The organism is Bradyrhizobium sp. LMTR 3 (assembly GCF_001693485.1).
In the GTDB taxonomy this organism is placed as follows: domain Bacteria; phylum Pseudomonadota; class Alphaproteobacteria; order Rhizobiales; family Xanthobacteraceae; genus Bradyrhizobium.
This window is the reverse complement of sequence record NZ_MAXC01000013.1, coordinates 57672-107420: the sequence shown is the minus strand read 5'-3', so window position 1 is coordinate 107420 and position 49749 is coordinate 57672. Positions and strand designations below refer to the sequence as shown.

The 49749-nt window shown below is 62.3% G+C and carries 44 protein-coding genes (1 of these 44 cut by a window edge); 22 read left to right on the top strand and 22 right to left on the bottom strand.

Going from position 1 to position 49749, the window contains the following annotated elements; all coding sequences use genetic code 11:
- Nucleotides 1–1202 precede the first annotated feature (1202 nt).
- Entirely contained in the window at nucleotides 1203–1364 is a 162-nt protein-coding gene (locus tag LMTR3_RS36405; protein ID WP_084029633.1) for a DUF2934 domain-containing protein, read from the top strand.
- A 180-nt stretch (nucleotides 1365–1544) separates the two neighbouring features.
- Here LMTR3_RS36405 and LMTR3_RS14505 read toward each other — a convergent pair whose 3' ends face one another.
- The 5 genes from LMTR3_RS14505 to LMTR3_RS38545 are packed head-to-tail and all read right to left on the bottom strand — an operon-like array spanning nucleotide 1545 to nucleotide 5592.
- The gene (locus LMTR3_RS14505) at nucleotides 1545–2345 is read right to left on the bottom strand and encodes a glycosyltransferase family 2 protein (protein WP_084029629.1); all 801 of its coding nucleotides are present in this window, start codon (nucleotides 2343–2345) and stop codon (nucleotides 1545–1547) included.
- On the bottom strand, nucleotides 2309–3388 hold the full coding sequence (locus LMTR3_RS14500) for a radical SAM/SPASM domain-containing protein (RefSeq protein WP_065745757.1): 1080 nt from the start codon (nucleotides 3386–3388) through the stop codon (nucleotides 2309–2311). The genes LMTR3_RS14505 and LMTR3_RS14500 overlap by 37 nt, the downstream gene beginning before the upstream one ends.
- Entirely contained in the window at nucleotides 3385–4749 is a 1365-nt protein-coding gene (locus tag LMTR3_RS14495) for an MptA/MptB family glycosyltransferase (RefSeq protein ID WP_065745756.1), read from the bottom strand. Before LMTR3_RS14495 ends, LMTR3_RS14500 begins: the two co-directional genes overlap by 4 nt.
- A 4-nt stretch (nucleotides 4750–4753) precedes the next feature.
- Nucleotides 4754–5458: a TIGR04282 family arsenosugar biosynthesis glycosyltransferase gene (locus LMTR3_RS14490; RefSeq protein ID WP_176721906.1), complete on the bottom strand. Its 705-nt coding sequence runs from the start codon at nucleotides 5456–5458 to the stop codon at nucleotides 4754–4756.
- Nucleotides 5455–5592, bottom strand: a complete 138-nt coding sequence (locus tag LMTR3_RS38545; protein WP_176721905.1) for a hypothetical protein — start codon at nucleotides 5590–5592, stop codon at nucleotides 5455–5457. The genes LMTR3_RS14490 and LMTR3_RS38545 overlap by 4 nt, the downstream gene beginning before the upstream one ends.
- Before the next feature lie 260 nt (nucleotides 5593–5852).
- Between LMTR3_RS38545 and LMTR3_RS14485 the strand changes: the two genes are divergently transcribed.
- Entirely contained in the window at nucleotides 5853–6998 is a 1146-nt protein-coding gene (locus tag LMTR3_RS14485; RefSeq protein WP_065745754.1) for an acyl-CoA dehydrogenase family protein, read from the top strand.
- A 97-nt stretch (nucleotides 6999–7095) separates the two neighbouring features.
- Nucleotides 7096–7935 (top strand): phosphate/phosphite/phosphonate ABC transporter substrate-binding protein, encoded by an 840-nt coding sequence (locus tag LMTR3_RS14480; RefSeq protein ID WP_084029626.1) that lies wholly within the window; start codon nucleotides 7096–7098, stop codon nucleotides 7933–7935.
- Between the two features lie 20 nt (nucleotides 7936–7955).
- Here LMTR3_RS14480 and LMTR3_RS14475 read toward each other — a convergent pair whose 3' ends face one another.
- From LMTR3_RS14475 to LMTR3_RS14445, 6 genes are all read right to left on the bottom strand, one after another.
- Nucleotides 7956–8990 (bottom strand): Rv1681 family radical SAM protein, encoded by a 1035-nt coding sequence (locus tag LMTR3_RS14475; RefSeq protein ID WP_065745752.1) that lies wholly within the window; start codon nucleotides 8988–8990, stop codon nucleotides 7956–7958.
- Nucleotides 8991–9192: 202 nt separating this feature from the next.
- The gene (locus LMTR3_RS14470) at nucleotides 9193–10350 is read right to left on the bottom strand and encodes an alpha/beta fold hydrolase (RefSeq protein WP_245319888.1); all 1158 of its coding nucleotides are present in this window, start codon (nucleotides 10348–10350) and stop codon (nucleotides 9193–9195) included.
- A 64-nt stretch (nucleotides 10351–10414) separates the two neighbouring features.
- Nucleotides 10415–11803 carry a DUF4403 family protein gene (locus tag LMTR3_RS14465; RefSeq protein WP_065745751.1) on the bottom strand — a complete coding sequence of 463 codons (1389 nt, stop codon included), beginning with the start codon at nucleotides 11801–11803 and terminating at the stop codon, nucleotides 10415–10417.
- A gap of 508 nt (nucleotides 11804–12311) precedes the next feature.
- On the bottom strand, nucleotides 12312–13370 hold the full coding sequence (locus LMTR3_RS14455) for a hypothetical protein (RefSeq protein WP_065745749.1): 1059 nt from the start codon (nucleotides 13368–13370) through the stop codon (nucleotides 12312–12314).
- A gap of 32 nt (nucleotides 13371–13402) precedes the next feature.
- Entirely contained in the window at nucleotides 13403–15028 is a 1626-nt protein-coding gene (locus tag LMTR3_RS14450) for a class I adenylate-forming enzyme family protein (protein WP_084029625.1), read from the bottom strand.
- A complete protein-coding gene (locus tag LMTR3_RS14445; protein WP_245319887.1) occupies nucleotides 15028–15609 on the bottom strand; it encodes a TetR family transcriptional regulator in 582 nt (193 codons plus the stop codon). Before LMTR3_RS14445 ends, LMTR3_RS14450 begins: the two co-directional genes overlap by 1 nt.
- Before the next feature lie 149 nt (nucleotides 15610–15758).
- Between LMTR3_RS14445 and LMTR3_RS14440 the strand changes: the two genes are divergently transcribed.
- The gene (locus tag LMTR3_RS14440; protein ID WP_065745748.1) at nucleotides 15759–16655 is read left to right on the top strand and encodes a crotonase/enoyl-CoA hydratase family protein; all 897 of its coding nucleotides are present in this window, start codon (nucleotides 15759–15761) and stop codon (nucleotides 16653–16655) included.
- A 105-nt stretch (nucleotides 16656–16760) separates the two neighbouring features.
- On the opposite strand, the gene LMTR3_RS14435 is transcribed toward LMTR3_RS14440, so the two are convergent.
- Both LMTR3_RS14435 and nagA read right to left on the bottom strand, forming a co-directional pair.
- A complete protein-coding gene (locus LMTR3_RS14435) occupies nucleotides 16761–17963 on the bottom strand; it encodes an aspartate kinase (RefSeq protein ID WP_065745747.1) in 1203 nt (400 codons plus the stop codon).
- Nucleotides 17964–19136 (bottom strand): N-acetylglucosamine-6-phosphate deacetylase, encoded by a 1173-nt coding sequence (nagA, locus tag LMTR3_RS14430; RefSeq protein ID WP_065745746.1) that lies wholly within the window; start codon nucleotides 19134–19136, stop codon nucleotides 17964–17966.
- Between the two features lie 115 nt (nucleotides 19137–19251).
- Here nagA and LMTR3_RS14425 point away from each other — a divergent pair, with 115 nt between their 5' ends.
- The 3 genes from LMTR3_RS14425 to LMTR3_RS14415 are packed head-to-tail and all read left to right on the top strand — an operon-like array spanning nucleotide 19252 to nucleotide 22191.
- The gene (locus LMTR3_RS14425) at nucleotides 19252–20205 is read left to right on the top strand and encodes a glucosamine kinase nucleotide-binding domain-containing protein (RefSeq protein ID WP_065745745.1); all 954 of its coding nucleotides are present in this window, start codon (nucleotides 19252–19254) and stop codon (nucleotides 20203–20205) included.
- A 19-nt stretch (nucleotides 20206–20224) separates the two neighbouring features.
- On the top strand, nucleotides 20225–21181 hold the full coding sequence (locus LMTR3_RS14420; protein ID WP_065745744.1) for an N-acetylmuramic acid 6-phosphate etherase: 957 nt from the start codon (nucleotides 20225–20227) through the stop codon (nucleotides 21179–21181).
- A gap of 11 nt (nucleotides 21182–21192) precedes the next feature.
- Entirely contained in the window at nucleotides 21193–22191 is a 999-nt protein-coding gene (locus LMTR3_RS14415) for an SIS domain-containing protein (RefSeq protein WP_065745743.1), read from the top strand.
- Between the two features lie 40 nt (nucleotides 22192–22231).
- On the opposite strand, the gene cbbX is transcribed toward LMTR3_RS14415, so the two are convergent.
- From cbbX to LMTR3_RS14380, 7 genes are all read right to left on the bottom strand, one after another.
- Nucleotides 22232–23146, bottom strand: coding sequence for a CbbX protein (gene cbbX, locus LMTR3_RS14410; RefSeq protein WP_245319885.1), 915 nt, complete (start codon nucleotides 23144–23146; stop codon nucleotides 22232–22234).
- 132 nt (nucleotides 23147–23278) lie between these two features.
- Nucleotides 23279–23698: a ribulose bisphosphate carboxylase small subunit gene (locus LMTR3_RS14405; RefSeq protein ID WP_065745742.1), complete on the bottom strand. Its 420-nt coding sequence runs from the start codon at nucleotides 23696–23698 to the stop codon at nucleotides 23279–23281.
- Between the two features lie 12 nt (nucleotides 23699–23710).
- Entirely contained in the window at nucleotides 23711–25171 is a 1461-nt protein-coding gene (locus tag LMTR3_RS14400; RefSeq protein WP_065745771.1) for a form I ribulose bisphosphate carboxylase large subunit, read from the bottom strand.
- Nucleotides 25172–25226: 55 nt separating this feature from the next.
- A complete protein-coding gene (gene fba, locus LMTR3_RS14395; RefSeq protein ID WP_065745741.1) occupies nucleotides 25227–26312 on the bottom strand; it encodes a class II fructose-bisphosphate aldolase in 1086 nt (361 codons plus the stop codon).
- Between the two features lie 33 nt (nucleotides 26313–26345).
- Nucleotides 26346–28382 carry a transketolase gene (gene tkt / locus LMTR3_RS14390; protein WP_065745740.1) on the bottom strand — a complete coding sequence of 679 codons (2037 nt, stop codon included), beginning with the start codon at nucleotides 28380–28382 and terminating at the stop codon, nucleotides 26346–26348.
- A complete protein-coding gene (locus LMTR3_RS14385; protein WP_065745770.1) occupies nucleotides 28379–29254 on the bottom strand; it encodes a phosphoribulokinase in 876 nt (291 codons plus the stop codon). The genes tkt and LMTR3_RS14385 overlap by 4 nt, the downstream gene beginning before the upstream one ends.
- A 12-nt stretch (nucleotides 29255–29266) precedes the next feature.
- Nucleotides 29267–30304 carry a class 1 fructose-bisphosphatase gene (locus LMTR3_RS14380; RefSeq protein WP_065745739.1) on the bottom strand — a complete coding sequence of 346 codons (1038 nt, stop codon included), beginning with the start codon at nucleotides 30302–30304 and terminating at the stop codon, nucleotides 29267–29269.
- A gap of 145 nt (nucleotides 30305–30449) precedes the next feature.
- Here LMTR3_RS14380 and LMTR3_RS14375 point away from each other — a divergent pair, with 145 nt between their 5' ends.
- From LMTR3_RS14375 to LMTR3_RS14355, 5 genes are all read left to right on the top strand, one after another.
- Nucleotides 30450–31421 (top strand): LysR family transcriptional regulator, encoded by a 972-nt coding sequence (locus LMTR3_RS14375; protein ID WP_065745738.1) that lies wholly within the window; start codon nucleotides 30450–30452, stop codon nucleotides 31419–31421.
- A 409-nt stretch (nucleotides 31422–31830) separates the two neighbouring features.
- Nucleotides 31831–32376 carry a TRAP transporter small permease gene (locus LMTR3_RS14370; protein WP_065745737.1) on the top strand — a complete coding sequence of 182 codons (546 nt, stop codon included), beginning with the start codon at nucleotides 31831–31833 and terminating at the stop codon, nucleotides 32374–32376.
- Nucleotide 32377: 1 nt separating this feature from the next.
- Nucleotides 32378–33685 (top strand): TRAP transporter large permease, encoded by a 1308-nt coding sequence (locus LMTR3_RS14365; RefSeq protein WP_065745736.1) that lies wholly within the window; start codon nucleotides 32378–32380, stop codon nucleotides 33683–33685.
- Nucleotides 33686–33725: 40 nt separating this feature from the next.
- Nucleotides 33726–34673: a TRAP transporter substrate-binding protein gene (locus tag LMTR3_RS14360; RefSeq protein WP_245319884.1), complete on the top strand. Its 948-nt coding sequence runs from the start codon at nucleotides 33726–33728 to the stop codon at nucleotides 34671–34673.
- Between the two features lie 226 nt (nucleotides 34674–34899).
- A complete protein-coding gene (locus tag LMTR3_RS14355; protein ID WP_141686617.1) occupies nucleotides 34900–35904 on the top strand; it encodes a calcium-binding protein in 1005 nt (334 codons plus the stop codon).
- Between the two features lie 66 nt (nucleotides 35905–35970).
- Here the strand turns inward: LMTR3_RS14355 and LMTR3_RS14350 are convergent, their stop codons facing one another.
- Together LMTR3_RS14350 and LMTR3_RS14345 are read right to left on the bottom strand one after the other, a co-directional pair.
- Nucleotides 35971–36738: an SDR family oxidoreductase gene (locus LMTR3_RS14350; RefSeq protein ID WP_065745769.1), complete on the bottom strand. Its 768-nt coding sequence runs from the start codon at nucleotides 36736–36738 to the stop codon at nucleotides 35971–35973.
- Nucleotides 36739–36821: 83 nt separating this feature from the next.
- Entirely contained in the window at nucleotides 36822–37457 is a 636-nt protein-coding gene (locus tag LMTR3_RS14345; protein ID WP_245319883.1) for a TetR/AcrR family transcriptional regulator, read from the bottom strand.
- 259 nt (nucleotides 37458–37716) lie between these two features.
- Between LMTR3_RS14345 and LMTR3_RS14340 the strand changes: the two genes are divergently transcribed.
- From LMTR3_RS14340 to LMTR3_RS14295, 10 genes are all read left to right on the top strand, one after another.
- Nucleotides 37717–38718 carry an alpha/beta fold hydrolase gene (locus tag LMTR3_RS14340; protein ID WP_065745732.1) on the top strand — a complete coding sequence of 334 codons (1002 nt, stop codon included), beginning with the start codon at nucleotides 37717–37719 and terminating at the stop codon, nucleotides 38716–38718.
- 98 nt (nucleotides 38719–38816) lie between these two features.
- The gene (locus LMTR3_RS14335) at nucleotides 38817–40145 is read left to right on the top strand and encodes an MATE family efflux transporter (RefSeq protein ID WP_065745768.1); all 1329 of its coding nucleotides are present in this window, start codon (nucleotides 38817–38819) and stop codon (nucleotides 40143–40145) included.
- Between the two features lie 276 nt (nucleotides 40146–40421).
- Nucleotides 40422–41672 (top strand): ABC transporter substrate-binding protein, encoded by a 1251-nt coding sequence (locus tag LMTR3_RS14330; RefSeq protein WP_065745731.1) that lies wholly within the window; start codon nucleotides 40422–40424, stop codon nucleotides 41670–41672.
- Between the two features lie 138 nt (nucleotides 41673–41810).
- The gene (locus LMTR3_RS14325; protein WP_065745730.1) at nucleotides 41811–42638 is read left to right on the top strand and encodes an AraC family transcriptional regulator; all 828 of its coding nucleotides are present in this window, start codon (nucleotides 41811–41813) and stop codon (nucleotides 42636–42638) included.
- A 128-nt stretch (nucleotides 42639–42766) separates the two neighbouring features.
- Entirely contained in the window at nucleotides 42767–43777 is a 1011-nt protein-coding gene (locus LMTR3_RS14320) for a branched-chain amino acid ABC transporter permease (RefSeq protein WP_065745729.1), read from the top strand.
- Between the two features lies 1 nt (nucleotide 43778).
- Nucleotides 43779–44861: a branched-chain amino acid ABC transporter permease gene (locus LMTR3_RS14315; protein ID WP_065745728.1), complete on the top strand. Its 1083-nt coding sequence runs from the start codon at nucleotides 43779–43781 to the stop codon at nucleotides 44859–44861.
- Entirely contained in the window at nucleotides 44854–45636 is a 783-nt protein-coding gene (locus LMTR3_RS14310; RefSeq protein WP_065745727.1) for an ABC transporter ATP-binding protein, read from the top strand. The genes LMTR3_RS14315 and LMTR3_RS14310 overlap by 8 nt, the downstream gene beginning before the upstream one ends.
- Nucleotides 45629–47863: an ABC transporter permease gene (locus tag LMTR3_RS14305; protein WP_065745726.1), complete on the top strand. Its 2235-nt coding sequence runs from the start codon at nucleotides 45629–45631 to the stop codon at nucleotides 47861–47863. The genes LMTR3_RS14310 and LMTR3_RS14305 overlap by 8 nt, the downstream gene beginning before the upstream one ends.
- 2 nt (nucleotides 47864–47865) lie before the next feature.
- Nucleotides 47866–48699 carry a phosphoenolpyruvate hydrolase family protein gene (locus LMTR3_RS14300; protein WP_028347174.1) on the top strand — a complete coding sequence of 278 codons (834 nt, stop codon included), beginning with the start codon at nucleotides 47866–47868 and terminating at the stop codon, nucleotides 48697–48699.
- A gap of 24 nt (nucleotides 48700–48723) precedes the next feature.
- Nucleotides 48724–49749: the 5' portion of a flotillin family protein gene (locus LMTR3_RS14295; protein ID WP_065745725.1), read on the top strand. Its footprint extends 1872 nt past the window's final position; 1026 of the gene's 2898 nt are visible here — the first part of the coding sequence; its start codon is at nucleotides 48724–48726; its stop codon lies beyond the right edge, outside the window.

Genomic DNA, 49749 nt, shown 5'->3' with positions numbered 1-49749 from the left:
TCCCCATAGCCACGCCGCGCTACCCACGTGCTCCCTCCCGCGGTTTCCTCCCTTGGAGGCTTTCGGACGCCGGCCGCCGAATACGCCGCGACGTCCCTCAAGCGGCCGGCATCCGAAACCCTTCACAGCGACGGACATCGCTTCAGGGCGCTCCGCATGTCCGCTTTGGGACCCAATCGCGGACATCCGTCCGGAAGGATCGCCTTATCTTCGTCGTTGAGCATGACCAACGTCGGCCCAATCGCTGCGTACCCGCATCTACATGCTGAAAATCGTCAGGACTAAACCTGTCGCGAACATGCCTACGATTACGGTGGGGATAAGCGATTGGAGTACCGGGGCAGTCGCCCATCGATGGGGGCGACCCTGCTTCGGCAGCATGTACCAGAGCAACACGGCCGCCCCGATAATTAGGATGGGACCTGCAATAGCTATCATCGGACATTTCCTCCATTGATCGGCGGATGAGGCCGGGCGTTCAAGAGCTCAAAGTTGGAGAGTCTTACTTGACCAACAGTGAGAGAGCATACGGTCTGGAAGGTCCTCCAGGCTGTTCGCATCCTGATCCCTTGCAAAAGCTCTGCTCGTGTCGCCTACACTTCGCCGATCGGTTCTCCATGCGCAGTGATCGTCCTTGGCTTTAACCTTCAGCTCTCGCACACAGCGAAGGCCGTCGATCGCGAGCTTTCGTTCGCCGCGGCTCGGATTTTCTCTCGGAAAACCTCCAAACTTATGTCCCTGGCCAGCCAGAAATAATCGCCGCTACACCGAATGCGAAGCACGACAATATTAGTGGCGGATACAGAACGAGGGCTGCATTAAACCTCAAGAACTTGCGATGCATGCCCGCTTTGTTGGGACGTCCGAACCAAACCAGGAGAAACGCCATGGCCAGCATCACCATCCCCGTGTACAGATTCATCGACGTCTCTCCCGTTAAGCACCGTAAGCCGCGCTGGCTTGCAAGCTGTAACAAGTCAACTAGGCGCTCCTTTCGAAGCCTAAGCAATCACGATGCGGAGTCGGGGCTGCTTCCTGATGTAAGGAAATTCCTGACGCGCCGCGCCTCGCTGTAAGCCGCAAATACTATATTGTCGGCTCGGAAGACTCTCTGGTTGAGCGCGTACTTGGGATGCACCCTTGTGTTTTGGTCGTTCCCAAAAGCCAGTTCGAAGGAGATCAAAGTGTCAGATTCGCAGAAGATGAAGATCACACGGCGAGCTTACGAACTGTGGCAGCAGGCGGGCGAGCCGAAAGATAGAGACGAAGAATTCTACCATCAGGCTGAGCGAGAATTGAACGATGCTTCGGAAAACGCAATCACGACGACAATCCCGCCGTCGTCGCCTCACGGTCGTCTCTAACTTGCTTGCGAAGCTGCGTTACCCGTCCACCAATTGCGATGAGTGAAACGTCCCGAGAGCGGTCAGCGCGTAGCGGTACTTGAAGCCGTACACGGCCGCATGATGCCGCCGGGTTGGTGCCGGTGCAGATGGCTCCGCAGTGACCTAGCTGGTACCGCGGATCGATTCAAGCTAACGGCATCAACCATGGCCTGAAGATTGCGGGTGTCGCAGTTCGAGTGCGAGACGAACGAACGTCGTCGAAATCGACCAGGCCGCCTTGACGCCGGCGATGAGATTGCCGGAAACCTTCGATACGCCACCGATCCGGCGCCGCTGCCCAACGGCGATTTCCAGTGCCGGAAGGCGGGCGGCCGCGACCCGCATCAGCATTTCCAGGTTCCAGCCATATGTCTCTTCCTTCATGCCGAGACGTCTGAGTTCATGGCGGCGGATGGCGCGAAATGGCGACAGGTCGGTAAAGCTCGCGCCATAGACGAGGCGCAGGAGCAGCTTGCCGACGTGGGCCGCGAGGAGCTGCTGTGGTGTCAGGCTGCCGGGCTCACGTGAACCGCGAACGCGCGAGCCGAGAACGAAGACGGCCTGCCCGGCGACGATCGGCGCCACCAGCCTGGAGATGAATTCCGCAGGATCGCTGCCGTCGCCGTCGAGGAAGACGAGAATGTCGGCGTCGTCGCGCACAGCGGCGATGCCCGCCTGAATGGCGCGACCATAGCCGCGGCGCGGCTCGACAATCACGCGAGCTCCGGCGGCTTCTGCCCGCTCGGCGGTACGATCCCGCGAGCCCCCATCGACAATGACGACTTCGCTCACATTCTGCGCCAGCACCTCGGTTACGACCTGGCCAATCGCCGCTTCCTCGTCTAGGCACGGAATGATCGCCGAAACGATGGGCGGGCGGCCCGACTCAGGCTGCTTCTCGCCGATCTCGTGGGTCACCTCGTTCACAGGCTCCAGCGCAGGCCGCAATTGGCGCAGCATTCAGGTGGTTTGTCCGAAAGGAGCGCCTCGCGAAAGTCCCGATACGCGGGCCCGTTCCAGATGTCCCGCAAGGACTGCTGCCCGGCATGGCCGAGCGTATAATTGTCATAGCCATGCTGCGAAAACGGCGCGATACAGCACGGCAGGGCCCGGCCATTGGCCGTGAAATACATCAGCGACCATGGCCGCCGGCACAACGACCACGGCGAACCGTCGACGCTGCCCTTCAAGCTTAACTCCGGCTCGCTCGCTGCGCCCGACGCACTGAAGGTTACGCCAAGGGAACGCGCCAGTTCCTCAGCCTGCTTCAGATAGACCGCTTCCTCCTGTGTCAGGCGTTCGAACAAGGCCTGATCCGGACGTGCCTTGCCGATGGCCGATTCAGTGAAGAACACGAGCCGTTGCAGATAGACCTCCCTGACACCGAGCTCGGCTGCAACTTTGACAAATGCCGGGAGTTCCGCGACGGTCTCCTTCAGGCCGGTGAGCCACATGGAAACCAGCGGGCTGGCATGCCCTTCTCTTTCCTGCAGTTCGCGAAACGCGCGCACATTGCGGATGATGCGGCCGAAATAATCCCTGCCGCGGATCGCCTTGAAGCTCTCGCGGTTCGACGCGTCGAGCGACACACGCAGTTCATCCAGCCCGGCATCGATCAGCGCACGGCCATTGCGCTCACTGAGGGCCGTTCCATTGGTATTGAACAATACGTAGACGCCGCGGTCCTTCAGGTGCCTCACCATTCGGGGCAGGTTCGCGACCAGCATCGGCTCGCCGACACCGTGCAGAACTGCGCGCGCAAGAGCGGGTACCTGATCGACAATCGACGTGAACAGGTCCCAGCTCATATCGGCCGGCGGTTCAAGCTCCTCATAGGTCCGAGGACAGGTGGTGCACAGCAGATTGCAGCGGTTGGTCACCTCCAGATAAAGGCAGACCGGCGGACGCTGTGCGATCTCGGTACGCTCGGCCGTGACCGACTCGTGATAGCGGCGCGGATCGAAGGGCGCGCCAGTGCCCTGCACTTCGCCGGAAACGTTCATTGCGATGCCCCGGAATCTGCAGTCCGCTGCATGCGGGCCCTCCACGCCGTAAAGGCGCAAGCTAGCAAAAGACCTCCGAACAGAATTGATTTGCTCACAATTCGCGGAATGTAGAAATCCCAATCAAGCTGTTCGGACAGCAACAGCGCTCCGATCGAAACCGCCCAGGTAGGCGCGGATCCACACAGGGCGACAAACGGCATTATAATTAGAAAATGCCAGGGATAGTTGGGCGACAACAACAGGAGCGCCAGAAGTAACAGCATGTTGATGTCGGCAAGACGGGTTGCGATGCTGTGATGAGAGCTGCGGGCCACGGAGAGCCCCGTGAACCAAAGAGCCAGCGCGGCCAGTGCGACGTAGGCGGCAACATCACCTTCATGATAGCCAAACACAAGGCGCCAAAGTGACAACAGCCAGAGATCGTTGCCGCCACTGATCCCCTGTTCTGTCAAATAGCCTTTGGTCAGGAATCCGAGAACTCCCGAGCCGACCGACAGATAGGGAAGATAACAAAGCGCAACGGTAGCGATCACGACGAGCGGCATCTTGACGTCCCAGGGACGCCAAATCCCGGCCAGCACCGGCGCCGCATAGGGCTTGACCAGCACTGAGAAAGTGATCACCACCGCTCCGCGGAGAGCACGGCCGGTCAAGGCGATCCATAGGCCAAGCATCATCAACGCAACCATCAGCGCGTCCACGTGGCCGTTGTTGGCAATCTCCCACAGCGGAAGCGGATGCCAGAGATAGGCGACCACGCGCGTCACCGGGCGGTTCGTTCGCTGCAGCAAGAGCATGATCAGTGTCACGGTCACGGCCTCGCACCCCAGCAGCGCGAGACGCATCACGGTCACGTTTTCGCCCAGCCGCGTGACAAGGAGGAAGAAAAATTGCGCCACCGGGGGGTAGATGGTGACGGCCGTATCGGCCCGGTTGATATGGGGGAAGATCGTCCCGTCGCGCAGAAATGCCAGCGTCTCGTCGGCCGGGAAGTAGCGGTAGGGGTTGATGCCCGCGGCCTGAACCCTGCCGTCCCAGACATAGCGATAGATGTCACTGGACAGCAGCGGATCGAACAGCAGCACATAGCCTCTCAGAATGATCGCACATCCAAACACAAGCCAGAGCGCGTGTTTCTGCGGAGCGCGCTCGGCGAGGCCCGTCGCGGCAAGCGTCAAGAGACCCGCGGGGATGGTCAGCGCGATGAAGGCATTGTCACCGAGAGTCTCGAAGGCAAAGGGGGTTACGAGCGTCATGCCGACGATGACAACACCGATGCCAGCCAAAAGATGAAGCGGAGCGACATGCTTGGCGGCGCGCGCCAGTCGACCGGGTTGATTGGAAATGTTCCCGGCCATCAGCTCACGGGCTTATCTGGGGCCCGGCCTTGAGAAAGGCCCGGCTCGCGGGGGCAAATCCGCCTGCACGAAAGCGAGCCGAGGCGCCGGCGAGTTCCTCCTGCAGCCAACCCAAGGTCTCGATATCGTCGACGTCGTACCATTCCGGAAGCAGCGTCGTGGCAAGGCCAATCTCGGCGGCTCGGTCACATGTGCTGCGGGCAACGGTTTCGGTTCCCCACGCGATGCGCGTGAATAGCTGCTGATGAGCCTGCTTCAGCCCGATGAGATAGTAGCCGCCGTCGCTCGCCGGCCCAAGCACCATCCGATCACCGGGCTCGCGCAGGGCTTCGATCGCCCGCACGAGGAAACGAGGCGGCAAGGTCGGGCTGTCGCCATTGACGAGCAGCACGCAGTCATGTTCGGCGTCCAGGAGCGCACGCGCCGCACCGATCAGCACGTGTCCGAGATCATCGCCGACCTGTAGCAGCAGTCCGAATTCTGCCGGAAGCAACTGCCGCATGATGTCTTCGGCTCCTGCCGGGGCATAGACACCATAGCCGCGCCTGCCGAGCGCCTCGGGCACTGCCTCGATGGCTGCGGCGACGTCGCGCAGAAAGCAGGCAGACAGCTCGGAAGCGGCGGTGGCACCAATGGCCGTCGCAAGCCGCGTCTTCGAGCGGCCGGGTTGCGGCGCCTTGCCAATGATTCCGATTGCAGCGCAGCTCACGGCAGCAACCGGAATCGCAGGGGATCGGCGATCGCGATCAATTGCAGCGGGTCGTCATCATTGATTGCCATTACCAGGCAGACCTCGTTACGCCCTTGCCGGTCATTGGTAGCGTTCCACTCGGCGGCGGGCAAGCGCCGCCCCGCTGGCGACGGTCCGAAGAGGCGTTTCACCGGCGTAAAAAAATTTCCGAGCGACGTAACGAAATGGCTTTGACGGACGTAATTACCTTCCCCCGCACTTGCTGCTGGCACGGCAAGAGATCGCCATGTCCGGAGCTGGTCGTGTTGATCCTATGGTACAGCTCGCATAGCATCGGGAAGAGAGAGCGGGGGAAGAGAGAGCGGGTTCGTCCTAGAACCCAGTGGTCAGCATCTGGATGTCGAGGGTAGTCATGAATCACGAGACTGCACTTTCGAATGCCAAGGAGATCGCCAATCACATCCTCGCGCCGGCGGCCAGGCAAAACGACAAGGAAGGGCGATTTTCGTCCGAGGCCGTCGCAGCGCTCGGGCCGGCGGGATTGCTGGGGATCATGCTGCCCGCCGAGGTAGGCGGGGCGGCCCTGGGACCGCGGACCCTCGCCGCGATTGTCGCGACGTTTGCGGAGGCGGACGCGTCAGCGGCGATGGTCTATTTGATGCACGTGTGCGCTACCGCGACGATTGCGACGGCCCGTCAGGGGGTCACCGTCGCGCAGACGCTAAAGGACATTTCGGCGGGAAGACACCTGACCACCCTGGCATTCAGCGAAGCCGGATCGCGCAGTCACTTCTGGGCGCCCGTCTCGCGAGCAAGGCGCAACGCCGCCAACGTGCATCTCACGGCGAAAAAATCATTTGTGACGAGTGCGGGTCACGCACAAAGCTATGTCGTCTCGGCACTGTCTCCCGAAGGCAAGGCTGCAACTGATTCGACGCTCTATCTCGTCGCCAGCGACACGCCCGGGCTGTCGGTCGCCGGCCCGTGGGATGGTCTCGGGATGCGCGCCAATGCTTCCGCGCCGATGATCCTCGAGGATTGCGAGATTGCACCGGGTCTCCAGTTGACGGATGACGGCGCCGGCTTCAAGGCGATGCTGGAGGTCGTGCTTCCGCTGTTCAACCTCGGAACCTCGGCGGTCGCGCTGGGCCTTTGCCGGGCCGCAGTCGCGGGCACAGCGTCTCATCTCAACAGCGCGCGCTTCGATCATTTGGGCCAGACCCTCGGAGAGAGCCTGCAGACGCTTCGCGCCCAACTAGCGACGATGCAGATCGACACGGACGGGCTTGCGTCGCGCATCGACGATCTCGTCGATCACCTTGAGCGTCCCCGGGATACCACCATGCTGCGCGTGCTCGAGAGCAAGGCGGCGGCAGGCGAGGTCGCGATCGCAGTCACCTCGACCGCGATGCGGGTGTGCGGAGGCGCGGCGTTCTCCAAACATCTGGCCATCGAGCGATTGTTCCGCGATGCCCATGCCGGCGCGGTCATGGCGCCGACGAGCGATGTTCTGCGCGACTTCATCGGCAAGGCCATTTTGGGAATCCCGTTGTTCTGAACGCGGTGACGCGTTCGGAAACTTCGGCAAGCGAATTGCAAGCGAATTGCAAGTGAACTGATCGTATCTGAACTTCAAGCCGACAAATGAGGCCATCATGACCCGGACGATCTGGTTAGGTGCGGTCGCATATGATCCAAAGGTGGTCAGTATCTGGGAGGGGATGCGGCGGTACTTTCACGAGGAAGCGCATCTCCCCGTCGAGGTGGTGCTATTTCAGAGCTACGAAGCCCAAGTCGCGGCCCTCCTTGCCCTGCCTGGCGATGCGCTGCCGCGCATCGACATCGGATGGAATACGAACCTCGCTTTTATCCAGTCCGAGGCGTGGAGCGATCGGCGATGCCGACCCATCGCGATGCGCGACACCGATGTGGGATGGATGACCAAGATCGTCGCCGTAACTGGAGGCTCGGTCTCCAAGCTTTCCGACCTCAGGAACCGCACGCTGGCTCTCGGTAGCCGCGACAGTGGCCACGCGGCAATCCTCCCGGTTTACTTTCTCCAGCGCGAGGGAGTGGTTGAGGAGGAAGACTACCGAACGCTGCGCTTCAACAGTGACGTCGGCAAGCACGGTGACACCGGGACGAGCGAGTCCGAGGTCGTTCGTGCGGTGCTCGATGGCCGCGCTGATGCCGGCGCCATCGGCAGCCCCTTCTGGGATGCCGTACGCGCCCAGCGCCTGGTGCCGGAAGGTGCGCTAACGGAGATATGGAGTTCGCCGCCCTTCAACCACTGCATGTTCACAGCTCGGTCCGATCTCGACCCGGCGCTGGAGCAGCAATTTGCCAAGGCCCTCTTCGCCATGAGCTTCGATAACCCGACCCATCGTTCCGTGCTCGAGGCAGAAGGGTTGCGCCAATGGGTCGCGCCACAGCTTGAAGCATATGCGTCACTGCGGGAAGCGTCGGCGCAGCAGGGCTTTTTAGAGCGGCCCTAAACGTACCCTCTGCGATCTCATCAGGCGCAATTGAAAATCGTTGCCAACCGGCGCTGATGTTCAGATTCGCGATTAAAGGCGTGGCGCACGGCTGCGAAGGATTTGGCGAGCGGAAAGATTTCGCCGCTGACCAGCAGGTCGTTATCCTCGGCTCCAACCGGATGCCAGAACACGCCCTCGGCGGTAATTGTCACTTCTGGCACCAAGTCCGCCCTTGCCACAGCGACGCCCCGTGTAGCGGCGCCTCGCAGCGCAATCCGCCTGATCACCCGATTCTCCTCGCTGACGTGATGGGCGTCAAGGAAGCTGCGGAACTCTTCGGCCTCCGCGTCAGTTGACACCGTCGCTGCCAATCGCACGCGGAATCCTTCGGCGCGGGCCCGCTCGATCCCCTTCCAGGTCCGCGCCCATGTCCCCTTCCCCCGATGGCTTTCGTGGCGCTCCGGCGTGGGACTGTCGAGACTGATTTGCAGGGTTATGCGCTCGCGCGGTAGTGAGCGCAGCGTTTCGAGCCGACGTCCGGCAAACAGCATACCGTTGGTGAGGACCGTGGTCGGTGCCGCCGTAGCACATGCTGCAATGATTTCGCCGATATCCGGCAGCATGAATGGCTCACCACCGGTAACAAAAATCTCCCCGACGCCGAGCTCCGCGGCCTCGATTGCGATCCGTCGGACCCGCTCGATGCCGAGCGCTCGCCGCGGAGCTTTGGGTGACGAGCGCACGCAGCAATAGTCGCAGCTCAGGTTACAATCGAAGTTGGTGTAGAGCCATAATCGAGAACCGACAGGCCGATCCTCTCCCACATTCTCGGGAGCCTCTCCGTACCGAAGCACCCATCGCGTGCGACCGTCTTCGACTGCTGTATCGACCAAACTGTTGCGGGTGAAGCGACACCATGCCTCGAGCTCGGGGCCGATACTTGGATCGCCGCTGATCACCGCCACCAGATCGCCCTTACGGCTACGGCGTAATGCGGCTATCAAATCCGGCAGGAGACCCGAGGCAAATGTCTTGCTGCCGGCATCGAGTTCAACGTTCGCGCTCGCCCTCATGCATGAGTCCTCAGTCCTCTGGTCTATCGCACCGGCTTCGCTCCAGAAAAAATCTCATCAGAACGCAACGGACACGATCAGCTTCCAACGAAAATGCAGCAAAATCAACAATCGCATGTTTGTTCCTCCCGTTCATAACGGTCCGATTGCAGGTTCGAGTCCTGCCGGACCCACCAGCCTTCGCTCGCGAGGCGAAGGTGGCCTATCTGACGCAATCGTCCGGAGATGTTTTCCCGGCAAAGCGGTCAGTCATCCAGTTCACGGCCGCCATCGTGCTTGCTTGCGCGGCGCGTGCGTGGCCGATGCCGGGCAGCATGACCATCCTGACCTTGCTGCCAGCCTTGCACAGCTTGTCCATGTAGGCCTGGGTAACCGCGGGCTGGATGATCTGGTCGTTGGTCCCCTGCGCTAGAAAGATGGGGATCTCAGGAGAGAGCACGTCGGTGCTGTTCTGTTGGAGAAGCGAGCGCCAGGGTTCGGCCTTGGTCGGATCTTGCACCGTCAGGAAATATTGCTCGAGCGGCCTCCCTGTTCTCTGCCTGACGATCAGGTCGAAAGGCCCTTCGATGCATTCTTGCGCCAGCCGGTCGATCGCGGGCATGGCGCGCAGATCGACGACCTTGTCGATGGTGGCTCCGTAGACCCGGTGCCACGACCATAGCGTCATCGCCGTGATGTTCTTGCCGCCGATCGTGTTGATATCGTCGCTCATCAGCTTCGCAAGATCCGTTGCTGGCGCAGCCGCAGCGACGCCGAGAAGCCTCAGCTCAGGGGCGTAGGCGTTTGCCATCATCCCGGCAAAGAGCGCGGCTTGTCCGCCCTGCGAATGTCCCCACACCGTGAAGTCCTTGCCCTCGCCTGCGCGGGGAAGCGAGCGTGCCGCGCGCACGATATCGATCACGGCGCGACCTTCGCTCTCACCCACCAGATAAGGATGCGGACCCGGCGTGCCGAGCCCCGGATAATCGGTCGCCGCCACGACGAAGCCACGGGAGATCATCGAGCGAAGGCCCTGGATCTGCTGAAACAGAAAAATGGCGAGCGACGGCGCGCAGCGCGGGACGATGCCCGATGTAGGATGTGCCCAAGCAACGATCGGACGACCGCCGGGCGGGGGCGCACCTTGCGGAACGATGACGACGCCGGACACAAAGATCGGCCGACCATTCAGCCCCGTCGACCGATAGAGCACGCGATAGGTGGAGGCGTCGAGCGGAGCGCCATCCATCGGCTCCTGCCGCACCAAGCTGCCCGGGGCGCCGGCGAGCAACGATTCCGGCGCATCATAGAATGCCGTCTGAGCCGACGCTATTTGCGCCAAGGCAACGACGGCCGGGGCCGCGACGAGCGCATTCAGCATCCATTCGCTCCGGCAGCGGCGCATGCAATTGGTGATGAAGCATCGCATGGTCCAGCTCATGTGCTCACAGTCCGTAAAGTATCTTCAGACCGCCGCTGGCATGAAGGGCAATCAGGATGCCTTCGCGCAGCAACTGCACTTTTTCGAGCCTTGCAGAGTCGAGGCGGCCTTCCATGCGAAAGCCGTCCTTCAGCGGGCGCGTCAGGCGTTCGTTCGCCGCCATGAGCAGGTTCTGGTAGGAGATGCCGTAGTCGAGATTAGCGACATTCTTCAATTGCGCCGCGAGCTGTTGCACGGCAGATCCAATCTGGCTGTCGTCTGATGAAGTTGTCAGGTCGATTTCGCCGAGGCTGAAGGTCCTGGCGTTAGTATCGATTTTTGGCGTGGTGGAGAGATAGGTCCATTGGCCCGTGCTGGAATCGGTGTCTGAGCTCTTTGCGATGCGCAGGCCGATCACGAGTTTACCCGACGACGGATAAACCTGAACCTCGCGCACGGACGTGTCCTGCGCCGGCATGGCTGCAATCGCCTGGCTTATCTTGTCCTTGAGCGTGTCGTAGTTGATGCGGACGGGAAGAATGACATCGAAGGTGCCCGGCTCGGCCACCGCGGTGCCGAGCGGCGGCAGGGCCGTCACCGTGACAGCCGGCGGCTGCCGCCCGATCACGGTTTCGGCGGAACCGGCAAGCTCAAGCGATCCCCACAATAGCTTGGCGTTGGCGCGGACGCCCGCGAAAGCCGCGCTCTGCGGGATTAGCTGCAGCCAGACCGGTGGATCCTCCACGAGTTTGATGGGTTCAAACGCGTGCCGCCACGCCATCTCCGCCTTGCCGTGCAGGTCGAGTGCGCGTGCCGCCGCCAGCGCGCGCGACCGGATGCGGCCTAGCTGCGTCCGGATGTTGGGCTCGACATAGGGTGCAAGGTCAAACTCGCGGCCGAGCACGTGAAGGTAGGGATGTTCGCTCCAGTGGAAGGAGTCGCTGATGTTGAGCTGCAGCGACCCATCCCTCCGCAGCTCGGGGCGCGCTTCAACCTCGATCGTCGCGCGCGCCTCGGTGTCGCCGCGAATACGCGCCGTGAAACGATTGGCTCCCTGGCCTTCGGCGGCGCCATATATGGAGACCGCTCCGAAGACGCGATCGCCGCGGCCATACAGCGAGACCGGGCTGGTCCGGTCGACGAAACCCCAGACGTCGCAATTGGCGTTGATGCGGAAGATGAAAACACGACGATGAACGCAGTTGACGCGCTCGTCGATGGTGGCAAGCCGCTTTGGAATATCCCGCTCGATCGCCGCAGCAAGAGCTGGCAGGCCGAACTCGACCGTCGCAGAGATGCGCGAAGCCGTTACGAGGGGCGTTGCTGCGTCCGGGCTCAGCGCCGGCTTGTCGGCGCCGAACGCGATCGACGGGAGCGCCCCAAGCGCGAGCGCGGCCAGGCGGGCTATGCCCATGCGTGATCTATTCGCGATCGAATCGTATTTCGGCTGACATGTGCGTGATGGATGAATCATCCTAGTGCTCCAGCTTCAGGAAAAACCAGAACCACAGTCGGCACTCAGTGCGCCCGCGAGCGACAACGGCACTTTACGTTAGGCGTGCATGAACGGCGGAGCTGCTTCGCGATCCAGGCTCGGCAAGTTGGCAACTCCCGAAATCGAGCTACCGTCATTCTGTATCCGTTTTCGACAAGTGGGGCGGATCCCCACGGGCTCGAAAACCTCAAAGCAACTTCACGATGAACCCGACGTCTTGCAAGTCAAATGACAAATGACGCAAAACGATGGCTTTACAGCCCTCCGCGTTACCGCACCAGTTTCGCACCAGAAACGGCTTCGACAAAGCGCAATGAACGCGGCCGAAATCGACCGAAGCGAGAAAACAAACGAAACTGACCTCTATCCTCCCGCCCATAACGGTCTGGTTTGCAGGTTCGAGTCCTGCCGGACCCGCAAGCAAGGTTCACTGGCCCGGTCGAAATTCCCATGCCCAAACCGGGTCACCAGCATCGCGGCGGCAAGTAACTGTGACGCGCATGAAGCGATCGTGGGCTCGTGCAGCGCCTACCCACAGCTGGTTCCACGCATCGAATATTGCAGGAGACATTTGCTCCTTTCCCGCCATCAGGCGCCACGTCGTCTGCTTCACGATCGCAGTGTCACCTTCAAGATGCATTTCCGCATCATCGCCCTGGCCTCGCAAGAGCCTCGTAAATGCGGTGGCAAAGCCCGCAACATCTCGCTCCACTCCGCCGAGCATGGCTGCAGCATCATCGAACGTATGCATGCCGATCAACCGGGCTGCCAAACCTCCCAGGTGACTTCCCTCAGCCGGCCCCAGCACCGACATCAATTCGGGTAGTATCGACGTGATATAATCCATCGCATAATTGCGGAGCGCCTTTCGCAGGCGACTTTCCGGCCAATTCATTTCGGGAAGGCGCGGCGCAAGTTCTGGCCTGAATGGCGGGCACCGCTCTCCAGGCGAAAACTGCAGCCGCTCTTCCGGAGAAAGTTCGTGATCGTACTCCCGATAGTACCCCTCCAAGCCAGGCTGCCCATCAACAGTCTGTCCCGTGCAGACGAAGCCGAGGCGAGGATTGCCGAGCACCACGCCATTGTTGCCATGCCATCCCCTGAGCATCGCGCGGGACACTTCCGAAGGTATTCCACATACCGCGGTACCGTGCCAAAGCCAGCGCGGAGGCGGATAACGAATCCATGCCTTTTTGTCGTTTTCATAAACGTATTCGACCTTGACCCCGCCAACCTGATTGGCGAGGTAATTGTACTGTGCGCTGGCGACTGCATGCGGCAGCCCGTCCAAACCAAGCTTCTTGAGGCTTGCGACGAAATGGGACTTCTGTTGACGGCGAAACATTCTGAAGACGACCTCAGCGGCGTTAGCCGCCCCGGCACGTGAAGAAATATGAAGGACGAGGCCCGTCAGATAGGAATGATAGATGCGTTCGACCGCGCGATAGGCCGGCACGTCTTCAGCCGAGGTGTTCTCAACTCTCATTCTTTCCTCCCAAGCGTTCTTTGATGCCACCGCTAAGGCAGCGGGTGCAAAGCGCCATTGGCCAGCGCTTCTCGCAGCTTGAATTTCTGAACTTTGCCAGATGCCGTGAGGGGAAACTCGGTACTGCCAAACCATAGCGTGGGGGCCTTATGGGGCGCCATGGCCTTACGGCAGTGATTGACGAGTTCTTCAGCGGTAGTTTTGCTGTCAGATGTGATGCGCACTGCCGCTGCAACTACTTCTCCCCACGTAGCGTCTGGAACTCCAAACACGGCAACGTCCGCGACATCGGGATGTCGAATGAGGCAGGCCTCGATCTCTACCGGGTAAATGTTCTCGCCACCGCGGATGATCATATCTTTCAGCCGCCCGGTGATTTGCAAATAACCGCACGCGTCCATCTTTCCCAGATCACCGGTGCGCAACCAACCATCCTTCGTGATCGTCTCGCGCGTTTCTTCCGGCTTGTCGAAATACTCGATCATCGTCTGGTATCCGCGCACTTGAATTTCGCCTTCGCTCTCGAGCGGAAGCGCTTCAAACGTGGCAGAATCGGCTATGCGGACTTCGACGTTCCAAAGCGGCCTTCCAACAGTATGGACGCGCTTGTCTTCGGGATCATCAAACGTTGTTTGAGAGACGATAGGGCTAAGCTCCGTTTGCCCGTACACCGTCATGAGTGGCGTCTTAAGCGCCTGACGGACCCGTTTGTGAAGCTCCGGTGGAACCGGCGCACCACCTGAAAGCGCCGCTCGCAAGGAGGTAAGATCGCGGGGGGCCGACTTTAATTGCTCGATCATCGCGAGGAGCATCGTTGGGACGCCGAACACGACTTGCGCCCGCCATGTCGCGATTGCATCCAAAACAAGAGAAGGCTCAAAAAGCAGCGGAAGTATCAGCGTCGAGCGGGTGGTCACGCTGCCTAATACGCTCATGACTGAGCCGGCAGTATGAAACAACGGCATCGGGCTGACCAGCACACTGCCGTCCAATCCGGCCCTCACGGCAACGTAGCTCGCATTGGTGACAAGCGCCCGATGGCGCAATAGCGCCCCCTTCGGCTGCCCTGTTGTGCCAGACGTGTATTGAATTTGCGCAGGCAGTCCTGGATCAACATCAGGTAAAACCGCTTCCGTTGTGCCCCGCACCTCCTCCAGCCAGCCGTCAAAGGAATATCGCTGGATACCGACTTCCTCCATCTGGCGGGCGACGGACCCGGTATCGACTCCGCGGAACTGCTCCAGGTGAAATATGGCCCGGCTTCGCGACTGCTCGATTACATATCTCAGTTCGGATGGTTTCAGGGCCGGATTTGCTGTCACCAGTACGAGTCCTGATAACGCGGCGCCATACTGAAGCACGATCCATTCTGGTACGTTTGGCGCCCAAATACAGACCCGATCGCCTTTCGAAAACCGAGCCGAAAGCCAGCTCGCGCAACACCGGGCATCGCTGTGAAGTTGATGGAACGTCCACTCCCGACCGGTCTGTGCAGCCTTTACAGGCGACTTCATGGATGATGGAACGACTTCCACCAATGCAAGGCGATCGGGTACGGCGTTAGCAGCTTGCGCCAATGCTTCGCCAATGCTGATGTCTTGGACATTTCGTGACCCATCTGCAGGCCAATATGATCTTTGCAGTACCAACTGGTTCATCAATACTGTCCTGCCCGTTTGCTGTCTTTATTTGGTGCCCCCTGCCGGAGCATCATTCGAACTGCTGAAGTCCAGGCCGCAATAAGACGTTCGCGTCGCTGGATGGAAACGCGGATGTTCTCCGAGACTGCCAATCCTCTGACTAAATGGAGCGTTAACGAAACAACGTCGTCGTAAGCCTCTGAGTTCGCCCAATCCCCAAAAAGCGACGTATAGACCCGCTCAAGGTCGCGCTTGGCGGCGCGTTCCGCCGCAATCAGCGCCTGCTTCAACACGTTGTCGGTTCTGGCGACCGCCCACAGCTCCAGTTCGGCCAGGTAGGCAGGTTGTCGGGCGGCAAAGGCGAGTGAGCGAATTGCCGTTTCCAACTTGTCACTCGATGCTCGCAGCTCCGCACGCGAATGCAGCACGGCCCGTTCGTTGCGCTTGACCAGTTCAGCTACGCTCGCGGCCAACAGCGTGGCGTGGCTTGGGAAATGATGGAGCAAGGCGCCCCGGCTGACTTCCGCCTTGCGCTGAACCGCGAGCGTGGTGGTGCCAGCCACGCCTCGCTCGATAAGGCATTCCACGGCTGCATCCATGAGCCTCTCGCGCGTGGAAAGGCTGGACGTTCGCGCGTCTTTGGAAGGGTGTGGCTCTTTGGACATCATCGCCCCCGACAGTCAGCGTTGACTGTAGCACGCCGGCTGATACAGTCAACGTTGACTGTTGCTCAAAACGGGAGGCTGCAATGCCGGATTTTTCCACGTTGAAGATTTCAGCGGACCTCGATTCACCGAGGATCGCCCGTCTCGTCCTCAACCGGCCCGACCGGTTCAACGCCATAACCGACGAGATGCCGGGCGAGATACGGAAAGCCGTGGAATGGGCGCAGGAGAATGATGATATTCACGTCATCATTGTGGAGGGAGCGGGAAAAGGGTTTTGCGGTGGTTACGACCTCGTGGCGTATGCCGAGAGCACTATCGAGCATCCCTGCCAGCAGGAAAGCATTCCCTGGGACCCCATGGTCGATTACGCCGCGATGAAGCGCAACACCGAGGACTTCATGAGTCTTTGGCGATGCTCAAAACCAACCATCGCGAAGATTCACGGAGCTGCGGTTGCGGGAGGCAGCGATATCGCTCTGTGCTGCGATCTCATCATAATGGCGGAGGATGCTCGCATTGGATATATGCCGACTCGCGTTTGGGGATGTCCGACGACCGCCATGTGGACGTTCAAGCTCGGAGCAACGCGCGCGAAAGAGCTTATGTTTACCGGAAACGTCATCGACGGCCGAAAAGCCGCCGTCTGGGGCCTGGTTAACGACGCGGTTCCGATCGGCGAACTGGAGAGTGCAACGAGAAAGCTCGCCGAGCGGATTGCCGGCGTTCCCAAAAGCCACCTTGCGATGCATAAAACCGTCGTGAATCAGGTGATGCTGAACATGGGGCTCGAACAGACTCAGATGCTTGCCACGCTGTTTGACGGAATATCGCGGCACAACCCCGAGGGACTCTGGTTCAGACGCTTCGCCCAGCAGAACGGCTTCAAGGCCGCCATTGAATGGCGAGATAGCGGCCGGCCCATACCGGAGGGAGCCGAAGCGCGGGCCGAAATCGAACGTCTCCAAAAAGGGGCTTGATAGCGCTAGTTGATATTACTCAGTCACCAAGAACGTATCGCCTTCACCTCGAGACGACGAAATTTCACGATGGCAGCCCCGCTGCCGCCCTGCCGCTTCTCGGCCCTATGTTTGCTGGACAAGGGAATGCAACGCCTTGACCGCGGCCTCCCGGTTCTCCACGGGGACAAACAGGCTGACCGAATGCGGCGACAACACGTACGTGTCGGGGACGATCCCGTGATGCCCGAGAACCTGCAACGCCTTGAACGGCAATTCCGACGAAACGCCACCGAAGCAGGTGAGACTAACCGAGCTTGAAGCCTCGCGCTGCTTGCGCAGATCGTTGCTTGCCTCCAGCGTGCGCAACAGGGCGTCGAGCCACTCTGAATCACAGGCTACGGTCATGCTGGTTTTTCCCGCGATGAAGTGTGATGCGAGGAGCTGCGGCCAGGACAGGCTGTTTTGCTTGAGATGCTCCGCGAATTTCTCGAAACCCTGATTGAGGTCTTTGGAATCGATTTCCACATGCTCAATGCGAGCCATCGAGTTGACGGCCAGAACCTTTCCGTTTTCCATGTCTGCAACCTCTTTCGTCACCTGCGTGCTGTGTTCAACGCCACCCCACTGCTTGAGAAGGAGAGGCACATCCTGACTTTGCGCCAGCTCTACGCTGCGAAAATGCAGGATCTTCGCACCCCAGAAGCACATCTCGGACAGGGATGCGAAGTCGACCCGCCGCAGCGGCCTTGCATCCGGCACGATGCGCGGATCGGCCGAACAAATTCCGTCGACCTCCTTGATGATTTCGCAACGCTCGGCCTTCAGCGCCGCGGCCATCGCAACGGCCGTGGTGTCGCTGCCGCCCCGGCCGAGCGTGGTGATTTCCCGGGTCGCCGGGTTCACGCCCTGAAATCCTGCCAGCACCACGACGCGTCCGCGATCAAGTTCCTCACGCACGCGAATGGGCCGTACATCCAGAATGCGTGCGGAGGAATGGGAGCCGTCGGTCATCACGCCGGCCTGGCTGCCGGTGAAGCTGATCGCGGGCACGCCGAGATCGGAAAGCGCCATGCTCATCAGGGACATGCTGATGCGCTCGCCGGTCGTTAGCAGCATGTCGAGTTCACGGCGATTGGGAGTTGGGCTTACCTGATAAGCCATCTGGATCAATTGGTCGGTGGTCTTGCCCATGGCGGAGACGATCGCCACGACACGATGACCACGGCCGTGCAGGTCGGCGAGACTGCGCGCAACCGCGCGAATTTTCTCCGGTGTTTCCAGGCAGACACCGCCATATTTTTGCACGATGATGGGATGGTTGCGCATCTAACCTCGGTGAGAAGCCTCGCTCATCGAACCGACACCGCCTATCCATGTGCCGACGACCTCAAAGTTCGGATTGAAGGCGACAAGGTCCGCGCGGTATCCGGGCGCGATCCGTCCAAGCTCGGACTCAAGACCCAGAAATGCCGCTGATGTCCGAGAGGCCATGATTAGGGCATCGACAAGGGAGGTTCCGACGAGCGCAACAGCGTTGCGCACCGCCTCGATCATGGTGAGGTGAGCGCCCGCGAGTGTGCCGTCGGGGCCGGTCAGGCGATTTTCGTGCAGCGTGATCTGCCTTCCTTGCAGCATGAATTGCCGGCGGTTCGTGCCCGCCAGTGGCATGGCATCGGTAACCAGCATCAATCGATCGCGCCCCTTGCAGCGGAAGGCAACACGCAAACCGGCGCGGTCAACGTGGATGCCGTCGCAGATGATCCCTGCAAACAGCCGGTCATCCCCCAGCGCGGCGCCCACCAAGCCCGGCTCCCGGGCGTTCAACTGCGACATGGCATTGAACAGATGGGTGACCCCCGAGATACCGCGATCGACCGCCTGCCCGATTTCGGCTGCATTGGCGTCGCTGTGGCCGGCCGCGATACGCAATCCGGCGCCGATCAATTCATCGATCATGGACGCGGGCACGCATTCCGGGGCCAAGGTCACAATGGACCGGCCGCGGTCCCCAAAACTCTTGATCGCAGCGAGATCGCGGCCATCGGGCACGCGTATCTCGGCTTCCGGATGAATGCCCTTGCGAGACCTGTTGAGGGCCGGTCCTTCCAGATGAAAGCCGAGAACGCCGGGAATCTTCAGACAAGCCTGGGCGACTGCAGCCAATCGCTCGATGACCTCGCTGCGATCGGTGATGAGGGTCGGCAGGCAGCCCGTGGTCCCCGCCTTACGGTGCGCCTCGACGATGCATCGAACGCCAGCCTCCGTCGGCTGGTCGTTGAGAAGAACGCCCCCGCCTCCGTTTACCTGGATGTCGATGAATCCGGGTGCAAGGATCGCGTCTGCGGGAAGACGGATTGAGGCGCGCCCCTCCGCCTCGCCGAAGGTGACGCCTTCAATCCGCCCCTGCGAGATCCTGACCGATCCCGGCCCGCGCATCTCGGCACCATCAAAGATGTGCTGCGCGGCAATGGTGAGAGAGGAAGAACCAGCGGGGCCCATCAGTATTGATCCGAATGGTAGTCACGGACTCGTGACGCGAGTCCCGTACAAGACTTCATATGTACACCAAGGCGCTTTGGGAGGACCCGGAGCGAAACCTTCGCGTTAACTTTCCATGGGAACAAAAGGTACCACGTATCTCGGCATTGATGGCGGCGGAACCCGCTGCCGCGCCCGGATCGAGGACGAAAACGGCAGGGCACTCGGTGCAGCAAGCTCGGGGCCTGCCACGACGCGGATTGGCTTCGAGAAGGCCTGGCGGTCCATCATGGAGGCCACCGAAGCGGCAGCCGCACAGGCCGGACTGACGCGCGAGGATTTCGCGCGGATGCACGCCGGAATTGGCCTTGCCGGTCTTGGTCGCCGGGGCGCGGAAGCTGCACTCAACAAGATCGCGCATCCCTTTGCGTCCGTCATCTTCATCAGCGACGGCCTGGCGGCCTGTCTCGGCGCCCATAGCGGCGCGGACGGCGCTATCGTGGTAGCCGGCACGGGCTCGGTGGGTGTAGGCCTGATCGACGGCCGCGAAATCCGTCTCGCCGGTTACGGCTTTCCCGTGTCGGACGAAGGCAGCGGTGCCGACATCGGCCTGCAGGTTGTTCGCCTGGCGTTGCGGGCCGCGGATCGCCGCGGCGAGCTGACCCCATTGCTTTCAGAGGTGCTGGGCGCATTCGATCATGATCCTTATCAGGCGGTGGCTTGGTCTGAAGAAGCCAGGGCCACAGACTACGCTGCGTTCGCGCCGATCGTGATGCGGCACGCCAATCAGGGCGATCCGGTCGGCCGTCGCATTGTGGAACGCGCGGCCGATGCGATTGGCGATCTGCTCGATCTGTTCCTGGCGAGAGGAATTGACCGGCTCTCGCTGGTGGGCGGGCTTGCGGATGCCATTACGCCCTGGCTGACGCCTGACCTGCGCGCCCGCCTGAGGTGTCCCGACGCCGACGCGGCGGCCGGCGCGTTGCTGGTTGCGCGAGGGCGGCTTGACCTGCCCAAGAGAGAACTGCCCGAGAGAGAACTGCCGGAAAGAGAAGCTGACCAGGAACAGGCTTCGAAGTTCCGCGTTTGACGGCACATGGATCAACGATATGGCCACCGAAGAAGTCGATCCCCGCTTTGCCGATCTTGATGCATGGCCGCTGACGTCGGCGATGGAAGCGATGTGGGAGGGCCAGCTTGCGGCAGTCGCGGCGATCGGCCATGCCCTTCCCGCGATCACTGCGGCGACCGAAGCGGCCAAGGCGGCGCTGGGCGATCGCGGACGCATTGTGTATGTCGGCGCCGGCACCTCGGGCCGCGTGGCCGTCCAGGACGGCGCCGAGCTGATGCCGACCTTCGCCTGGCCCAACGAGCGCGTCCGCTTCATCGTCGCCGGCGGAGACAGCGCGTTCGTCACCAGCATCGAGGGCGCGGAGGATGATGTCGATGATGCGGTCAGGCAGATCAATGCCGCGCGGCTCACAGCGCACGACGTGGTGATCGCCGTTGCCGCCAGCGGGACAACGCCATTCACGGTCGCGGCGCTGCAGCAGGCAGGCTCTTTCGGTGCAGTGACGATCGGTGTCGCCAACAACCCCGACACCGCCTTGCTGGAATCGGCGAAGTTTCCGATCTTGATCGAGACCGGCCGCGAACTGATCGCCGGCTCCACGCGGATGAAGGCGGGCACTGCGCAGAAGATCGTGCTCAACCTGATCTCCTCAGGGATCATGCTGCGCCTTGGCCGGGTGTATCGCGGCATGATGGTGAACATGCAGCCGACCAATGCCAAGCTGAAGCGGCGCGCCGAGACCATGGTGGCGCAAATCGCGCACTGTGATCCGTCGCACGCGGCACGCTCGCTTGAGCAGGCCGAGGGAGACATCAAGAAGGCGGGCCTACTGGCGTTGGGTCTCGACAGGGTTGATGCCGAGACCATTCTGAAAAGCTGTGACGGCAACCTTCGGCGCGTGTTTGCCGAGCTCGCCAAGGATCTCGCCAAGGATCGCAACCGGCATCCCAAGGAAGCGGCGCCGCGCAAGCAAGGCGGAGCGGTTGAGCCGTGACGACATCCGCGATGGCGAGCGAAATCGGGGAAAGCGCGGACGTTGTCGCCAAAATTGTTCGTAACCGCCCCGCCACGCGCGACATCGCACGGCGGATCGGAATTGGCTCCGCCCCCCTGTGCGTCGTGTGCGGCCGGGGAAGCTCCGGGCATGCCGGGGTTTTCTTGAGATACCTCATCGAGACGCGGCTTCGCCTTGCCGTTTCAGCCAGCGCTCCTTCGGTGATCACGGCATTTCGCACGCCCTTGATGCTGCGCCATGCGCTGTTCATCGTGATCTCGCAATCCGGACGCAGCCCGGATCTTGTCGCGGCGACAAGGTCGGCGCGCGCCGCAGGCGCCCGCACCATCGCCATCGTCAATGCGACGCCCTCGCCGGTGGCTGACGAAGCGGAATTCGTCGTTCCGATCGAAGCCGGCCAAGAGCATTCCGTAGCGGCAACCAAGACCGTGATTGGTTCGATGGCTGCTGGCGCCGAACTTGTTGCCGAACTGGCGGAAGATCATGCGCTGCGGTCAGCCCTCGACAGGCTGCCCGAGCGCCTGCACCGCGCGATGGCGCTCGACTGGTCCGAGATTGCCGATGATCTCGCCAAGGCGTCAGCCGTGTTTGTGGCGGCGCGGGGCCTGGGCCTGGGCTCGGCGCGGGAGATCGCGCTCAAACTTTCGGAAATCCTGCGCCTGCCTTCCATTGGCCTGAGCGCCGCCGAGCTGCAGCATGGGCCGCGCGCCGCGTTGTCCTCGCGCACGCCGGTTATCATGATGCGCCTCATGGATGAAACGGCTGTTACGGTGGACGCGCTGGCAGAGGAATTGCGCGAGCAAAAGATCGCGCTCCATCTATGCGGCGGACCGCACGGCTCGCTGCCCTGGCTTTCCGAGGATGATCCCGCCACCGACCCGATCACCATGCTCGTGCCGGCCTATCGGATGATCGAGCAGACAGCGCGCGCCTGCGGATTTGACCCGGATCGTCCCCCTCGCCTGAGCAAGATTACCGAGACGTTTTGACAGCCGACTGATCGCTGGCTGGCGACACAAAGCGCTCGCTTCACGCGGAACCAGCCGTCGACCTCTCCCTCAGAAAGACCCGGCTGGCGAGCACGTCCGACGCCTCCAGCGACATGATGTCGTCAGCGGTCAGCACGCGATCGAGATCGGCGACGAGACGATTGGCCTGGCGCAGGCGCATGCGGTCGAGCGCGTTTCGGATCGAGCGCGCGTTGGAGAACAGCGGCTGGGTCTTGCGCAGCGCGATGTAGCGGATGAACGCTTCACGCGCGTCGGCGCTGAATTTGTAGTTCATGTCGCGCAGCATCAGCTCGGCGATCGCAAGCAATTCGGGCTCCGAATAGTCCGGAAAATCGATGTGATGGGCGATGCGGGAGCGGAAGCCGGGATTGCTGGCGAAGAACTTATCCATTCGATCGCCGTAACCGGCGAGAATCACCACCAGATCCTCGCGCTGGGATTCCATCACCTGCAGCAGGATCTCGATCGCTTCCTGACCGTAATCGCGTTCGTTGTCGGGCCGGTGGAGATAATAGGCTTCGTCGATGAAAAGCACGCCGCCCATCGCCTTCTTCAGCACCTCCTTGGTCTTGGGCGCGGTGTGGCCGATATATTGCCCAACCAGCTCATCGCGGGTAACCGACACCACCTGGCCACGACGCACGAAGCCGAGCCTGTGGAGAATGCTGGCGATCCGCAGCGCCACCGTGGTCTTGCCGGTGCCGGGATTACCGGTGAACGACATATGCAATGTCGGCACCTCCGACGTCAGATTAAGCCGCTTGCGGATACGTTCGATCAGCAAGAGCGATGCGATTTCGCGGATACGGGTTTTCACGGGCACTAGCCCGATCAGCTCGCGGTCGAGCTGCGTGAGGATCTCCTCAATGCCGACGGCTTCGAGCTCCTCGCGGAGGTTGACCGTGTCCGTCATGTCGGCGGTATCCATGTCCATCTGGCAAACCTCGACGCAATGCATGCGCGGTCTGAAAAAAACTCCGCCGCCGCTTCCACAGCGACGGAGCAGTGCATCCGGCAGACGAAAGGCACGATCAGGGAGAACTCGTCTGTCGGACCGAACCAGTGACTAACCGTAGCGCCGGCCCTCCGGACGGTCGGCAGCGTATGATTTGGTCGTATAGCGGATGTTGCGGCCGGCGACTTCATGCCGCTCGAGGTGGAAGCCGGGTTCCTCCTTCGGCCGGTTGACGATGAAGGACAGCCGGACCGACTCCCAGCCGTGACTGGAATCGAACGCCGACAGGCGGATGTAGCTGTTACCATACGCCTTGCGGCACTGGTTCAGCTCCATCATCACGCCGGCGGCGTCGCGGAGGTCGAACATCGGCAATCCCCACATTTCCCAGAAATTGTTGCGGGGATGCGGATCGTCGGTAAATTCGATATTCACCGCCCAGCCATTCTCCAGGCAATACTGCACCTGGCGCGAGATCTGCTCGTCGGTGAGATCGGGCAGAAACGAGAAACAGCCTTGGGTAATGCGCATGATTTCCGCTCCTTACATTGCGACAGAGGGCGTGGGCACGTAGTCGGGCATGTCGGTCGATTCGTAGTTGAAGGTGACGTTCTTCCAGACCTCCAGAGCCGATTTCAGCGGCGTGCAGGTCTCTGCGGCCTTGGCGAGAATCTCAGGCCCCTCGTGCAGATAGTCGCGGCCCTCATTGCGCGCGAGAATCATCGCTTCCAGCGCCACGCGGTTGGCGGTCGCGCCGGCCTGAATGCCCATCGGGTGACCGATGGTGCCGCCGCCAAACTGCAGGATTACGTCTTCGCCGAGATGATCGAGCAGTTGATGCATCTGTCCGGCGTGAATGCCGCCGGACGCGACCGGCATCAGCTTGTTGAGGCTCGCCCAATGCTGGTCGAAGAACACGCCGTGCTCCAGCCGCATCGGATTGTAGTCTTCGCGGCAGATATCGTAGTAGCCGCGCGTGGTCGCAGGATCGCCTTCGAGCTTGCCGACCACGGTGCCGGCATGGATGTGATCGACGCCCGCGAGCCGCATCCATTTCGCGATCACCCGGAATGAGACCCCGTGACTGCGCTGCCGTGTGTAGGTCGAGTGCCCGGCACGATGCAGATGCAGGATCACGTCGTTGCGGCGCGCCCATTTGGCCATCGACTGGATCGCGGTGTAGCCGATCACCAGATCGATCATGATGATGACCGAGCCGAGCTCCTTGGCAAACTCGGCGCGCTCGTACATGTCCTCCATGGTTCCGGCGGTGACGTTGAGATAGGTGCCCTTGATCTCGCCGGTCGCCGCCTGCGCCTTGTTGACGGCCTCCATGCAATAGAGAAACCGCTCGCGCCAATGCATGAACGGTTGCGAGTTGATGTTCTCGTCATCCTTGGTGAAGTCGAGCCCGCCCTTCAAGGCCTCATACACCACGCGCCCGTAGTTGCGCCCGGATAGACCGAGCTTCGGCTTCACCGTGGCGCCGAGCAGCGGCCGGCCAAACTTGTCCATGCGCTCGCGCTCGACCACGATGCCGGTCGCAGGTCCCTGGAACGTCTTCACGTAGGCCACCGGCAGCCGCATGTCCTCGAGCCGCAACGCCTTTAGCGGCTTGAAACCGAACACGTTGCCGATGATCGAGGCCGACAAATTGGCGATCGATCCAGGCTCGAACAGGTCGAGGTCGTAGGCGATATAGGCAAAATACTGCCCCGGCGAGTTGGGCACGGGATCGACGCGGAAACATTTGGCGCGGTATTTCTCCGCCGCCGTCAGCCGGTCGGTCCATACCACGGTCCAGGTCGCGGTCGAGGATTCGCCGGCGACCGCCGCCGACGCCTCGATCGGATCGACCCCGTCCTGCGGCGTGACGCGGAACAGCGCAATGATGTCGGTGTCCTTGGGCGCGTAGTCGGGCTCCCAATAGCCCATCTTCCTGTATTCGAGGACGCCGGATTTATAGCGATCCTTGCCGCGGACAGTCATCGAGTGCATGTTCATATCGCTCTCCTTCGGTGGTGTGCGGCGATTGGTCGGGATCGAACGCGTCGTCAGCTCATTCTGCGGCATCGGCTATTCCTCCAATTTGTGGATCGAGGGCGCCCGAACGGTAGCGTCGCGCCATCTCGGCCAATGGGATGACCTTGATGTGGGACGCATGCCCCGCCGTGCCGAATTGCTCGAAACGCTCGCGGCAAAGATCGCGCAAGCCATCCATCGCCGGTTTCAGAAATTTGCGCGGGTCGAACTCGCTCCTGCTCTGCGTTGCGACCTTGCGGAACGCCGCGGTCATCGCCAACCGGCAGTCGGTATCGATATTGACCTTTCGGACACCGTGCTTGATGCCGCGGACGATTTCCTCGACCGGCACGCCCCAGGTCTGCGGCATCTCGCCGCCGAACTGGTTGAATGCGTCCTGCAGCGACTGCGGCACCGAGGATGAGCCGTGCATCACCAGATGCGTGTTGGGCAGCCGGTGATGGATTTCCTCGACCACCCTCATGGCGAGAATGTCACCGTCCGGCTTGCGCGAAAACTTGTAGGCTCCGTGCGAAGTCCCCATGGCAATCGCCAATGCATCGACCCTGGTAGCGCGAACGAAGTCGACCGCCTGATCCGGATCGGTCAGCAACTGGTCGTGGCTGACCTCGCCTTCGACGCCATGACCGTCTTCCTGCTCGCCGCCGCCATGCTCCAGCGAGCCGAGCACACCCAGTTCGCCTTCGACCGAAGCGCCAATCCAGTGCGCCATGTCAACCACGCGGCGGGTGATGTCGACGTTGTACTGGTAGCTCGCCGGGGTCTTGGCATCGGCCATCAGCGAGCCGTCCATCATCACCGACGTGAAGCCGTGCTGCAGCGCGGTGGCACAGGTCGATTCCTCGTTGCCGTGATCCTGGTGCAGACAGAGCGGGATCTGCGGGTACATCTCTTCGAGCGCATCGATCATCTTCGCCAGCATGATATCGTTGGCGTAAGACCGCGCGCCCCGCGAGGCCTGGATGATGACGGGCGCATCGACGGCAGCCGCTGCCTCCATGATGGCAAGGCCCTGCTCCATGTTGTTGATGTTGAATGCCGGCACGCCATAGCCACGCTCGGCGGCATGATCCAGCAATTGCCTCAGCGTTATCAGCGCCATCGGAGTCTCCGTGTCATTGCTCTCGTGTGACCGTCATGCCCAGGTTGCCGCCATCCTTGACCGCGCGATGCAGCGCATGGCTGCTATAGCGACGGCGTTCGCGGTAATGCCGAATTCGCGATAGAGCGTTTCCGCCGGTGCAGATGCGCCAAAGCCGGTCATACCGACGAATTCGCCGCCGTCACCTAGCCAGCGCGCCCAATCGCCCTCGATCGCGGCTTCGACCCCGATCCGCGGGGCGTCTCCAAGTACCTCCGCCCGGTACTCGTGCGACTGCTGACGAAACAGCTCGAAGCACGGGGCTGAGACAACGGCCGCGCGGACATTGTCCTTTGCGAGCGTTTTCGCAGCCTCGATGGCGATCGAGACTTCCGATCCGGTCGCGATCAGCGTGACGTCGCGTCCGCCCTCCGGCTCGACGACGACATAGGCGCCGCGCGCGACCAGATTGTCACCACCGCCTTCGCGGAAGGCAGGCAGCGCTTGCCGCGACAGACACAGCACGGACGGACTGGCCTGCGCCCGTAGCGCGCAGTCCCACGCCTCGGCGGTCTCGATGGCATCGCCCGGTCGGAAGACCAGCAGATTGGGGATCGCTCGAAGCGATGCCAGATGTTCGACCGGCTGATGGGTGGGGCCATCCTCGCCCAGCCCGATGGAGTCGTGCGTCATCACATGGATGACGCGAATGTTCATCAGCGCTGCCAGCCGGATCGCCGGACGGCTGTAGTCGGCAAAGCTGAGGAACGTACCGCCATAGGGGATGAAGCCGCCATGCAGCGCGATGCCGTTCATTGCCGCCGCCATGGCGTGCTCGCGCACGCCATAGTGAATATAGCTGCCTGCAAATGAGCCAGGCTGTACCGGTCGCTGGGTCCGGGCTCGCGTCAGGTTGGAATGCGTGAGGTCCGCCGAGCCACCGAGCAGATTGGGCAGAGCCCCGGCGATTGCATCGATCACGCGCTGCGACACCTGCCGGGTGGCAATATTCGGTCGCTCCGTCGCGAAGTCATCGCGCAGCTTTGTCATTGCTTGCGCATAGCTGCACGGCAGGTTGCGATTCAGCGCATCGTGAAATTGCGAACGGGAATCCGAACTCAGGCGCTTGGTCCGTTCGATCCAGCAGCGGCGCGCGGCATGTCCGCGGCGGCCTGCCTGACGCCACTGCGCAAGCACGGCTTCCGGGATCTCGAACGGCGCGTGCGGCCAGTTCAGCGCATCGCGCGTTCTGGCGGCTTCTTCGCCACCCAGCGGCGCGCCATGGACTTTCTCGGTCCCCTGACGGTTCGGCGCGCCGAAGCCGATGATGGTGCGGCAGGCGATCAGCGACGGCCGGTCGCTGTTGCGCGCCCGCTCGATCGCGGCCGCGATCGCTTCGGGATCGTGGCCGTCGATTCGGCTGGCCGACCACCCCACCGCCCTGAACCGTGCGAGCTGATCATCCGAGCATGACAGCGACGTGGCGCCATCGATCGAGATTTCGTTGTCATCGAACAGCACGATCAGACGATTGAGCCTGAGATGCCCGGCCAGCGAGATCGCCTCGTGGCTGATCCCCTCCATCAGGCAGCCGTCGCCGGCGATCACATAGGTGAAATGATCGACGCAGTCGTCGCCAAAACGGGCGTTCATCAGCCGCTCGGCCAGCGCCATACCGACGGCCGTGGCAATGCCCTGCCCGAGAGGCCCGGTGGTCGTCTCGACGCCCGCCGTATGGCCATATTCGGGGTGTCCGGGCGTTTTCGATGCCCATTGCCGGAAGGCCCTGAGTTCGTTCAGCGTCATGCCCTCGTATCCGGTGAGGTGCAGAAGCGCATACAGCAGCATCGAGCCATGGCCGGCCGACAGCACGAAGCGGTCGCGATCCGGCCACGCCGGGTCCGAGGGGTCGAATTTGAGGAAGCGCGAAAACAGCACGGTCGCGACGTCAGCCATGCCCATCGGCATGCCCGGATGACCGGACTTCGCCGTCTCAACGGCGTCGATCGCCAGGAAGCGTATCGCGTTGGCCATCTCTGCGTGTGACAGATCCGGGCGGCCGGCTATGCGGGACAGAGCGGGAGCGTTCATATCGTGCGCCTCTTGCGTTCCATCAGTTGCAGGATCAGTGGGGTGAGGATGAGCTGCATCGCCAGGTCGAGCTTTGCCCCGTGGATCACGATCGAATTGGCGCGCGACATGAAGCTGTGCGGAATCATCGACAGCAGATAGGGAAAATCGATGCCGCGCGGATTCTTGAGACGGATCACCACCATCGATTCATCGGGCGTCGGAATCCACCGCGCGATGAACGGGTTCGACGTATCGACGGTCGGCACGCGCTGGAAATTGATGTCGGTCTCGGCGAACTGCGGACAGATGTAGTTCACGTAATCAGGCATTCGCCGCAGGATGGTGTCGGTCACCGCCTCGGCGGTATAGCCGCGGTCGCGACGATCGCGATGCAGCTTCTGGATCCATTCCAGGTTGATCACCGGCACGACGCCGATCTTGAGATCGGCATGCTGCGCCACGTTGACCTTGTCGGTTACGACCGCGCCGTGCAACCCTTCGTAAAACAGCAGGTCGGAGCCTGCCGGCAATTGGTCCCATTCGGTGAATGTACCTGGTTTGGCGCCGTACAGCTTCGCCTCTTCGTCGTCGTGCACGTAATGACGCGTCATTCCGGTGCCGGATTCGCCGTAGTCGCGAAATACCTTTTCGAGTTCCTCGAACAAGTTGGTTTCCGGACTGAAATGGCTGAAATGCTTGTTGCCGCGCTCGGCCTCCTCCAGCAATTTGCTGCGCATCTCGAAACGATTGTAACGATGGAAGGCATCGCCTTCGATGTAGGCCGCAACCACCTTTTCGCGGCGGAAGATCTGCTCGAACGTCTTCTTCACCGACGTCGTGCCGGCGCCCGACGAACCCGTAATCGATATGATGGGATGAGCCCGCGACATCATGATGCCCCGTCAGCGGAACAGGCCGCGCCGCGCGAACAGCGGCGCATCGCTATTGTCGAACATCGGCTCGATCCTTTCGTGAATGGCAGCGATGTCGCGCACGCCACGCAACGAGCCCATGATCAGCGGCACCCGCTGGTGCGGCGTTCTCGCAGCCACTTCCAGGATTCGCCGCCGCCCGGTCGAGGCCGCGCCGCCCGCCCATTCCATTACCAGCGCCATCGGATGGGCCTCGTACAGCAAGCGAATCCTCCCTTCGCGATAGCTGGGGCGGGCATCGGCCGGATAGAGAAACACGCCGCCGCGCGCCAGAATGCGAAGCGATTCCGCAACCAGCGAACCGATCCAGCGCATGTTGAAATCCGCCTCACCGCCACCGCTGGTACCGGCGAGACATTCATCGATGTAGGCGCGGACGGGACCATGCCAGTGCCGGCGATTGGACGCGTTGATGGCGAACTCCGGCGTATCGCGTGCGACCTGCACGGCCTGCCGGATCAGCAGAAATTCCCCCGCGCGCCTGTCGAGAATGAAGATATCGACGCGCGCGTTGAGCGCGAGCACGAGCGTGGTTTGTGGACCGTAGACGAAAAAGCCTGCCGCGCACTGCGCCGTGCCGGGCTCAAAGAAAGTCGAAAGGATGTCGTTGCCTCTCGGGCGGATCGAAAAGATGGTGCCGATCGAGATGTTGTTTTCGAGATTGGCCGATCCGTCGAGCGGATCGATCGCAACGCACAGGTGCGCCTCGGGCCGCAAGGTTTCCGGCAGCGCCGCTTCCTCGGAAAGGACCGCCGCCACCGGCGCGCCGCGTAGCGCACGGCGCATTATTTTGTCGGCGACGATGTCGATGTCTTTTTGCCGATCGCCGTCGGAATTGATGCCGCTATCCTGCCCGGTGATATCAGCGAGCGGCCCATTCGCAATCAGCGTAGCGAGCTCGATCGCAGCGGCGGCAATGGCCTCGATCACCGCCCCGACCGCCGCGCCATGCGGGATCTGCGCAATGGGCTTCTCGAGATGTGAACGCAGCGTCACGCGTTCGTCCATGGCCGTCTCCCGGTGCGCTCTCTCGGCGCCGTCGAAGCGTCCGCCGATTGGCGACCCGCGCTCTTAAGCAAGCGCAGTTTGCCGAATTAGGGAAATTTTGTTATCTTTGGCCAGAGCAAAGTTTTTGTTATAATGGAGGCGTGCCATGGCCGGCCGGTTGTTGCGCGAATTGACCATCCGCCAGTTGCGCGCGCTGGCCGCCGTGCAGAAGCACCGGTCGGTTACCGCCGCGTCGAAGCAGCTCTACCTGACACAGCCCGCGGTAACGCTGCAGCTACGCAACCTGCAGGCGGTCGCAGGATTGCCGCTGATCCAGCGCACCGGCGACGGCATGCTGCTGACCGATGCCGGGCGCGAGGTATTGGCGCTCGCCGAGCGGATCGAGGCGGCGATCACCGACTGCGAGACCACGTTGGAGATGATGGCGGGAAAGACCGCGGGCCGCATCTCGATCGGTGCTGTCTCGACCGCGAAATATTTCGTGCCGTTCATGATCTCCGGATTCTCGAAGCTCTATCCGAACGTCGAAATCACGCTCTCGATCGGCAACCGCCAGGAGGTCGGCGAGGCGCTACGCGGCTACGATCTCGACTTCGCGATCATGGGCCGCCCGCCCGCCGACATCGACATGAACGTCCACCTGATCGGCGATCATCCGCACGTCATCATCGCGCCGACCGCGCATCGGCTGGCGCGAAAATCCCGCATCGCACCGCGCGAGCTCGCCGGCGAAACCTTCCTGACGCGCGAGCCGGGGTCCGGAACGCGCGGGCTGATGGAGCAATTGTTCGAGACGTCGGGCATCCGCCCCAAGATCGGCCTCGCCATGAGCAGTAACGAGACCATCAAGCAGGCGGTGATCGCAGGGCTAGGCATCGCCTTTCTCTCTGCGCACACGGTCGCGACCGAGCTCGACGAACGGCGCCTGGTCACCCTGGACGTCGATGGCCTGCCGATCGTGCGGCAGTGGTTCGCGCTTGCACGCAAGGACAAGGTGTTGCTGCCGCCGGCGCAGGCGATGCTGGATTTCCTCAGCGCCAAGGGCAAGCAGTTTCTGCCCCGCACCCATCGCCGGCTGCGGCTCACCCGGCCGTCAGGCCGTGCCAGGCGCGGCTGACGCGCTCTTCAATCTCGCTTTGCACGGGAGAAAGAATAGAGCGTGGTGATTTTTGGTTAGATCGATTTGGCCGCAGACGCGCTTCACCTCTCCCGCTTGCGGGGGAGGTCGACGCGAAGCGCCGGGTGGGGGCTCTCTCCACTCGGGCAGTATCGCCCGCGGAGACACCCCCACCCCAGCCCTCCCCCGCAAGCGGGAGAGGGAGCGCACCTTCTTCGTGGTCGCAATCGCAGGATTTGCCTCGTCCTGCCTTGACTGTCCCCAACAACTCCGAAAACCTATCCCCTTAGAAGGCTGATTTCGGTCGCCTTGGCGGGGCGCGGATCGACAGGCCCTTCCACAAGGAACGACCGAAAATGGTACGTCTATTGCTTCCGGGCAATATGCGTGCGAGGGGTAAGGACTCAATATGATCCGCGTGTTTCTCGATCGGCTCTACCTTTTCTCCGGCTATCTCGCCGGACTTTTCCTCATTGCGATTTTTGTCCTGATGCTGCTGCTGTCGGGCGGCCGGCCGCTTGGCATCAATATTCCGGCGGGCGACGATTTCATCTCCTGGTGCATGGCGGCGACCGCCTTCCTCGGGCTCGCGCATACATTCAAGCACGGCGAGATGATCCGCGTCGGCCTGTTGATCGACCGCCTCAACGACAACGTCCGCCATTATGTCGAGATCGCAGCCCTCCTGGTCGGTGTCGGCTTCATCGGCTTTTTCGCCTGGCATGCCGTGATCATGACCTGGCAGTCGTGGAAGTTTTCCGATATTTCGCAAGGCGTCATCGCGGTGCCGCTGTGGATTCCGCAGCTCGGCTACAGTGGCGGCCTCGTAATTCTTCTCATCGCCTTCGTGGACGAGTTGATCCATGTTCTGCGCGGCTTCACGCCGCGCTATGAATTGCCGAAGCCGCAGAGCGCCGAGGAAATCGTCGAGCGCGCCGTGCAGAGCGGGGTCTGACATGGAGCTTCTTTCCATCGCCGCCATCCTGCTCGGATTCCTTTCGCTGCTGCTCGGCGCCGGCGTCTGGATCGCAGTGGCCCTGATGGCGACCGGATGGGCCGGCATGCAATTCGCCGCCGGCGGCATTCCGGCCGGCAGCGTGCTGGCGACGACGGTATGGGGCAACAGCGCCTCGTGGTCGCTCGCCGCACTGCCGCTCTTCATCTGGATGGGCGAAATTCTGTTCCGCACGCGCCTGTCGGAGGAGATGTTCCGCGGGTTTGCGCCGTGGCTGAACTGGCTGCCGGGCCGGCTTATGCACGTCAATGTGCTTGCCTGCGGCGTGTTCGGTTCGGTGTCGGGATCATCAGCCGCGACCTGCGCCACGGTTGCCAAGATCGCCCTGCCCGAATTGAAGAAGCGCGGCTATGACGAAGGCTTGAGCCTCGGCTCGCTGGCCGGTGCGGGCACGCTCGGCATTCTCATCCCGCCGTCGATTACGATGGTGGTCTACGCCGTGCAGGCGAACGTCTCCATCATTCAGGTTTTTCTCGCCGGATTTCTGCCGGGCCTGCTGATCATGATGCTCTATTCCGGCTACATCGCGATCTGGTCGCTCGCCAATCCGAAGCGCACGCCGCCGGCCGAGCCGTCCATGAGCCTTCGCAGGCGCATTGCCGAGTCGCTCAATCTCATTCCTTGTCTGTTGCTGATCATTTTCGTTTTTCTGTCGCTGCTGATGGGCTGGGCGACGGCGACGGAATGCGCGGCCTGGGGCGTGCTGGGGTCGCTCGCGATTGCATGGTGGCAGGGCGCGCTGACCTGGCAATCGTTCTGGGCGAGCGTCATGGGCGCGACACGGGTCAATTGCATGATCCTCCTGATCCTGGCGGGCGCCTCCTACATGGGCACCTCGATGGCCTATACGGGTATCCCGATGGCGCTCGCGGACTGGGTGAACAGCCTCCAGCTCAGCCCCTATGCGCTGATCGCGGCGCTCACGGTCATGTACGTCATACTTGGCGCTGCGCTCGACGGCATCTCCATGATTGTGCTGACCACTGCCATCGTCATTCCGATGGTGAAACAGGCCGGCTTCGACCTGATCTGGTTCGGCATTTTCCTGGTGCTGGTGGTGGAGATGGCGGAGGTTTCTCCACCTGTCGGCTTCAACCTGTTCGTCCTGCAGACCATGAGCGGCAAGGATTCCAATACGGTCGCCAAGGCCGCGCTGCCGTTCTTCTTTTTGCTCGTTCTGGCGGTTGCCATCATCACGGTTTTTCCTGATATCGTGATGGTGCTGCCGCGGATAGCGTTCCCTGGCTAGAGAGGTATTTGTCATGTTCAGATTTATAAAAACGTGCGCAATGGCCGCCTGCGTCGCGGCGATTGCCGTTCCCGCAATGGCGCAGACAAAATGGAATCTTCCGGCGGCCTATCCGGCGGACAATCCGCATTCGGTGAATCTGATCGCGTTCGCCAAGGACGTTGCCGATGCCACCGGCAACAAGCTGCAGATCACCGTGCATCCCGCCGCGTCGCTGTTCAAGGCGCCGGAAATCAAGCGCGCGGTCGCAACCGGCCAGGCGCAGGCCGGCGAGGTTCTGATTTCGCTGCACGAGAACGAAGATCCGATGTTCGGCATCGACGTGATCCCCTTCCTGGCGACGAGCTATCCGGCAGCCAAGAAGCTGTGGCTCGCCTCGAAACCCGCCATCGAAAAGAAGCTCGCCTCGCAGGGACTTATGCTTCTGTTCGCGGTGCCATGGGGTCCGCAGGGCATTTATGCCAAGAAGGACCTCAACACGGTCGAGGACATGAAAGGCCTGAAGTGGCGCGCCTATAACGTCGGCACCTCGCGCATCGCCGAGCTTGTCGGCGCGCAGCCCGTCACCATCCAGGCGGCGGAACTGCCGCAGGCGCTGGCCACCGGCGTCGTGAACGCGTTCATGACCTCGGGCTCGACCGGCTACGACAGCAAGTCCTGGGAAACCATGACGCATTTCTACGATACGCAGGCCTGGATTCCGAAGAACGTCACCTTCGTGAACAAGGCGGCTTTCGACGCGCTCGACAAGCCGACGCAGGACGCGATCGTGAAGGCAGCGGCGGTCGCCGAAGAGCGCGGCTGGAAGCTCGCGGAAGAAAAGGCGAAGTGGTATCTCGAACAGCTTCAGGCCAACAAGATGAAGGTGCTGCCGCCACCTCCGGCGCTGAAGTCCGGCCTCGAGAAAATCGGCGAGCAGTTGACGGCCGACTGGCTCAAGAAGACGGGTGCCGATGGCGACGCCGTGGTCGCCGCCTATAAGAAGTAAGACCAGCATTATCGCGCGCTCGCAGCGTCCGGCGTTGATTGCCGGACGCTGCCATTTCGCGGACGACGCTCACGGACCCGAATAGTAATGCTGCCGACGAGTATCCTTTGATACATCCTTAGGTAGAGGAGTAATTATTTCTTAGGAGCATAGCGATACCGTTCAGGCATCTTCATAGCATCTCGCCGCTTGCAGAGGGCGGCAACTGAAGCTTGGAAATGCCGCCATGAGAGTGCTCTACAATCCTTTTTCTCCATCGTTCCGACCCTGGCAGTTGCCGCAGCCGCCGGAGCCGCCGCAGCTTTTGGCCACGCTGGCGTCCAACCATCAGGCTTCATCCAACGAGAAATCGCAAAGCGGACCGTCAGCCCCGTCCACCGGCAGCATCGGCCAATCGCCGGTTGTACAGGCGTTTTTGCTGCGGTTGCAGGAACTTGGAATGTCATATCGGCCGGGGACCGACGGCGACGACGCGCTGTCCGGTTGGAGCAAGACTCTCGCCGATGGCGGCGACGGCAACGATACGATCGATGCCTGGTCCGATAGCGTCGTCGATGGTGGCGCGGGTAGTGACACGCTCCGTGCCTGGTCGGGATCGGCTGTCTATGGCGGCGCCGGCAACGACCAGATCGACGTCTGGTCCGATAGCGCCGTGGATGCCGGCGATGGCGACGACATGGTGCGCGCCTGGTCAAATACCGTGACGATGGGCGGCGCCGGAAACGACACGATCAGCGCCTGGTCCGAGAGCCTGGTCGATGGCGGCGCAGGGAATGACACGATCTCGGTGTGGTCCGACAGCCGCGCCTATGGTGGTGACGGCAATGATTCCATCTCAGCTCTCGTCGGCGGTTATGTCGAGGGCGGTGCGGGCGATGACACCATCGATGCGGACAACGGAACGATCGTCAGCGGCGGTACGGGCGACGATACAATTCGCGCTGACCGGGGCTCCACAATCCTGTTCAACGTCGGCGACGGCAAGGATACCATCTTCACCAACCGCGACGTTACCATCAAACTGGGCGAGGGCTTTTCGGCCGAGAATATGAACGTCACGATGTCAGGAAACGTCGCGACGGTGTCCTTCGGAGATGGATCGGACAAGTTGACGTTGGATATCGGCTTCCATCCGGTAAACCTTTCCTTCGCCGACGGCTCAACCGCCGAAATCAAGGTCGATACGTTCAGCGCCTTGCGTGCGCGGTCAGGCGAAATGAAACTGGCTTGACCGCAGCCAGGCTGCGAAACGCTCCTTGAAGACTTGTGCCGGGCTGCGTGAAAGAAGCGCCAACAACTAAAGACAGGTCGTGATGCCGCCGTCGACGTAGAGCGTATGCCCGTTGACGAAGGACGAGGCATCTCCCGACAGGAAGACGGCGGCGCCGATCAGTTCGTCCACGTTGCCCCAGCGCGAGGCCGGCGTTCGCTTTTCCAGCCACGCTGAAAACTGGGGATCGTCGACCAGCGCCTGGTTTAGCGGAGTCTTGAAATACCCCGGCGCGATGGCATTGATCTGCAGTCCGTGCCTGGCCCAATCGGCGCACATGCCGCGCGTGAGATTCTTGATCGCTCCCTTGGTGGCAGTGTACGGGGCAATGCCCGGGCGGGCCAACTCGCTCTGAACCGACGCGATGTTGATGATCTTGCCCTTTCCGCGCGGGATCATGTGGCGCGCGACAGCCTGGCCGACGTAGAAGGCGCTCGAGACATTGGTCCTGAGCAATTGCTCCCACTTCTCCGCCGGAAAATCCTCAAGCGGCGTGCGAAACTGCATGCCAGCGTTGTTGACGAGAATATCGATTACTCCGACCGTCCGCTCGATCGTGGCAATGCCGTCGCGGACATCCTCGGCGACGGTGACGTCGAAACCGGCGACCGCAACCTTGTGCCCGGCTGCGGTCAAGCTCGCGGCGGCGGCCTCAAGCTTGCTGCGCTCCCGTCCATTCAGGACCACGGAGGCGCCATGCTCGGCGAGCCCTCGCGCGATGGCGAGGCCGATCCCCTGGGACGATCCTGTGACGAGCGCTCGTTTGCCGGCCAGATTGAACAGTTCAAATGCCACGGCGGACCTTCTCCATACGTGCAGGTGGGTCGGATGGACGTAGAAATACCGCACACCGCGGTCAAGCCAAAACGCAGACGATTTCACCTGGGCTTCGGATAGATGTCTAGAAACCCGGTCGTTGCCGCGCGGGCCCGCCGCGCGATTTCGGCGGCACTCGGACGATCGGCCACTTGAAGCAGCAGGCCGGTCATCAAGTCGCCCCAGAGCAGCCCCAGGAATTGTTCGGCCATCGCGGCAGGATCGCCATCGCAAAGCCCGGCTGATTTGGCATTTGCCATGATCTCTCGCAATGAATCACGCGTAGGCCGGCGAGCGATCGAATCCAGCGCTTGTGCAACCTTTGGCGCGTGCACTGTCTCGGATATTGCCAGCCGGAACACAGCGACGACGACCGGATCGGTCGTTTCCGTCAGAAGCCTTGTACCAAAAGTGGTAAGCACGTTGGCCAGGGTTTCCCTGTCGCGCAACTCGGGCAGATCGGCCGGCGCTTTCAACCGCCGGGCGCGCTCGGTGATGCAGGCGACCAGCATCGCTTCCTTGTTGCCGAACAACGAGTAAAGCTCGCGTTTTGACACGCGTGCGCGTGTCGCAATCTCCAGCGTGCTGGTCTGCGCATAACCGCCCTCCATGAATGCCGAAAGGGCCGCGCCGAGAATCCGCTTCCGGACTGCGGCCCCATCGGTTTCTTCCTCACGTGGCTTCATCTTCGGACTCATCGATGTCATTTCCCTCTTGACTCGGTACCCGATGGTACCATACATCGCTCATTGGGTACCATACAGTACCAAAACTGGTTGTGACGGTAAAGGATCGGCGGCGTTCACCAATCGCTGCGAGTACGCCGGCTTAGCCTGAGGAAAGACCATGAACAGACGACAGCTATTAGCTGCGGCCTTGGCGCCGCTCGCATTGCGAGTTGCCCCAGACACGATCTCGTCAAACGCATCAGCAGCAACTTCGGAGCGGGATGGAAAAATGAGCAAGACCACGCAACGGATCATCGAGTGTAACGGCATCCGCATCAATATTGCCGAACAGGGCGAGGGACCGCTGGTGCTGCTGGTGCACGGCTTTCCCGAATCCTGGTTCTCCTGGCGGCATCAGATCGATGCTCTTGCTGCCGCCGGCTTCCGTGTCGTCGCTCCGGACCTGCGTGGTTACGGCAAGAGTGACGCGCCGCAGGCGATCGATCAATACACGATCCTGCATCTCGTCGGCGACATGGTGGGCATTCTTGATGCCTTGGGCGCGGCGACCGCCGTCATCGCCGGTCATGATTGGGGTGCCAGCATCGCCTGGCAGGTAGCTGTCATGCGGCCCGACCGCTTCCGGGCGGTGGCAGCCCTCAGCGTCCCGTTCCGCCCGCGCGGCAAAGTGGCGCCGACCAGTCTGATGCCGCGCACGGAGACGGCGCAATTCTATCAGCTCTATTTCATGGAGCCCGGACCGGCCGAGGCGGAATTGGGACGCGATCCGCGCGCGACCATTCGCAACATGCTGTTCGGGGCATCCGGCGATGGCGTAGCCGCGGCCCGCGCCGCCGTCACTGCGGGCGGGCCCGCGCCGAACCTCGGCATGGTGCCGAAGGGCGGCGGATTTCTGCAAGGACCCGGCGCGCCCAAAACCCTGCCATCCTGGATCAGCGAAAGCGACATCGACTTTTATGGCGAGGAGTTCAAGCGAACCGGCTTCCGGGGCGCGCTCAATTACTACCGCAACATCGATCGCAACTGGGAAATCACCGGTGCTGTGGCCGGCATGCAAGTGTCTGTACCGGCGCTCTATATCGCGGGCGATCGTGACTTCCTGCTCTCGTTTCCCGGAACGGACCAGTTGCTCGCCAACCAGAAGAACTTCGTTCCCGGCCTGCGCAAGATTCAGATGCTGCCCGGCTGCGGCCACTGGACCCAGCAGGAGCGGCCGAACGAGGTCAGCACCGCGCTGGTGGAATTTATTCGAGACCTGCCGAGCCGATGATGACAACCCTGACACCCCAACAACCCTCCTTGCCGCGACCGGTGGCCGTGGCCGGCAGCCGGAAAGATAACGAAGCGGCAAAGGTCAAGCAGAGGGCGATGCTCGAGGGCCCCGTGCTGCCGACGCTCCTGACGCTCGCTCTGCCGACGCTCGTGGTCATGGTCGTGCAAACCCTGGTCGGGGTCGCGGAGACCTATTTCGTCAGCTTCCTCGGGACGGAAGCGCTGGCGGGCGTCAGCCTGGTGTTTCCGATCTTCATGCTGATGCAGATGATGTCGAACGGCGGCATCGGCGGTGGTGTCGCATCGGCAATCGCGCGTGCGATGGGCGCCGGCAAAGTGGCGGAAGCCGAGGCGCTGGCGCTCAACGCACTCGTTCTCGCCATTGCTTTCGGAGTGATCTTTGCCGCCGCCGAATGGCTGTTCGGCGAGGCCGTCTACCGCTTGCTCGGCGGTCAGGCGGGAGCCCTCGGCGCAGCCCTCGAATATGGCCACGTTGTCTTCTTCGGAGCGATCTTTGTCTGGATTGTCAGCCTTCTGGCGGCGGCTCTTCGTGGCGCAGGCAACACGGTCGCGCCGGCGGCCGTCATTCTGCTGGGCGTGTTCGTGCTGCTTCCGCTTTCGCCGGCCTTGATCTTCGGCTGGGGCCCTTTTCCAGAGTTCGGCGTAGCGGGAGCCGGCGTTGCCGTCGTCGTCTACTATCTCGTCGGTGCGCTCGTGTTGATCGTCTACATGCGCTCCGCCCGCGCCTCGTTGCGTCTGCCATTCGACGTGCGCCTCATCAAGTGGCGGCAGCTCGGCGATATTCTTGGCGTCGGCGGGTTGTCGGCCATCGGCACCATTCAGTCCAATTTGACTGTCGTCCTGGTCACCGGCGCCGTCGGACTGTTCGGCACTGACGCCATCGCAGGCTACGGAATTGCGTCGCGCCTCGACTACATCCAGATTCCGCTGCTCTTCGCGCTTGGCAGCGCAGCGCTCACGATGGTCGGGGTCAACATCGGTGCGGGTCAGATCAGGCGGGCGGAGCGCATCGCCTGGATTGCCGCGTTTTTTGCGGCCGGTGTCACCGAACTCCTCGGACTTGTCGTGACGATATTTCCACACGCCTGGCTGACGCTGTTCAGCACGGAGCCCGAGGTTCTTGCCGCCGGTTCGATCTATTTCCGCAACGTAGCGCCCTTCTACGGCGTGGCGGGTCTCGGAATGCTGCTCTACTTCGCAGGCCAGGGCGCAGGCCGCGTGATGTGGCCGGTTCTCGGGGGAACCGTCCGGCTGCTCATCGCGGCGGGAATTGGCTGGCTCGTCGTTGCTTATCTTGGCGGCGGATTGCGGGAGCTCTTCATTACCGTTGCCGCGGGCTCGATCGTTTCCGGGGGCATCGTCGCATCTGCGCTTTGGCTCCGTGGCTGGGGGCGAGCCGGCTAGGCTTCGCCAGCCTCGGCTCGGAAGGCCTCCTGCGCTCTCGCAGCCATCTTCAAACCTGCCCGCCCCCTCGACCCTGCGCCCTGAATCGCCCCAAATCTCGTCGCGGCGCAGCATGCAAAATGAGACTACCGGTCAAGTTGCAGCAGGCGAAGCTGCGCGCGCCGCCTCAGTCATCGGCTAGTTTTCGCCCGGCGGTCCCGGTCGCAATGCATTGTGAAGGGCATGACGATTTCGGAACGACCTATACAAAAACTGGCGATACAAGGGAGGGGTTCGATGTTTAAAAGCTGTGCGGGACTGGTCGCGCTGAGCAGCCTGTTGCTTTCCGGCGCCGCCTTAGCTCAAGAGAAGATCAAGGTTGGCGTCACTGCGACCCTCGAAGGCACCTATACGGTGCTCGGCGAGGACGGAATCCGCGGGCACCAGACGGCGATCAACACGCTAAGCAAGAAGGTCGGCGACAAGGAAATCGAGTTCATCATCGCTTCGACGGATGCCACGCCGGACTCCGCGGTTCGCGCCGTGCGCAAGCTGATCGAACAGGACAAGGTCCAGATCCTGCTTTCACCCCTGTCCGGTGACGAAGGCATTGCGGTCAAGAACTTTGCCAAGACGCGCCCCGAGCTGACCTTTGTGAATGCTGCTTCCGGCGCGCAGGAAACCACTTATGTCGACCCGGCGCCGAACTTCTTCCGCTACAACATGGACGGCGCCCAGTGGCAGGTGGGCCTTGGCAAATACGCCTATGAGACCAAGAAGTACCGGAAGATCGCAACGGTCGGCGAAGACTATTCGTTCATCTACACCCAGGTGTTCGGGCTCGTGCTCGAGTTCTGCGGCGCCGGCGGACAGGTTACCAACCGGCAATGGGTGCCGCTCGGCACCAAGGACTTTGCCTCCGTCATCGCCGCCCTGCCCGACGACGTCGACGCGATCTATCTCGGCCTTGGCGGCGCGGATGCCGTCAATTTCCTGAACCAATATCAGCAGGCCGGCGGCAAGGCGCATCTGATGGGCGGCTCGATCATGGTCGACCAGACCATCCTCTCCGCCAAGGGTAACGCCAAGAATGCGCTGCTCGGGACCATCGCGGCGAGCGGCCAGGCCGATACCTGGGATGATGCGGGCTGGCAGAAATTCGTGAAGGCCTATCAGGACGCCTTCCCGCCGAACAAGCGGTTCCCCAGCCCGTCACTGCTCGCCACCAACTACTACAACTCGACGATGGCGCTCATCCTGGCGCTGCGTCAGGTCAACGGCGACCTCAGCAACAACCAGGCCAAGCTCAAGGAAGCCCTCGCCAAGATCGAGCTCGATGCGCCCAACGGCAAGATCAAGCTCGACTCCAACCGCCAGGCGATCGGAACCAACTTCGTCACCGAAGTGGTGGATGACGGCAAGGGCGCCCTCTTCAGCAAGGTCGTGAAGGTCATTCCGAACGTGAACCAGACGCTCGGCTACGACCCGGCGGTGTTCTCCAAGATCGGGCTGCCGAGCCGGACGGTTCCGGAGTGCAAGAAGTACTGACCTCTTCGCATTTGCGAACGGGTCCCGGTCATGCCGGGGCCCGGGCACGGCCGGGCAGCATGTGATCTACCCTTGCATTCTCGCGGCGGATGTTGAACGCTGGTTGAAAAGACAAGAACATCCCGCGGGAGGGAAGGCATGAGCAAGGCTCTCGCCGTCTTCCACGGCCGGTTCGGTCGCGCGACGGTCTATCAGTTGAACCGCCCCTTCAACATGCACGCGCATCGCGAAGGGCACCTGATTTTTCATGTCGGTGGAACGCCAGCGCGCATCGACGTGTGCGACGAGCGATGGCTGCTTGCGGAAGACTCAATCGTTGCCGTCAACCCTTGGGAACCGCACAACTTTGTCCCGACGGACATGGAGAACGGGGCGATCTTCTTCGTGCTTTACGTCAACGCCGAATGGTTCGCCCCCGACGCGGCCCGCGCCCACAGCCTGCGGTTCGGCCGCACCTGCTTCAAGCGTACGGCCACGCTCGACCGGCATATTCGCCGCTCTGCCGCGCTGGTGTGCGGCGCGCCTTCGCTGAGCAGCCTCGATTGCGAGCTCAGGCAGTTGATCGACAGTTGTTATGACGAAAGCTGGCAGACGTCCGAGCCGGTGCAGGAGACGCGCACCGCCACCGCCGTCACCGACTTTCGCGTCCGTAAATCCATCAAGCTGATGTCCGAAAGCCCGGGCGCTGAGATCGAGCTGGATTCCATCGCGCGGGCCTCCGGGCTGTCGCGCCCGCACTTCTACCGGCTGTTCCGCACCCAGACCGGCGTCACGCCAAACCTCTATCTCAATACACTGATCATGGAACAGGCGCTGGACGCCCTGGTCGCGACCGAAGTGCCGATCGCCGATATCGGCTTCGATCTCGGCTTCTCCTCCCAGAGCGGGTTCACCCGCTTCTTCGCGGCAAATGTCGGGATGGCGCCGACCGAATACCGTCGCGCCGCCAAAGTCTTGCGCCCCTGAGCGCAACTGGTGCGAAAAGATACTGACAATCAAGTGCAAGGTCCGCGGCGCCGTTAGGATGCCCCAAACGCGAGCCGAAACGGCCGCGGCGTCTGGGAGGACGGTATGTCGACGGCCGGGCTGCTACCGTGACACGATTCATCGAACGCCATCCGGCATGGGCGCTGATCCTGCTGATCGCGGTCGCGGTGCTGTTGTGGCTGATCCTTGCCGTCTGGCCGCCCGGCCTCGAAGAGGCGATCGGCAGGAAGCGGGTCTTTCTCAACGCCCTGTTCAACGGGATCACGCTCGGCAGCCTTTACTTCCTGGTGGCCAGCGGCTTCACGCTCATCTTCGGCCTGATGCGCAACGTCAATCTGGCGCATGGCTCGCTTTATCTGTTCGGCGGCTATGTCGGTTACGCCATCAGCGCCTGGACCGGCTCCTGGATCCTCGGTTTCATCATCGCATTTGTCGCGGTAGCTTTGGTCGGCATCGCCTTGCAAATCATCGTCTTCCGCCGCATGGAAGGGCAGGATCTGCGCCAGACCATGGTCACGATCGGTCTCTCGATCGTGTTTGCCGATCTGATGCTGTGGGCCTTCGGTGGTGACTTCTATCAGATCCAGACGCCGAACTGGCTGGTCGGCCCGATCGAATTGCCGCTGGTCACCGCGGTCAGATCGTCGGGTGAGGCGGTCTATCTGCGCTATCCGCTGGTGCGGCTCGTGATCTTGGTCGCGGCGATCGTGATCGGCATCGCGATGTGGCTGGCGCTCAACCGAACCCGCGTCGGCATGATGGTGCGCGCCGGCGTCGATGACCGCGACATGCTCGCGGCGACCGGCGTGCCGATCCAGCTCGTCTTCGTTGCCGTGTTCGCGCTTGGCGCCGGCCTTGCCGGCATCGCGGGCGTCGTCGGCGGAACCTTCCAGTCGCTTTCGCCCGGCGAGGATACCCGCTTTCTGCTGGCTTCCCTCGTCGTCGTCATTGTCGGCGGCATGGGATCGATCCCGGGCGCGGCGCTGGGCGCCGTCATCATCGGCCTCGCCGAGCAGCTCGGCTCCGTCTACATCCCGACCTACGCGATCGTCGTGACCTTCCTCATCATGGTGCTGGTGCTGGCGCTGCGGCCGCAGGGCCTCCTTGCGAGGCGCTGACATGTCGTTGGTCCAGGGCGCGCATCAAGAGACCAGTCAGCCGGCAAAAGTGCGCGCGGTGTTGTTGGCATGGCCGGAATTCAACAAGCCGGCTGTCTGGCTGGTGGCCGTGATCCTCTTGATCATGCCGTTCATCGCCAACGGCTTCTTCCTGATCGAGATCTTTGCCACGACGCTGATCCTCGGGACCGTAGCCCTCAGCCTGATGTTCCTGGCGGGCTATGGCGGCATGGTCAGCCTGATGCAGCTCACCGTAGCCGGCTTTGCCGCTTACATGGTCGCGGTGTTCGGCATGAGCGCCAACACCAATATCAGCCTTGGCTGGCCATGGTGGCTCGCAACGCCGATGGCGCTCATTCTGGCCACGGCCTTCGGCACGCTCGGTGGCGCGCTCGCGGTGCGCACCGAGGGCATCTACACCATCATGATCACGCTCGCGATCGGCGCGGCCTTCTACTATTTCACCAACCAGAACTGGGCGATCTTCGGCGGCCACACCGGCATCAACACCATCGCCACGCCGCGCTTCTGGGGCATCGACTGGCGCTCCGATATTCCCTTCTACTACGTCACGCTGGGCGTCGCGGCGTTTTGCTATTTCGCCGTTCAATATGTCTCGCGCGCGCCTTTCGGCCTCGCGCTGCAGGGCGTGCGCGACAATCCCCGCCGCATGGCCGCCCTCGGCTTTAACGTCAACGCGCACCGTGTGGCGGCCTACGCCTTCGCGGCCTTCATCGCTGCACTGGGCGGCGTCCTGCAGGTCTGGAACTACCGGCAGATTTCGCCCGGCTCGGTCAGCGTCGGCGCCTGCATCGACATCCTGATCATCGCCGTGGTCGGCGGCATCACCCGCCCCGTCGGGCCCTTTATCGGCGCCTTCATCTTCGTCATCCTGCGTACCTTCGCGCTCGATCTATTGGTCAAGTTCGGCCTCGATGGCAACCGCTTCCGGCTGCTGATCGGCCTCGGCTTCCTCGCCATCGTGTTCTGGTCGTCGGATGGCGTGATCGGGCTATGGGAGCGGTGGCGCCGCGGCGCGGCGGCCGCCGATAAACGCGCGGGCGGAGGCCACGGCCATGGATAACGCCGCACCACGCTTTTCGGCTGTCGGCGCCGGCGCCGCGCTGGAGCTGCGCGGCGTGACGCGGCTGTTCGGCGCGCTCGCGGCGCTGACCGACGTCACCATCACGGTTCGCCCAGGCGAACGCCGCGCCGTGCTCGGCTCCAACGGCGCCGGCAAGACCACGCTGTTCAATTGCGTGACCGGCGACTTTCCGCCTTCCTCCGGCACCATCCGCTTCTTCGGCGAGGACATTACCGACTTCCCGCCCTATGAGCGTATCAGGCGCGGCCTGCGCCGCACGTACCAGATATCAGCACTGTTCCCCGGCCTTACGGTGAGGGACAACGTCTACCTCGCCTGCCGCGGCGTTTCTCGCGGACGGTTTTCTCCGCTGCGCCCGGGCGCGAACGATGCCCTCATGCATGCGACAGAGGCGCTGATCCAGGCGGTGCACCTGACATCGGTGAGGGAGCAGCGGGTCGCGGAGCTCGCGCATGGCCAGCAGCGCCAGCTCGAGATCGCGCTCGCGCTCGCCGGCGCGCCGCGCTTCATCCTGTTCGACGAACCGGCCGCAGGCCTCTCCCCCACCGAGCGGCGCGAACTGATCGATATCCTGACGTCGCTGCCCGCCCATATCGGCTACATCATCATCGAGCACGACATGGATGTCGCGCTTCGCGTCGTCGAAAGCGTCACGATGATGCACAACGGCCGTGTCTTCAAGGAAGGCCTGCCGCACGAGATCGAAGCCGACCCCGAGGTGCAGGAACTCTATCTGGGGGCCGGCCATGAGTGATTTCAGCCGTTCAGCGCCTGCCCTCGAAGTCCGGGGCCTCGATGTCTATTACGGCCATTCGCATGCCTTGCAGGGCGTCGACCTGACGCTGGATTCAGGCGTGTTCTCGGTGGTCGGCCGCAACGGCATGGGCAAGACGACCCTGTGCAAGACCATCATGGGCTTGCTGCGGGCGAGCGGTGGTTCGGTTCGCGTCCGCGGCGAGGACATCACCCGCCTCAGCCCGGCGAGGATCGCGCAAGCAGGTGTCGGCTACGTTCCGCAAGGGCGACGGCTGTGGCGCTCGCTCAGCGTGGACGAACATCTGCGGCTGGCGGCCGGGATGCGGCGCGGCGTCTGGACCATCGATCGCATCTACCAGACGTTTCCCCGCCTTGCCGAACGCAAGGACCATGGCGGCGCCCAGCTCTCGGGCGGCGAACAGCAGATGCTGGCGATCTCGCGCGCGCTTCTGACCAATCCGCATCTCCTCATCATGGACGAGCCGACCGAAGGCCTTGCGCCTGTCATCGTCGCCCAGGTCGAGGAAATGCTGGTGCGGCTTGCCGAAGACGGCGAGATGTCGGTGCTGGTGATCGAGCAGAACATCGGCGTCGCGACGGCGATTTCGAAGAACGTCGCGATCATGGTCAATGGCCGCATCAATCGCATCATCGACTCCGCGCGCCTTGCCGCCGACCGCGAGTTGCAACAACGCCTGCTCGGTGTTGGAGTCGTTGGAGTCCACGCCGATCCGGAAGCGGACATCGAAGCTCCAGATGCGAGCGCGGAGAAGGCACAGCCCGCACCGCCGCGCGCGTCGAGCGCAGCGCCAATCCGCATCTATATCTCCAATCCCACGCTGCCGACGCGCTGGTCGCAGCCGGCACCGATTGCGCGCATCGAGGCAGCCGCGCGCACACTTTCGACGGGCATCACCCGGATTGAAGACGCCGCACGGCAGAAACGCCAGGCCGGTGCCGTCGTTCAAACCGCGTCCGGACCACCCGTGGTTCTCGTCGTCGGCACCCTCGACACCAAGGGCGAGGAGCTGCGCTTCATCCGCGACGTGGTCGCCGGACACGATTTGCGGACGCGCCTGGTCGATGTCTCCACCAGCGGCAAGCTCTCCACCTGCGACGTCTCCGCCCAGGAAATCGCGCTCAACCATGGCCGCGGCGGGTCGGGCGTATTCGGCTCCGATCGCGGCGCGTCGGTGACCGCGATGGCCGATGCCTTCGCCAACTGGCTGCGCCGTCAGGGCAATGTCGCAGGCATCATCTCAGCCGGCGGCTCCGGCGGCGCCTCGCTGGTCGCGCCGGGCATGCGCGGCCTTCCCGTCGGCGTTCCGAAACTCATCATCTCATCCGTCGCGTCGGGAGATGTCGGCCCTTATGTCGGGCCTGCCGATATCACGATGATGTATTCGGTCACCGACGTGCAGGGCCTCAATTCGATCTCGCGTGCCGTGCTCGCTAACGGCGCCAACGCCATCGCCGGCATGGTGAAGGCGCGTCTCGAAAATCAAGGCGCGGCCGAGCGTAACGCGCGGGTTGCGTTGCCCGCTGTCGGCATCACCATGTTTGGCGTGACGACACCGGCCGTGCAGAAGATCGCAGCCGATCTGCGCAACGATTTCGAGTGCCTCGTCTTCCACGCCACCGGCGTCGGCGGACGCTCGATGGAAAAGCTGGTCGATTCCGGAATGCTCGCGGCCGTCGTCGATCTCACGACGACGGAAGTCTGCGATCTCCTGATGGGCGGCGTGTTCCCGGCGACCGACGACCGCTTCGGCGCGATCATCCGCAGCCGCGTCCCCTTCATCGGCTCTGCCGGCGCGCTCGACATGGTCAATTTCGGCGCGCCCGACACCATTCCCGAACGCTACCGCCAGCGCAAATTCCACCTTCACAATCCGCAGGTGACCTTGATGCGCACCACGCCGGAAGAGAACGACCGCATCGGCCGCTGGATCGGCGAGAGACTCAACCGGATGGACGGGCCGGTGCGCTTCTTCCTGCCGGAAGGCGGCGTCTCCGCACTCGACGCGCTGGGCCAGCCGTTCTGGGATCCGGAAGCCGACGCGGCGCTGTTTACAGCGCTGGAACGCAGCGTGCGCCAGACCGGCAACCGCCAGCTCATCCGCATCAGGCGCAACATCAACGAACCCGAATTTGCATCCGCCATCGTCAACGCGCTCCGTCCCCTGGTCGGACGCCCGGGGACACGTCGGAAAGTCGCGAGGTGACCATGGCGAAGTTCGAACGTTCAGCCATCCTGAAGAAGTTTCGCAACATGGCCGCCAAGGGCGAGCCGATCGTCGGCGGCGGCGCCGGCACCGGCCTATCGGCCAAATGCGAGGAAGCCGGCGGCGTCGACCTGATCGTGATCTACAATTCCGGCCGCTACCGCATGGCAGGACGCGGCTCCCTCGCCGGGCTGATGCCCTATGGCGACGCCAACGCGATCGTGCTGGAGATGGCCGGCGAAGTGCTCCCCGTCGTCACCCGGACGCCGGTATTGGCTGGTGTCAACGGCACCGATCCGTTCCGCGACATGGACAGCTTTCTCGATCAGTTGAAGGCGCTGGGCTTTGCCGGCGTGCAGAACTTTCCGACCGTCGGCCTGATCGACGGCGTATTCCGCGCCAATCTCGAGGAAACCGGAATGTCCTATGCATTGGAGATCGATATGATCGCCAAGGCGCGCGACAAGGACATGCTGACGACGCCCTATGTGTTCAGCGAGAGCGAAGCCGCCGCGATGGCGATCGCGGGCGCCGACATCATCGTCTGCCATCTCGGCCTCACCACCGGCGGCGCGATCGGTGCCCATACCGCGCCGAAGCTCGAAGACTGCCCGGAACAGATCGACACCTGGGCGGCAGCCGCGCTCAGCGTCAATCCGGACATTTTGGTCCTGGCCCATGGCGGCCCGATCGCCGAGCCCGCCGACGCCGATTTCATCATGAAACACACGCGCAAATGCCACGGCTTTTATGGCGCCTCCTCAATGGAGCGCCTGCCGGTGGAGCGCGCGCTCACCGAGCAGGTACGCAAATTCAAGGCGATCGGCGCGCGGTAACGCCGAGACCAAAGGGAGGAAGAGATGTCGGGGACTCTGGTTGGCGAATTGATCCTCTGGCTGATCGTCGCGATCGTCGTGATCGCCATTGTCGTCTATGTCGTGAACTGGCTCTATCACCGATCGTCGAAGGAAGTGTCCTTCGTCCGCACCGGTCTCTTGGGCGAGCGCGTGGTGATCAACGGCGGCGCCTTCGTGCTGCCGTTCATTCACGACTACACGCCCGTCAATATGAACGTGCTGCCGATGGGCATCGTGCGGGCCAAGCATGACGCGGTGATTACCCGCGACCGCATGCGTATCGACATCGAGGCCGATTTTTACGTGCGCGTGCAGCCGACCCGTGAAGCCGTCGCGATCGCCGCCGCCACGCTCGGACGGCGCACGCTCGAGCCGGGGCAGTTGCACGCCCTGCTTTCCGGCAAGTTCGTCTCGGCGATCCGGTCAGTCGCCGCCGAAATGACCATGGAGCAGATGCACGAGCAGCGCGGCGAATATGTCGCGCGAGTGAAAGCTGCCGCTGCCGAAGCGCTGGCCCAGAACGGACTTGAACTGGAGTCGGTTGCCATCACCGATCTCGACCAGACGGACCTGGAATATTTCAATCCGTCGAACCGCTTCGACGCCGAGGGCCTCACCCGGCTGATGGAGGACATCGAGGCCAAGCGCAAGCTGCGCAACGACATCGAACAGGATTCGATGATCAAGATCCGCGCCCGCAACCTCGATGCCGAGCGGCAGGCCTTGGAGATCGAGCGCGAGAGCGAGACCGCCCGCCTCGAACAGGAGCGCGACATCGAGATGCGCCGGGCGCTGCAGCGCACCGAAGTAGCTCGCGAGCGCGCGTTGCGCGAGACCGAGGCCGAGCAAGCGCAAATTTCCGCCCGCGAGGCGATCGAGAAGGCGCGGATCGCCAACGAGCTCGCCATTGCCGAAGCGCGGATCGCCTCCGAGCGCGAAACAAGGCACCGCGAGATCGAGCGCACCCGCGCGGTCGAGGAAAAGGAACTGCTGGCGCGCGAGGAAATCGAAAAAGCCAAGATCGCCAAT

Excerpts from the sequence above, each read along its gene's own strand:
- LMTR3_RS36405 (WP_084029633.1), top strand. The coding sequence starts at position 1,203 with ATGAAGATCACACGGCGAGCTTACGAACTGTGGCAGCAGGCGGGCGAG.
- LMTR3_RS14505 (WP_084029629.1), bottom strand. The coding sequence starts at position 2,345 with ATGCTGCGCCAATTGCGGCCTGCGCTGGAGCCTGTGAACGAGGTGACC.
- LMTR3_RS14500 (WP_065745757.1), bottom strand. The coding sequence starts at position 3,388 with ATGAACGTTTCCGGCGAAGTGCAGGGCACTGGCGCGCCCTTCGATCCG.
- LMTR3_RS14495 (WP_065745756.1), bottom strand. The coding sequence starts at position 4,749 with ATGGCCGGGAACATTTCCAATCAACCCGGTCGACTGGCGCGCGCCGCC.
- LMTR3_RS14485 (WP_065745754.1), top strand. The coding sequence starts at position 5,853 with ATGAATCACGAGACTGCACTTTCGAATGCCAAGGAGATCGCCAATCAC.
- LMTR3_RS14480 (WP_084029626.1), top strand. The coding sequence starts at position 7,096 with ATGACCCGGACGATCTGGTTAGGTGCGGTCGCATATGATCCAAAGGTG.
- LMTR3_RS14475 (WP_065745752.1), bottom strand. The coding sequence starts at position 8,990 with ATGAGGGCGAGCGCGAACGTTGAACTCGATGCCGGCAGCAAGACATTT.
- LMTR3_RS14470 (WP_245319888.1), bottom strand. The coding sequence starts at position 10,350 with ATGCTGAATGCGCTCGTCGCGGCCCCGGCCGTCGTTGCCTTGGCGCAA.
- LMTR3_RS14465 (WP_065745751.1), bottom strand. The coding sequence starts at position 11,803 with ATGGGCATAGCCCGCCTGGCCGCGCTCGCGCTTGGGGCGCTCCCGTCG.
- LMTR3_RS14455 (WP_065745749.1), bottom strand. The coding sequence starts at position 13,370 with ATGAGAGTTGAGAACACCTCGGCTGAAGACGTGCCGGCCTATCGCGCG.
- LMTR3_RS14450 (WP_084029625.1), bottom strand. The coding sequence starts at position 15,028 with ATGAACCAGTTGGTACTGCAAAGATCATATTGGCCTGCAGATGGGTCA.
- LMTR3_RS14445 (WP_245319887.1), bottom strand. The coding sequence starts at position 15,609 with ATGGATGCAGCCGTGGAATGCCTTATCGAGCGAGGCGTGGCTGGCACC.
- LMTR3_RS14440 (WP_065745748.1), top strand. The coding sequence starts at position 15,759 with ATGCCGGATTTTTCCACGTTGAAGATTTCAGCGGACCTCGATTCACCG.
- LMTR3_RS14435 (WP_065745747.1), bottom strand. The coding sequence starts at position 17,963 with ATGCGCAACCATCCCATCATCGTGCAAAAATATGGCGGTGTCTGCCTG.
- nagA (WP_065745746.1), bottom strand. The coding sequence starts at position 19,136 with ATGGGCCCCGCTGGTTCTTCCTCTCTCACCATTGCCGCGCAGCACATC.
- LMTR3_RS14425 (WP_065745745.1), top strand. The coding sequence starts at position 19,252 with ATGGGAACAAAAGGTACCACGTATCTCGGCATTGATGGCGGCGGAACC.
- LMTR3_RS14420 (WP_065745744.1), top strand. The coding sequence starts at position 20,225 with ATGGCCACCGAAGAAGTCGATCCCCGCTTTGCCGATCTTGATGCATGG.
- LMTR3_RS14415 (WP_065745743.1), top strand. The coding sequence starts at position 21,193 with ATGGCGAGCGAAATCGGGGAAAGCGCGGACGTTGTCGCCAAAATTGTT.
- cbbX (WP_245319885.1), bottom strand. The coding sequence starts at position 23,146 with ATGGACATGGATACCGCCGACATGACGGACACGGTCAACCTCCGCGAG.
- LMTR3_RS14405 (WP_065745742.1), bottom strand. The coding sequence starts at position 23,698 with ATGCGCATTACCCAAGGCTGTTTCTCGTTTCTGCCCGATCTCACCGAC.
- LMTR3_RS14400 (WP_065745771.1), bottom strand. The coding sequence starts at position 25,171 with ATGAACATGCACTCGATGACTGTCCGCGGCAAGGATCGCTATAAATCC.
- fba (WP_065745741.1), bottom strand. The coding sequence starts at position 26,312 with ATGGCGCTGATAACGCTGAGGCAATTGCTGGATCATGCCGCCGAGCGT.
- tkt (WP_065745740.1), bottom strand. The coding sequence starts at position 28,382 with ATGAACGCTCCCGCTCTGTCCCGCATAGCCGGCCGCCCGGATCTGTCA.
- LMTR3_RS14385 (WP_065745770.1), bottom strand. The coding sequence starts at position 29,254 with ATGTCGCGGGCTCATCCCATCATATCGATTACGGGTTCGTCGGGCGCC.
- LMTR3_RS14380 (WP_065745739.1), bottom strand. The coding sequence starts at position 30,304 with ATGGACGAACGCGTGACGCTGCGTTCACATCTCGAGAAGCCCATTGCG.
- LMTR3_RS14375 (WP_065745738.1), top strand. The coding sequence starts at position 30,450 with ATGGCCGGCCGGTTGTTGCGCGAATTGACCATCCGCCAGTTGCGCGCG.
- LMTR3_RS14370 (WP_065745737.1), top strand. The coding sequence starts at position 31,831 with ATGATCCGCGTGTTTCTCGATCGGCTCTACCTTTTCTCCGGCTATCTC.
- LMTR3_RS14365 (WP_065745736.1), top strand. The coding sequence starts at position 32,378 with ATGGAGCTTCTTTCCATCGCCGCCATCCTGCTCGGATTCCTTTCGCTG.
- LMTR3_RS14360 (WP_245319884.1), top strand. The coding sequence starts at position 33,726 with ATGGCCGCCTGCGTCGCGGCGATTGCCGTTCCCGCAATGGCGCAGACA.
- LMTR3_RS14355 (WP_141686617.1), top strand. The coding sequence starts at position 34,900 with ATGAGAGTGCTCTACAATCCTTTTTCTCCATCGTTCCGACCCTGGCAG.
- LMTR3_RS14345 (WP_245319883.1), bottom strand. The coding sequence starts at position 37,457 with ATGAGTCCGAAGATGAAGCCACGTGAGGAAGAAACCGATGGGGCCGCA.
- LMTR3_RS14340 (WP_065745732.1), top strand. The coding sequence starts at position 37,717 with ATGAGCAAGACCACGCAACGGATCATCGAGTGTAACGGCATCCGCATC.
- LMTR3_RS14335 (WP_065745768.1), top strand. The coding sequence starts at position 38,817 with ATGCTCGAGGGCCCCGTGCTGCCGACGCTCCTGACGCTCGCTCTGCCG.
- LMTR3_RS14330 (WP_065745731.1), top strand. The coding sequence starts at position 40,422 with ATGTTTAAAAGCTGTGCGGGACTGGTCGCGCTGAGCAGCCTGTTGCTT.
- LMTR3_RS14325 (WP_065745730.1), top strand. The coding sequence starts at position 41,811 with ATGAGCAAGGCTCTCGCCGTCTTCCACGGCCGGTTCGGTCGCGCGACG.
- LMTR3_RS14315 (WP_065745728.1), top strand. The coding sequence starts at position 43,779 with ATGTCGTTGGTCCAGGGCGCGCATCAAGAGACCAGTCAGCCGGCAAAA.
- LMTR3_RS14310 (WP_065745727.1), top strand. The coding sequence starts at position 44,854 with ATGGATAACGCCGCACCACGCTTTTCGGCTGTCGGCGCCGGCGCCGCG.
- LMTR3_RS14305 (WP_065745726.1), top strand. The coding sequence starts at position 45,629 with ATGAGTGATTTCAGCCGTTCAGCGCCTGCCCTCGAAGTCCGGGGCCTC.
- LMTR3_RS14300 (WP_028347174.1), top strand. The coding sequence starts at position 47,866 with ATGGCGAAGTTCGAACGTTCAGCCATCCTGAAGAAGTTTCGCAACATG.